We start from the raw sequence: 53,224 nt of genomic DNA, 5'->3' as shown, positions 1-53,224 counted from the left end.
CCGTGCCAAGCGCAACCCCCTGGCTGCTCGAGCTCGAGTTTGCGCCGCAGGGCGGCGTTGGGCAGGCGCAGGGCCCGACCCAGCTCGACCGCTTCCCCCTTGGCGTAGTTGAACACCGAGGGGATGATGACGCCTTCACAGGCCAGCAGCCGGGCCCGGGGGACGCTGATCGGCTGGCCCTCCAACATCGGGAGGCGGCCGGTGTCCTTGCCCTGCAACGTCTCGATGTCGACGGTCAGATCCAGGGTCGCGGTGTGCCCGTGCCGGGTCGCGGCCTGCGGGGAGGACCCGTACCCGGCCAGGAGCTGATGGAGAGCCTCGGCATGCTGGTTCGCCTGCGGCGGCAGCAGACCTTCCGCGTCGGCCTCATCCTGGCGGGGTGGCGGGCAGGCGGTCTGCAGGTACTTGTCGAGCATCCGCCCGGTCGCATTCGAGAGATGCCCCTCCAGCGCCCACATGCCATTGCCGCACTCGATCAACTCCAGGCGCTGCATCGACTGCTCGCCGAGCCCATCAAGAAGCTCGGTCTCTCCGGCGATCGCGGCCCACAGCCCCTCAAGGTGACGACGCAGGTCCTTGAAGGAAGCATGAGCGCAGTACTCGACCACCATCGCCTCCGGCGTCGCGCAGAGGGTCTCGGGGTCGAAGGGGGAGGGGACCGGGGCCGTGAAAGGAGTGCGGGCGAACACGCGCATCGCCGGAGTCTGGTCAAGCTGGCGGACGGCGTAAGCGACCTGGTCGATCCGGGCCTGCCCCGACACCGCCGCCGAAGCAAGAAGACGGAACTTCCCCGAGAGCCGGGCGATCGCGGCGATGGCGCTGGCGGTGTTGAAGGTGAAGTCGAACTGGGACAGGAGCAGGTCGCGGAGGGCGGAGAACCCGAACTCGGAGCGGTGCAGGTTCGCCTCCTTCATCGCGATCACCGCAGACAGGACCCGGGCGTGAAAGGCGTTGATGCCTGCGGCGGCCTCATCGAGGGTCGAGCGGATCGCCGCAGCCTGGGAGCGGCGGTCAGGGGAAGCGGAGAGGAGCGAGGCGGCGGGGAGGACCGGAGCGACCGGGCTGGTGTGGGTGTTGCATGCGGCCATGGGTCTCGCCTCCTCACCGATTCTCGAATGTCCTGCCGGTTTTCGGTTCCTTGTTCGTGCTTCAATGATGACAGAATGCCGTGCCGGTGTCATCACCCAACCGGGTGAACATTCCATGAGAGACACTCACGCCCCGCCCCCACTCCACCTGGGGTGCAAAGCAAACCAGGGGACAAATGGGCCTCCGCCACCCCTCCCCCCGCGCTGCCGGGCAGCCGCACCGCACACCCAACCACCATGCGGCCCTTTTGTCGCTGCCCGCCTGAACCTCAATCGAAACGGTGCCGCAACCCGCTATAGGAGCCCAAGTCGCGAAAGCCTTGGGCCCCTGAAAACCTCTACCACCTGCAGTCGGGGAACTTGCCGTCGAAGGTCAACGACCCGGTCCCCATTCGGATCGGGGAGGCGCTTGATGCCGATGCTGGCCCAGCACGGACTCCACCCTCACCCGCACGGTCACGATCCCCGTCCCGCGCGAGCACGTCGGCGCGGCCGAATAGCACGACGGAACGGGCCCCAAGGCATCGCCTCGGGGCCCGTTCGCATCCGGTCTCAGATGACCTTGGGGATCGACCCCGTGTTCGTCAGGGCCTCGTTCAGCAAGGGCCCCACCTGCATCGTGAACTGCCCGAGTTCGTAGCCGAGCTGCTCCCGGTCGCACTGGGAGACCGCCAGGAGCGTGAGGCAGATCTGGGGGCCGACGGGCGCGGCGAGGAGGACGCCCTCGGCCATCTCGACGATGACCTGCTGGGTCGGGCCGTGGTCCATGGACCGCCCAGCGCCCTCACCCATCGACAGGAGGCCGGAGCCGATGCCCGCCAACTGGTCCGCGCGTTCCTTGGGGAGTCCGGCCGAGACGGCCAGGGGCAGGCCGTCGACGCTGACGAGGACCGCGTGGGAGAGGCCGGGAGTGCGGGCCACGAGCGAGCCGAGCAGCATGCTCAGGGATCGCTCGTAGACACCGAGATTGGCGCTCATCGGGTCGCCATCCTCTCCGTCCTGGCGCCTGCACCGGGGCGGCCGCCCCGGGCGCGGCCCCAGCCCTTGAAGTAACCAGCCGTGTTCTGCGCCAGGAGCTCCGGGTCGCGGTCGATCGGTTCGTCGAAGCGCGGGTGCTCGTCGGCGACGACCGCGCCGGGCACCAGGTTGGCCTGCGGTTTGCGGCGCGGCAGCCCGGCGGGCGTGATCGGTTCCTCGGTCTCGGGGGCCTCGGTGACGTTGCGGGCCATGCGCCAGCCTTCGTCTCCGGGGAGGTTCCACGATTCCGGTTCGGGCTCTTCGGTTTCGGGCCGCTTGAACCAGGCGCTGCGGGCCTGGCCGAGGATCATGAGGCCGTCGTCGTCGTTCATGAGGCTCGCGACGTCGACGATGTGGACGTCGTCCTTGGGCTGCCAGGGGTGGCGGCGCGGTTCCGGGTCCGGTTGGCGCATGCTCTCGGACTGGAACGCGTCGGCCGGCGCCTGGCGGGGGTTCGGCGCGGGCCGTTCGGACCGCGCTCCCTGCTCGGACGGCAGGGGCAGGTCCGTTTGCGGCAGTTCGGCGGGCTGGGCGCGGCGCCGGCGCCGGATCGAGCGGGTGTGGCTCTCGCCGTCCACCGGCATCTGCGATTCGGGGATCACCTGCGTCGATTCGAGGTCCACGACGGAGTGCAACTGCGAGGCCGGGTCGAGTGCGCGGAGGCTCTGGCGGTCGGGCAGGTCGCCGGGGAGGCGGACGGTGGTGTGGGTGCCGTGGCCGTGTCGGCCGGTCCCGCGGTCCTCGTCGTCGTCTTCGTCGTATGCGGCGCGCGGCGGGGCGGTGTCGAGACGGGGGCGTTTGGCCTGCAGCAGCCCGATGAGGCCTTCGAGCGAGCGGTCCCAGGCGGAGACGGCGTCGGCGGTGGCGGAGACGGACGGGGCGACGGAGGGGTCGTCGCCGCCGCCGATCTCACGGATGGCCTCGGTCAGTGCTCCGGCCATCGCGGCGACCTGCCCGGGGTCGGCGACGGTGGCGAGGTCGGCTGCGAGTTCTTCGGTCGAGATCGACTGCAGGGCGCCGGGTTGGGGAAGCCGGGTGAGGATGGCGACGGCGTTGGCCTCGCTCGGGTCGTCCCAGGCGGCGAGCGCCGCGGGGAAGACCGCGCGCAGAAGGCATGTGAGCGCCTCTGCCGCGTCGTGGCGGGCTCTGGCGGCCGAGGCCACGGTGTCCAGGATCGGGCGCAGAGCGTTGATCTCAGGGCGAGCGGCCAACGGCTGGCCGTGCACTTCGCCGGTCGCGAGGCCGCGGGCCATGGCGATGGCGTCGTCGAGCGCGTCTTTGGAGCGTGAGGCCGGACTGGCGGCGCGGATGACGAGCTGCCCGGCGGCTGCGGCGAACTCGGCCAGCTGGACGATCTCCTCCGCGACGGCGACCGAGACGGACTGTCCGGGCGCCGTTCGCGCGAGGAGGCTGTTGAGGCGGACCCATCCCCGGGGGTCGTCGCCGAAGGTGTCGGTGGCGATGAGGCCGCCGCCCGCCGCGACGAGCGCGACGGCGCAGGCGGTGTCGCCTTGGCCGGCTCCTGCTACCTGCTGGTCGATGGTGATGCCGCAGAACACTTGCACCCGCGGGGCTCCTCTCGTAGGGCGCACCCGGACGGGCGCCGGCCCCTGTCGGCGGGCCGCAGCCCAGCCTGTATTTACCAGTCCGTTATCAGTTTTCCGCAGAATACTCGGTTCTGCAAGCGGACGGACAGTGCGGGTTCGCGATGGGATGGAAGGTCATACCGCGCAATTGCGTCAATTCCTTGACGGTGTCCACCAGGGGATTCCCTTGTGGAATAACGGTGGGGAACGCGGCGGCGCCGCCGCTGGATGACGCGGCGGCGCCGGTAATCGGACTCGGAGTATGAGTCGACATGGGCTGTTCGGCCGATGGCTAACCGCGCCATTCCACATGGTCGTTGATCTTGGCGATGACGCCGCGCCAGGCGATGGCCGCCTGCTGGGAGTCGCTTCGCTTCAAGCGGCGCTTGGCGAGTTTGCCGCGGAGGCCGCCGTCGACGACCACGCGGAAGGTCTCGTCGAGGTCGTCCAGCGGGGAGCCGGGGGCGAGCGAGCCGACGATCGAGTCGTGCTTCAGGGCGTAGCCGAGGTCGCGGCCGACTTCGGCGGCCTTGATGAGCAGCTCGGGCTCCCAGGCGTCCTGGCCGCCGCGGAGGTTGGCGACCACCAGGTCCAGCTCATAGGTGTCGTCTTCGTCACACACGATGTCGTCGACGCTGAGACGCTCCTGCAGCTCGGCGTACTCCTCGATCGCGGCGAGGTCGTGGTCGTCGTGCTCCTTGACGTACGCGACGAGCGCCTCGGCCTCGCGGAAGACCAGCAGCTTCCCCTTGCGGGTCAGGAAGACCGGGACCTCTTCGGGTTCGGCGTCGAGGGCGTCCTCGTCGTCGGCAGCGGGCGCCTCGTCGGCGAAGTCGGCCGCGTCGGGTTCGGGGGCGTTCTCGTCCTCGGGGGCGGCCTCGTCGGTCTCGGCGTGCCTGCCGCGCGGCGCCTCCTCCGCCTCGGCGTCGTCGTCCTCGACGGGCTCGGGCTCCTCGGCCTTCCCGCCGGGGAGGGTGTCGGACATCCGGTACGCGCGCAGGGTGAAGCCCGAGTCCTTGCCCAGGTGGAGTTCCACCGGGTCGACGCTCAGCTCGTTCCAGAGCTTGTCGGTCTCGGCGCTGCGCACCGGCCCATCCGTTTCGGCCGCCATGTCGCGTCCCTCCCGTAGTGATCTAGCTGGGGAACAGCGTACGACGACGCGACACGCTCGGTCCGACCCGGTAGGTCCGTTCAGAAGGGACGATGCCGAAAGGGCCCCGGCGACGGATCGCCGGGGCCCCGTGGGACGCGATCAGTAACCGCCTCCGGCGGCCGCGGCCATCCCGGCCGGGTGCCACACGGTCTTGTACTCGGTCCACTGCCGCAGCAGGCCAAGGGAGTCGAGGCGCTTCCCGGGGCGGCGGACCACCTTCAGGGTCTCGGCGGCGGCGGCCTCCAGGCTCGCGGCCAGTTCGGCGTCGGCGACGCCGCTCAGGTCGACCCCGTTGACGTCGGCGTGCGCGGCCAGGTGCGGCGCGACCTCGGCGGCCCTGCCGCTGAGCACGTTCACGACCCCGCCGGGCAGGTCGGAGGTGGCGAGCACTTCACCGAAGCTCAACGCGGGCAAGGGCTTCGTCTCGCTCGCGAGGACCACGACGGTGTTGCCGGCGGCGATCGCGGGGGCGACGGCCTCGATGAGGCCCAGGAACGGGTCGTCCTGCGGCGCGACGACGGCGATCACGCCGAGCGGCTCGGGCGTCGTGTGGTTGAAGTACGGGCCCGCGACGGGGTTGGCCCCGCCGAGCACCGACGTGTACTTGTCGGTCCAGCCCGCGTAGTGCACGAGCCGGTCGATCGCGGCCTCCACGGCCCCGAGGGCGTCGTGCACTTCGGCGCCCGTGGCGTCGGCGAGCTCTTCGGCGAACTGCCCGGCGCGGCCTTCGAGCATCTCGGCGACCCGGTACAGGATCTGGCCGCGCAGGTACGCGGTCTGGCCCGCCCACGGCCGCTGCGCCTTGCGGGCTGCGGCCACGGCGTCGCGGCCGTCCTTGCGGCTGGCGAGCGCGGCGTTGGCCAGCTCGGTCCCGTCCGGGCTGCTCACGGGATAGCTCCTTCCGGACTCCGAGCGCGGGAACTTCCCGCCCACGTACAGCTTGTAGGTCTTCTTGACCCTGAGGCGATCAGACATCGAGGTAGGCCTCCAGCCCCTGGCGGCCGCCTTCGCGGCCGTAACCGGACTCCTTCAGGCCGCCGAACGGGCTGGCGGCGTCGAACTGGTTGAACGTGTTGGCCCACACCACGCCCGCGCGCAGCCGCTCGGCCGCCCACAGGATCTTGGAGCCCTTCTCCGTCCACACCCCGGCCGAGAGGCCGTACGGGGTGTTGTTGGCCTTCGCGATGGCCTCGTCGGGGGTGCGGAACGTGAGCACGCTGAGCACCGGGCCGAAGATCTCCTCCTTGGCGATGCGCATCGACTGCTGCACGCCGGTGAACACGGTGGGGCGGAACCAGAAGCCGCGGTCGGGCAGGTCGCAGTCGGGCTGCCAGACCTCGGCGCCCTCGCCGCTGCCGGCGTCGGTGAGCGCGGCGATCCGCTCGAGCTGCTCGGCGGAGTTGATCGCGCCGATGTCGGTGTTCTTGTCGAGCGGGTCGCCCACGCGCAACGTGGTGACGCGGTCCTTCAACCGGGCCAGGACCTCGTCGGCCACCGATTCCTGCACGAGCAGCCTCGAACCGGCGCAGCACACGTGCCCCTGGTTGAAGAAGATGCCGTTGACGATGCCTTCGACGGCCTGGTCTACGGCTGCGTCGTCGAACACGATGTTCGCGGCCTTGCCGCCCAGTTCCAGGGTGAGCCTCTTCTTCGAACCCGCGATGGACTTCGCGATGGCCCGTCCGACCGCGGTCGAGCCGGTGAACGCGATCTTGTCGACGGCGCTGTCCACGAGCGCCGCGCCCGTGCCGCCCGCGCCGGGGAGGATGTTGACGACGCCGGGCGGCAGGTCGGCCTCCTGGCACAGCTCGGCGAACATGAGCGCGGTCAGCGGCGTGGTCTCGGCGGGCTTGAGCACCACCGTGTTCCCGCACGCGAGCGCCGGGGCGATCTTCCACGCGAGCATGAGCAGCGGGAAGTTCCAGGGGATGACCTGGCCGATGACGCCGAGCGGCCTCGGGTCGGATCCGAGGCCGGCGTAGGCGAGCTTGTCGGCCCAGCCCGCGTGGTAGAAGAAGTGCTGCGCCGCGGTGGGCACGTCGAAGTCGCGGGTCTCCTTGATGGGCTTGCCGTTGTCGAGGGATTCGGCGACGGCGAACTCGCGGGCCTTCTCCTGCAGGAGCCGGGCGATCCGGAACAGGTACTTGCCCCGCTCTGCGCCGCTCATGGGGCCCCACACGGCTTCCTGCGCGCGGCGGGCGGCGGCGACGGAGTTCTGGACGTCGGCCGCTCCGGCCTCGGCCACGGTGAAGAGGACTTCTTCGGTGGAGGGGTTCACGGATTTGAAGTCGGCGCCGTCGGCGGCGTCGGTGAACTTCCCGTCGACGAACAGCCCGTAGTGCTCTTTGATCTGGGGCCGCACCGACTCGGGTGCGGGCGCGTACTCGAACATCGCTTAGTCCACCGTCACGTAGTCGGGGCCGGAGTAGTGGCCGGTCTTGAGCTTCTGGCGCTGCATGAGCAGGTCGTTGAGGAGGCTCGAGGCGCCGAAGCGGAACCATTCGTTGGAGAGCCATGGGTCGCCGAGGACTTCGTTGACGCACACCAGGTATTTGATGGCGTCCTTGGTGTTGCGGATGCCTCCGGCGGGTTTGACGCCCACTTGCACTCCGGTGAGCGCGCGGTAGTCGCGCACGGCCTGCATCATCAGGAGCGTCACCGGGAGGGTCGCGTTCACGCCGACTTTGCCGGTGGAGGTCTTGATGAAGTCGGCCCCGGCGTACATGGCGAGCCAGGACGCGCGGCGCACGTCGTCGTAGGTGACGAGTTCGCCGGTCTCGAGGATGACCTTGAGGCGGGCCTCGCCGCTGGCGGCCTTGACGGCCTTGATCTCGTGGAAGACCCGTTCGAGGTCGCCGGCGAGGAACGCGCCGCGGCTGATGACCATGTCGATCTCGTCGGCTCCGGCGCGCACGGCCGCTTCGGTGTCGGCGAGCCGCACGTCGAGGGGCACCTGCCCGGCGGGGAACCCGGTGGCCACGGAGGCGACCTTCACCGTCGAGCCCTTGAGCGCTTCGGCGGCGACGGGCACCATCGACGGGTAGACGCAGACGGCCGCGGTGGACGGCGCGTCGCCGTCGGGGCGGAGCGCCTTCGCCGCGAGCGACCGGACCTTGCCGGGCGTGTCGGCGCCTTCCAAGGTGGTGAGGTCGATCATGCTGATGGCGAGGTCGATGGCCTTCGCTTTCGACTCGGCCTTGACCGAGCGGGTGGCGAGCCCCGCCGCGCGCGCTTCGAGGCCCACCGCGTCGACGCCGGGGAGGGCGCGGACGAGGGAGGCGGCCTCAGCGCCGCTCAAAATTGATCCCATGACTGGATGATATCCGTATCCTGGCTGTACGCACGCGCGGCTCGCAAGCTACGCCGCGTGTTCGACTCAGACTGTGGTGACCAGCTCACATTAGCTCGGCGAACTGGGCGTTAAGGTTGGGAACCGTGGATGTCAAGATCGTCGAACACCCGCTCGCCGCAGAACGGCTCACCGCCATGCGGGACGAGCGCTCGGACTCGCCTAGGTTCCGAGCTGCCCTGCACGAGCTCACAACAATGCTCGTCTACGAGGCCACGCGCGACGTGGCCGTGACCGAATACGAGATCAGGACGCCCGTGGCCCCGGCCCGGGGGTTCCGGCTCGGGAACCCGCCGCTGCTCGTCCCGGTGCTGCGCGCCGGGCTCGGCATGGCCGACGCGGCGCAGGCGATGATCCCCGACGCCTCGATGGGCTTCGTGGGCCTGGCCCGCGACGAGGAGACCCATGAGCCGTACGCCTACATGGAATCCCTGCCCGACGACCTGGCCGGACGCCACGTCATCGTCCTGGACCCGATGGTCGCCACCGGCGGCTCGCTGCTGCGCTGCTGCGAGATGATCGCCTCGCGCGGCTGCACCGACATCGACCTCATCAGCGTCCTGTGCGCGCCGGACGGCATCGCGAAGCTCGACGCCTCCGGGATCGCCATGAAGATGACGACCGCCGCGGTCGACCCCGAGCTCAACGGCAAGGCCTACATCGTCCCCGGCCTCGGCGACGCCGGCGACCGCCAGTTCGGCGCCTACCGCCGCTTCTAGCGACGCGAAAGGGGGCCCGGCGCGACGAGCGCCGGGCCCCTCGTCGTAGGCGCGTCTAGTGCGGGACGCCGAGGATCGCGGCGATCTCGGCCTTCAAGGCCTCCACGCTCGCGCGGGCCCGTTCGCGGGCGGCGCTCAGGTCGCCGCCGACGTCCTCGCGAACCTCCAAGTACGCCTTCAGTTTCGGTTCGGTGCCGCTGGGGCGGCAGACGACCCGGGCGTTGGCGGTGGTCACGGTGACCACGTCGGCGTCGGGGAGCCGGTCGAGGTATTCGGTCACGGGCTCGTCGAGGAGCGAGGTGGGCTGATGGGCCCGCAGGCGCTTCATGCACGCGTCGATCTCGCCGAGGTCCTCCACGCGGACCGAGAGCTGGCCGGTCTCGTAGACGCCGAACTCCTCGGCGAGCTCGTCGAGCCGGTCCTGGAGGGTCGCCATCCGGGCGGCCTGCCCGGCGGCGATCTCGCTGACGACGAGTGCGGCGGAGATGCCGTCCTTGTCGCGCAGGAACTCCGGGGCGACGCAGTAGCCGAGGGCCTCTTCGAACGCGAACGCGAGGTCGGGTTTGGTGCGGGCCAGCCATTTGAAGCCGGTGAGGGTCTCCATGTAGCCGAAGCCGCGCTTGTCGCACATGGCCTTGAGCTGTGTGGTGGAGACGATCGTGGTCGCGTAGGTGCCCTTGCGGCCCTTGCGCATCCAGTGGTCGGCGAGGAGCACGCCCACTTCGTTGCCGCTGAGCTGGCGCCAGGAGCCGTCGCCGGTGGGGACGGCGACCGAGCAGCGGTCGGCGTCGGGGTCGAGCGCGAGCGCCACGTCCGCGCCCTCTTCGATCGCGAGGGCCAAGAGCCGGTCGATCGCGCCGGGCTCTTCCGGGTTGGGGAAGGCGACGGTGGGGAAGTCGGGGTCGGGCGCGGCCTGTTCGGCGACGAGGGTCGGGGCGGGGAATCCGGCCCGTTCCATGGCCTTGACCAGGGTGGCGCCGCCGACGCCGTGCATCGGGGTGGCGACGGACGCGAGGCGCTTGGGGTCGTCGGGGTCGACGACGGACGCGATCGCCGTCAGATATTCGTCCACGATGGATTCGTCGAGGGTCTCGCCCTCGTCGCCGAGCGGGATCTCCGAGAGCGGCCCGAGCGCTTCGATCGCGGCTTCGATCTCGGTGTCGGCGGGCGGGACGATCTGCGCGCCCGCGCCGAGGTCGCCGCCGAGCTCGCGCCCGAGGTAGACCTTGTACCCGTTGTCCTGCGGCGGGTTGTGGCTGGCGGTCACCTGGACGGCGGCCGCGGCGTCGAGCCTCGTGACGGCGTAGGCGGTCACGGGCGTCGGGAGCGTCCCGGGCATGACGAGGGCGCGGCGGCCGGAGCCGGTGACGACGCGCGCGGTCTCGGCGGCGAACTCGCGGCTGCCGTGGCGGGCGTCGTAGCCGATGACCACGGGCCCTTCGGCGCCTTTGGCGTCGAGCCAGTTCGCGAGCCCGGCGGCGGCGGCGCGCACGACGGCGAGGTTCATGCCGTTCGGTCCGGCGCGCAGCGGGCCGCGCAGGCCCGCGGTGCCGAACTTGAGGCGCCCGGCGAAGCGGTCGGCGAGCTCGGGGGCCGTCGCGGGCAGGCCGTCGAGCAGCCGGTACAGCTCGTCCCGGGAGGTCTTGTCAGGGTCGTCGGTGATCCACTGCAGCACATCGGCGCGCAGCGCATCCAGGTTCATCTCCTCCGTCATGCGGAAATCGTCGCATACCCGCATGACGGGAGGCACCTGTTGCGGACGGTGTGGCCTCAGCCGGTCTGGAACGACGCCACAGCCTCGTCGTACACCTGCTGTGATAGCTCCCATGCGTCGGCGTCGCCGGAGACGAACACGCCGAACGTGGTGCCGTCGCCGGCGTCGACGAGCGCCCAGATCGAGTGCCGGTCGGCGCCGGTCGCGTCGAGGTTGGTGCCGGTGTACTCCAGGACGCTGCCGTCCATCCCGCCGAAGGAGGCGTCCTCGAGCCGGACCTGATCGAGGTCCGTCATCTCGCCGGGCAGGCCGTCCCAGTAGTCGCCGAGATGGTCCTCGGTGCCGTCGGCGCCCTTGTCGGAGCCGTAGTAGAACCGCACCCACTGGGTGTCGTCGTCGGGGTTGTGGTACGACACGAAGTCGTCCCCGGTCTCGCCCGCGGCCCAGCCCGCGGGGTAGTTCGCGGTGAACCCGTCGCCGTCGTGCGCCTCGGTCTCGAAGGCCGGGCCGTCCTCCTCGCCCCCGCCGTCGGATTCGCCGCCCTCGCTGGCGGACTCCTCGCCGGCGCTCTCGGACGCGCCCGGCTCCTCGCCGCCGCCGCTGGTGTCCCCGAGCAGGAACTTGTAGGCGCCCCAACCGAGGACGAGCGCGAGCAGCACGCAGATGACGATGACCGAAGTGGACTTCCAGACGTTCCCCGCCGGCTCCTGCTCCGGTTCCCGTTCGCGAACGTTCGGCCGCGGACCGGTGCGCGGCGGCGACACGTCCTGGTAGGCCCCCTGCTGCTGGGACGGCGGCGACTGCTGCGGGATCCCGCCCGTGCCGAGCGGCCCGGCCAGGAGCGCCTGGAGCTCCTGCCGCACCTGCGGCAGCGGCGCGCGCTGCTGCGGGTCCTTCGCGAGCATCCCGCCGATGAGCGGCGTGAGGGGCCCGGCGTGGCGCGGGCTCTCGGGCGGCTCCTGGACGACCGCGCGCATCGTCGAGACGGCGTCGCCCCGGTCGAACGGCGGGCGGCCCTCGACGGCCGCGTACAAGGTGACGCCGAGGCTGAACACGTCGCTGGCCGGTTCGGCCGGATGGCCGACGGCCCGCTCGGGCGCGATGTAGTGCGCCGAGCCGAGGACCTTCCCGGGCGTCGTGCCGCCCGACACCTGATGCTGCTGGGCCGCGCCGAAGTCCGAGAGGACGCAGCGCCCGTCGGTGGAGATGAGCACGTTGCCGGGCTTGATGTCGCGGTGGATGATCCCCGCGTCGTGCGCGGCCTGCAGCGCGCCCACCAGCGCGAGCCCGATCTTCGCGGCGACCCGCGGCGCGAGCGGCCCGTCCTGCGTCAGGATCTCGGCGAGGCTGCGGGCCTGCAGGAGCTCCATGACGATCCACGGCAGCCCGCCGTGCTCGACGACGTCGAAGATGCGGATGATCGACGGGTGCGAGAGCGCCGCGGCGATCTGCGCTTCCCGGCGGGACCGGTCGATGAGCTGCACGCGTTCGGGCGCGGGCAGGTCCGGCGGCAGGAACACCTCTTTGAGGGCCACCTCGCGGCGCAGCACCATGTCCTGGGCGCGCCACACGGACCCGTTGCCGCCCTTGCCTACCAGGTCGACGAGCTGGTAGCGCTCGGCGACGAGGTCGCCGGGCCCGGCCCGGTTGCCGGTCCCGGTCGGCCCGCCGGGGGCGCGCTCGCCGCCGACGGCGAAGCTCTGGCCGAGGTTCCCGTAGTTGCCGTACGAGGAGCTGTGCCGGTACGAGGAGTCCCCGTACGAGTCGCCGCCGTACGAGTCGCCGCCGTACGCGTCGCGGTTGAAACCGGGGTTCGACTGGCCGTACGCGGGGTTCGAATGCCCGAAACCGGGATTCGACTGGCCGTACCCGGGGGAGTGCCGTTCCATTCCCGGATCCGGCCGGCCCCCCGGCCCCGACCGGTACGGATCGGACCCGGTGCTCGAGCTGCTGAAGCCCGCCGCTCCGAACGAGGGATGCGGATCGGCGCCGCCGAGCCCCGCTCCGTACGATGCACCGGAGAACCCTTGCGACTCTTGGGGTTCAGGGGAGTACCGGGGGGACGGTACCGCGCCGGGGCGGGGGTCCTCATATGCGCCGGGACCACCGCGACCGTAGTCAGATGAGTACGTCATTCGGCCACTCCTCGCGAGGGATCCCCACTAGTCTGCCGTGTCCGGGCCGACCGGTCGGTACCGGGTTTCCGTAACCAGTCGGGAACGGTGTCGTAAAGGGCGGGCGGTCGCGGGCGCGGCAACGCCCCGGGAACGGGTCGGTCCTTCCCGAAGGCGCAGTACGACCCCTAGGATGGCAGCCATGCAGTCGTCACCGCAAGGCCGCGACGGAATCGAGATCCGGCCCGTCTACGGACCCGACGACGCCGCGCCGGATCTCCCGGAACGACTCGGCGAACCCGGGTCCTTCCCCTACACGCGCGGCGTCCACCCCTCCATGTACACCTCCAAGCCCTGGACGATGCGCCAGTACGCCGGATTCGCCACCGCCGCGGAATCCAACCGCCGCTACCGCGACCTCCTCGAAGCCGGCACCACCGGGCTCTCCGTCGCCTTCGACCTGCCCACCCAGATGGGCTACGACTCCGACGCGCCCGAAGCCGCCGGGGAGGTCGGCAAAGTCGGCGTCGCCATCGACTCCATCGCCGACATGCGCGTCCTCTTCGGCGACATCCCCCTCGACGAGGTCTCCACGTCGATGACCATCAACGCCCCCGCCGCCGTCCTCCTCCTGCTCTACCAGCTCGTCGCGGAAGAGCAGGGCGCCGACCCCGCGCGCCTGCGCGGCACCATCCAGAACGACATCCTCAAGGAGTACATCGCGCGCGGCACCTACATCTTCCCGCCCGCGCCCAGCCTCCGCCTCGTCGCCGACACCTTCGCGTACTGCGCCGCCGAACTGCCGCAATGGAACACGATCTCCATCTCCGGCTACCACATGGCCGAGGCCGGCGCCACCGCCGCGCAGGAGCTCGCGTTCACCCTCGCCGACGGCATCGAATACGTCAACTGCGCCATCGACGCCGGACTCGACGTCGACGCCGTCGCCCCCCGCCTCTCCTTCTTCTTCGTCGCCCGCTCCACGATCCTCTCCGAAGTCGCCAAGTTCCGCGCCGCCCGCCGCCTCTGGGCCCACATCATGCGCGACCGCTTCGGCGCGAAGGACCCCCGCTCCATGAAGCTCCGCTTCCACACCCAGACCGCCGGCGTCGAACTCACCGCCCAGCAACCCGAGGTCAACCTCGCCCGCGTCACCATCCAAGCCCTCGCCGCCGTCCTCGGCGGCACCCAGTCCCTCCACACCAACGCCTACGACGAGGCCATTGCCCTCCCCACCGACGCCTCCGCGCGCCTCGCCCTCCGCACCCAGCAGGTCATCGCGGGCGAAACCGACCTCACCGCCACCGTCGACCCCTTCGCCGGCTCCTACGCCGTCGAAGCCCTCACCGACGCCGTCGAAGCCGAAGCCCTCCGCCTCATCGACGCGGTCTTCGCCCACGGCTCCGCCGTCGCCGCCATCGAGGCGGGCTTCCAGAAGAGCGAGATCGAACGCAGCGCCTACGAGACCGCCAAACGCATCGACTCCGGCGAGCAGACCGTCGTCGGCGTCAACGCCTACACCCTGAACGGCGCCGAAGCGCCCTACCAGCCCCTCAAAGTGGACCCGGCGATCGAAGCCGCCCAGGTCGCCCGCCTCACCGCCCACCGCGCCGGACGCGACGCCGCCGCCCTCGAGACCGCGCTCGCCGCCGTCACGGCGGCCGCCGCCGGCACCGCCAACGTCCTCTACCCGCTCAAGACCGCGCTCGCCGCGGGCGCCACCGTCGGTGAAGTGTGCAGCGCGCTCGCCGCCGAATGGGGACGGTACAAACCGACCGACAATTGGTGACCGTACCGTCACTGACAGGCGAAGCGCACAAAGGGTCTGTCGACGCATTCGTCAACGCGGGAAACACTGTTCCGCGGACGCGACAGGACGAAACCCGCGTCCGTGTTCCCTATGAAAACCGGATCTCGGCCGTAACTTATCGGGTCGGCAAGCGTTATGCCTCATGACGGCGGGTACGACTCCAGTGTCGTGACCGCATGTCGTGCAACCGTCACCACTGGCTCGGGGACCAGCGGTACGGACGCCGAGCGTCGCAGATCACGGCGCTGGCCGCAACGGAGCGCGATCGGATTAAGCTTGCCGGATCGCCCTCCATTGGCTTTGATCCTCGAACGCGAATTGCGAGGCGCGAAGGAATGTTTACGCTCACTGCGGAGAAAGTCGTCGAGATGGGTACCGCCACAACATCCAATGAGCCTCGCCCGAGCGCGATCGCGCCCGAGTCGTCTCTCGTGGTCCCCGGTGCCCTTCCCTCGTTCGACCGTTCCGGCGATCCCGCTGAGGAGCAGGCCATGTCCAAGCCGCTGCCCGAGTTCCTGGACGGCTGGCTGGCCGCCCACGCGGGCGAGGTCGTCGCCGCCCGCCGCCACATCCACGCGAACCCGCGCCTGTCCCGCCAGGAGCACGACACCGCGAACTTCGTGGCGGCGCGGCTCGCCGAAGCCGGCCTCGACCCGAAGCTCATCCCCGACGGCACGGGCCTCACCTGCGACATCGGCACCGGCGACCGCGTGATCGCCATCCGCGCGGACATGGACGCCCTGCCGATCCAGGACCCGAAGCAGGTCCCGTACCGCTCCACCGTCCCCGGCGTCACCCACGCCTGCGGCCACGACGCCCACACTGCGATGCTCATCGGCCTCGGCCGGGTCCTGGCCGAACTCGAGCGGCGCGAAGGCCTGCCCGGCCGGTTCCGGCTCGTGTTCCAGCCGTCCGAGGAGCAGTTCCCGTCCGGCGCCCCCACCATGATCAAGTACGGGGCGCTGCAGGATGTGGCCGCGATCTTCGCGTTCCACTGCGACCCGCAGTTCCAGGCCGGGAAGATCGCCGTCCGCAACGGGCCCCTGACGGCCGCGTGCGACGTCATGGAGGTGCGCATGACCGGCCGCGGCGGCCACACCTCCCGCCCGCACCTGACCTCCGACCTCGTCAACGCCATCGGGCGTGTCGTGGTCGACGTGCCCGCGCTCGTGAACCGCAGGCTCGACCCGCGCCAGTCCGTCGCGATCGTCTTCGGCGCCGTGCAGGCCGGCGAGGCCGCCAACGCGATCCCGCAGGAGGCCCTCGCGCGCGCTACGGTCCGCGTGCACGGCCGCGAGACCTGGGACATGATCCCCGACCTGGTGCAGGAGGTGACCCGCTCGGTCGCCCGCGCCTCCGGCGTCGAATGCGAGATCGACTACCGGCGCGGCGTGCCGCCGGTCGTCAACGACCGCCTGGCCTCCGCGATGTTCGCCGGCGCCACCGCCGCCGCGCTCGGCGACGAAGCCGTCGCCGAAGCCCCGATGTCCATGGGCGGCGAGGACTTCGCGTACTACCTCGAGCAGGTCCCCGGCGCGATGGCCCGCCTCGGCGTCGGCCGACCCGGCGAACGCCTCGACATCCACCAGGGCAACTTCGACATCGACGAGACCGCCCTCGGCCACGGCATCCGCGTCATGACCCACACCGTCCTCGCCGCGGCCGCCAGCCCCGCCTTCTAGCACGGCGCGAACCGATCGGGGGGAGCCGCGAAGCGGCTCCCCCCGATCGCGTTCCAAGAACATGAACAGCGTCCCGACAAGACGGGCACCCGCAGGCGCCCCCGAAACCCAACGTACGCGCCGGCACCGACACCGACCAAGAACGAACGACGCTCACACCGCCGAGCGCCGCTACGCCGCGCTCACTCCGCGGTAGGCCGCTTCCGCAGCGCCTCCACATAATCCTGCGGCGCACCCGCGGCCTCCGCCGCGCGCATGATCTCGTCCAGATACCACTGGCTCGGCAGCCCGCCCTCGAAACCCTCGAACACGTACAGCCACACCGGCCGGTTCGCCTCCAGCGTCGCCGCCTGCGTGTGCATCTTCCGATACAGCCCCGAATTCAACCCCTCGAGCTCGTCGAGGACCTGCCGGTCCGCCGGATCCAGGTCATAGAGCGCCACGAACACCCGCTCGCCCGGCGACTCCACCACCGTGGCCACCGCCGTCTCCGAGCCCAGGTCGGCATTGCCGAAGGTCAGACGCCAGCCTTCCAGCCAGCCGGTCCCCACCAACGGCGACCGCGGGCACGTGGCGCGCATTCGGGCAGGGTCGAGATTCGAGCCATACGCGGCATAGAGATGCACGACTCGAAGATACCCTTAAACCAGCCCGCACTGAAGCATCCCGAACACCGAAAGGCGCACCGTGGCACGAGTAGCGATCATCGGCGGAGGCCCGGCCGGGTACGAAGCCGCCCTCGTGGCGGCCCAACTCGGCGCCGACGTCACCCTCATCGAGGCCACCGGAGCGGGCGGCGCCTGCGTCCTCTCCGACTGCGTGCCCTCCAAGACCTTCATCGCCGCCTCCTCCGTCCTCACCGAGATCCACGAATCCAGCGAACTCGGCGTCGGCACCAAAGAAGCCACCGCCGACCCCGCCGCCGTCAACGGCCGCGTCCGCCGCCTCGCCACCCAGCAGTCCGCCGACATCGCCCAGAAACTCGTCAACGCCGGCGTCGACATCGTCTACGGCCGCGGCGCCCTCCGCGTCGACAAGGGCTACAACTACCTCCACGAACTCCACATCGTCCCCCTCGAAGGCGACCCCTACGACACCGACGCCGACGTCATCCTCATCGCCACCGGCGCCACCCCCCGCACCCTCACCTCCGCGCCCGTCGACGGCGAACGCATCCTCACCTGGCGCCAGCTCTACGACCTCAAAGAACTCCCCGAACACCTCATCGTCGTCGGCTCCGGCGTCACCGGCGCCGAATTCGCCTCCGCCTACCTCGCCATGGGCTCCAACGTCACCCTCATCTCCTCCCGCGACCGCGTCATGCCCCACGAAGACGCCGAAGCCGCCGAAACCGTCGGCCGCGTCTTCGTCCGCCGCGGCATGGACGTCCGCAACCACTCCCGCGCCGCCGCCGCCCGCCGCACCGACAACGGCGTCGAAGTCGAACTCGACGACGGCACCGTCATCGAAGGCAGCCACGCCCTCATCTGCGTCGGCTCCATCCCCAACTCCGACAACCTCGGCCTCCACGCCTACGGCGTCACCGTCAACGAGCGAGGCTTCATCCCCGTCGACAAGGTCTCCCGCACCAACGTCCCCGGCGTCTACGCCGCCGGCGACGTCACCGGCGTCCACGCCCTCGCCTCCGTCGCCGCCATGCAGGGCCGCATCGCCATCTGGCACGCCCTCGGCGAAGCCGTCCGACCCATCAAGCTCGCCCACGTCGCCGCCAACGTCTTCACCGACCCCGAACTCGCCTCCGTCGGCGTCACCCAAGCCGACGTCGACTCCGGCAAAGCCGACTGCCGCGGCGTCCTCCTCCCCTTCGCCTCCAACCCCCGCGCCAAAATGGTCGACCGCACCGAAGGCTTCGTGAAACTCTTCGCCTGGAACTCCTCCGGCATCGTCGCCGGCGGCGTCGTCGTCGGCTCCCGCGCCTCCGAACTCATCACTCCGATCGCGCTGGCCGTGGAGCAGCGCCTCACGGTCGAGCAGGTCGCGCGGACGTTCACGATCTACCCGTCCCTGTCGGGCTCGGTCGCCGAGGCCGCCCGCCAGCTCATGGAGTTCTGACCCGCGCACGCGAAAGGGCCCGCGGCGAATCGCCGCGGGCCCCGTCATGCGTCCCCTGGGTCTAGGTGAGCGACTCCACGCGCAGGTGGCGCAGCAGGTGCACGTCGGTCTTGCCGCCGGTCGAGGAGGCGAAGCCGAACTTGAACGTCTCCGGCATGTCCCGGGGCACGGTCGCCTCCAGGACCCGCGACCAGCCGTCGCCGTTCAGGAAGTCGAGGTCGACCGTGACCTTCGCCTGGCCGTCGCCGTTCTCCACGACCTTGAGCTTCACGAGCCGCTTCGACTCCTCGAGGGTGCCGACGGTCAGCGTTTCGGGGAAGTCCGTGCCGTAGACGAGGCCGTCGGTGTACTCGCCGATCTGCTCGTCGGTGGCGGTGGTGCCGAGCAGGCAGTAGCCCTCGTCGCCGTCGCCGGGACCGCGCAGGGCCACGTTGTTCGGTGCGCGGTTGGCCGTGATCCGCAGGTGCTCGGGGGCCTGCTGGCCCTCGGGGCAGCCGCTGCCGCGGCCCTCGGTGTCGGCCGAGAAGTTGCCCCAGGCGTCCAGGCCCAAGCCCAGGTAGCCGCCCGCGACGCCGGGCTGCCGGACGCCCGTCACCTCGTTGTCGATCTGGGCGTACCCCAGGCTCCCGCCGATCGCGCCGGTCGCGGTGAGGTCGGTGTCGCCGTCGACGAGGAAGAACGAGATGCCGTCGGCGCCGGTGCCCCCGTACTGGTACTGCGCGAACGTCACCTCGATGCCGTGCCTCGACGGCAGCGCGTCGTTGTAGACGATCCCGCCGGCCTGGTACTTGCCGGCGTCGGTGAGCTGGAGGTAGCCCGGCTGTCTGCCCGAGGTCGGGACCGGGCCGGCGTCCTGGTCGGCGCACGAGTCGAACTCGTCCTCGCCGATCAGTTCGGTGGCCGCCGTCAGGCAGCTGTTGAGCGAGGCGAAGTTCTCGTCCCCGACGGTCGTGCCGGTGAAGTCCTCCGAGACGAGCAGCGTCTTCTCTTCCACGCCGGACCCGGCCCCGGCTCCGGCCGTCGCGGGCAGCGCCGCGATCGTCGCCGCGAGCATCATCGAACCCGCCCCGAACCTGGCAATGCGTTTCACTGGAGCTCCCTCGGTAGGTGCCGCGCGACACCGACGGCGCCGCACGAAGTCCGCGGCCCGGCGAACACGGGCCGATTACAGAGTGAAACTATATGAACACCAAGTGCAACGATGTGGGTTCGGGCAACTGTGGACAGTCCACGTGCGGCGGCGCGGCCGCGGCAGCCGGACCCCGCCGCCGCGACCGCTCAGCGGACCACCGCTCAGACATCCCTGCGGCGCATCGCGAGCCAGCCGCCCACCAGCGCCGCCGCCGTCCACAGCACCAGGATCGCGATCCCCTCCCAAGGCCCGTAATCGCGCCCGAACTGCGGATCCCCCGGCCGCGTCATATGCATGACCACCATGCCCACCTGATCCGGGAAATACTGCACCACCGGCCGAATCGCCTCCAGATTCCCCAGGCCCTGCCCCGAAAGGAACAGCACCGGCAGCAACACCGACAACGTGACCACCGTGCTGCGCAGCACCACCGCCACACACGCCGTGAACACGCTCAACAGCGTCAGATGGATCCACCCGCCCAGCAGCGCCTCGATCGTCCACCACTCGGTCAACGGCGCCGCATCATCACCGATCACCGACGTCACCAGGCCGTACACCGCCATCTCCACGGCCAGCGCCGCGACCGCGACCGTCACCCCGATCGCCGTCATCTTCGCCGCGAACCACCGCCCGCGCGACGGCACCGCCGCCAGCGACGCCCGGATCGTCCCCGTCGAGAACTCCGAGCCCACCGCCGCCACCGCGAACGTCACCAGCACCAGCTGCGCCGTCAGCAACCCGAAGAAGACCGGCAGCAGCGCATCGCCGGCCGGACCGCCCGCACTGAACCCGTTCGCGACCACCCAACCGAGCCCGAGCGCCACCGCCGCGAACAACCCCAACGTGACCACAGTGGACCGCACCGACCGGATCTTCACCCACTCCGCACCGGCCGCCCGCACGAACCCGCTCATCGCACACCACCCGACCGGCCCGAACCGCTCCGGAACTCGACCGACGCACCCGTCAACCGCATGAACGCCTCCTCCAAGCTCGCCGCGCCGCCGTCCGCACCGGCATGCGCGGCGACGAAATCCTCCGTCGACGTATCCGCCAGCAGCCGACCCCGGCCGATGACCACCAGATGCTCCGCCGTCAACGCCATCTCCGACATGAGATGACTCGACACCAGCACCGTCCGCCCCTCCGCCGCGAGACCCTTCATGAGATGCCGGATCCACACCACCCCTTCCGGATCCAGACCGTTCACCGGCTCATCCAGAATCAGCACCCCCGGATCCCCGAGCAGCGCCGCCGCCACACCGAGACGCTGCCTCATCCCCAGCGACAGCGTCCTCGCGTGCTTCCGCGCCACCCCGGCCATCCCCGTGGCCTCCAGCACCTCCCCGATCCGCCGCTCCCCGATACCGTTGCTGCGCGCCAACCAGCGCAGATGCTCCCGCACACTCCGCGTCGGATGCAGATCACCCGCATCCATCAACGCGCCCACCGCCGTGAGCGGCCGCTCCAGCGACGCATACGGCCGCCCGTTCACCGTCGCGAACCCGCCCGACGGCCGGTCGAGACCCAGCACGAGCCGGATCGTCGTGGACTTGCCCGCCCCGTTCGGCCCGAGGAACCCCGTCACCCGACCCGGCTCCACCGTGAACGACAGATCGTCGACGGCCGTGCCGCCCCGATACCGCTTCGTCAAATTCCTGACTTCGATCATCCCGCCACCGTACGAACCCCGACACGACCCCGACAGTCCCCGAACGTCGCCGGAACCGGCGACGAAAGCGAACACGCCACCGAACCGCCCCACCCCGCACCCTGCGTACCCTGGCCCCATGAGAGGCCTCCTCGGAGCCGTCGCGATCGTCCTCGCCGAATTCGCGCTCCTCGCCAGCCTGCCCGCCGGACCCCTGCCCGCCGGCATCCTCGCCCTGCTCGCCGCCGCCGTCGTCATCGCCCTCTGGCAGCGCTACCGTCGCTCCACACGCGAACAGGAAGTCGCCGTCGAACGCGAACGACTCCGCATCGCCCGCGACATGCACGACCGGATCGGACGCCGCCTCGGCCTCGCCGCAGTCCAAGCCGCCGCCCTCGAAGTCCAAGAGACCGACCCCGAACGCCGCGCCCACGCCCGGCAGGTCGGCGACACCGTACGCGCCGCCGTCGAAGACCTCCACGGCCTCGTCACCCTCCTGCGGGGCCACGGCCCCCACAACACCACTCCCGACAGTCCCCACCACGACAGCACCGCCGGTACCGCCTTCGACCGCACCGAGACCGCAACCCTCACCGCGGCATTCCTCGAAGCCGGCGCCACCGTCGAACTCCACCACGAAGGCGAACCCCGCCCCCTCCCGCCCGCGACCGCGCGCGCCGCCTACGCCGCACTCGAAGAAGGACTCGCCAACGCGGCCAAACACGCGCCAGGCGAACCGATACACGCCCGAGTGACCTGGGAGGCCGACACCCTCCTCGTCACCGTCGACAACCCCCTCGACACGGCAGCACCCGCCGACCTCCCCGGAGGACACGGACTCACCGGCCTCAAGGAACGCGTCGACGCCGCCGGCGGCCTCCTCGACACCCGCACCGACGGCAACCGATTCAGACTCAGCGCGATGCTGCCACTCCCCGCACCGCGCCCGCGGCTCCCGCGAGCCGCCCGAGCGGCGGCCATCGGCACGGTCGTCCTGCTCCTCGTACTCCTCCCGCTCACCTCGATCGCCGGAGCGCAGACCCGATGACCCGAGTCGTGATCGCCGACGACGAACCGCTCGTGGTCGAAGGCGTCCGCATCGTCCTCGAGACGGCGGGCATCGAGGCCGCCGGCACCGCCCACAACGGACGCGACGCGCTGGCGGCGGTCGAGCGGCACCGGCCGGACGTGGCCCTGCTCGACCTGCACATGCCCGGGCTCGGCGGCCTGGCGGTGGTCGAGCGCCTCGGTGCCGCATCGCCGGGGACGCGGGCGCTGGTGCTGACCTCGTTCGGGGACGAGGGGAACGTGCTGTCGGCGGTGGAGGCGGGTGCGGCGGGCTTCGTGCTGAAGACTTGCGTCCCTGAGGAACTGGTGGCAGCGGTGAAGGCCGTGGCCGCGGGGGAGGCGTATTTGTCCCCGGTGGTGACCCGGATGGTGCTCGGTCTGGTCGCCCCCGAGTCGGCGCCGCGCCGCCGGGACGCGGTGGAGCGCACCTCGAGGCTCGCCGCCCGCGAGCGCGAGGTCCTGGATCTGGTCGCCGAGGGCCTGTCGAATGCGGAGATCGCCGGTCGGGTGCACATGAGCGAGGCGACGGTGAAGACCTATGTGAGCCGGGTGCTCGCGAAACTCGGCTGCGCCAACCGGGTCCAGGCGGCGATGCTGGCAAGAGACGCGGGGCATTGACGGGCCGACCATAGGCGACCGTCGTGCGATCACCCTCGAGTTCCCCCTCCACAGTTCATCCACAGCCTTACGAACAGGCAAGACAAGAACCACTCGCATAGTTATCCACAAGCGGGAAATCAGTGCTTGGCAATGGTTCCGGGACCTGTGACAGTTAGTAGATAAAAAACGTCCACTTCGCCGGTGGTGGTGGAAGCGCGGAGGGGCGGACCGGCCCTTGCAGGACCGGCGGCAGCAGTGGGAATCCCGGGAGCCGCCCCCGAAGACCGCGCGCGGGTGCACCCGCGCGCGGCTCCTGCAAGGACACCTCGCGAGGCGAGCGCGGGCGCACCGGCAACCAGCCGGTGCGCCCGCACTGAACCCGCACCGGTCGCGCGGGCCGACGGCCTGTGGCGAACGCGAAGGCCCGCCTCCTCTTCCGAGGAAACGGGCCCGCGCTTCGCCTGATCGCCTACCAGCTGCTGGGGACCGGGGCGCCTTCGGTGTAGCCCGCCGCCGATTGCACGCCGACCGCCGCGCGCTCGTGGAACTCTTCCAGGTTCGTCGCACCGGCGTACGTCGCGGCCGAGCGCACGCCGGCCACGATCGAGTCGAGCAGGTCTTCCACGCCGGGGCGCTTCTGGTCCAGATACATGCGGCCGGTCGAGATGCCCTCCTCGAACAGGGCCTTGCGCGCCTGGTCGAACGAGGAGTCGCTCGAGCTGCGGGCCTTCACGGCCCGCGCCGAGGCCATGCCGAAGGACTCCTTGAAAGCCCGGCCGTCCGCGTCGTAGTGCATGTCGCCGGGGGACTCGTGCGTCCCGGCGAACCACGAGCCGATCATGACGTTCGACGCGCCCGCGGCCAGGGCCAGGGCGACGTCGCGGGGGTGGCGGACGCCGCCGTCGGCCCACACGTGCTTGCCGTGGCGGCGCGCGGTCGCGGAGCATTCGAGGACCGCGGAGAACTGCGGGCGTCCGACGCCGGTCATCATCCGGGTGGTGCACATCGCGCCGGGCCCGACGCCGACCTTGACGATGTCGGCGCCCGCGTTGATGAGGTCGGTCGCGCCTTCGGCGGTGACGACGTTGCCTGCGGCGATCGGCAGGTGCGGGGCGGCGTCGCGCACGAGCTTGAGCGCGTCGAGCATCTTCTCCTGGTGGCCGTGGGCGGTGTCGACGACGATCACGTCGGCACCGGCCTCCACGAGCGCCGCGGCCTTGCCGGTGACGTCGCCGTTGATGCCGATGGCGACGGCGATGCGGAGCTTGCCGTTCGCGTCGGTGTTGGGCCGGTAGATGGTGTTGCGCAGGGCCCCGGCCCGGGTGAGCACGCCGTGGAGGCGGCCCTCGGCGTCGAGCACGGGCGCGAGCTTGACGTTGGCGTCCTCGAGGACCTTGAACGCCTCGGCGTTCGAGAGGCCCATGGGCAGGGTGACGAGCCGGTCGGAGGCGACCTGTTCGAGCTGGGTGAAGCGGTCGACGCCGCGGCAGTCGGCCTCGGTGACGACGCCGAGCGGGCGCCGCTCGGAGTCGGTGACGATGACCGCGCCGTGCGCGCGCTTGGGGAACAGGGCGATCGCCTCGGCCACCGTGGCGGTGGGAGGGAGGGTCAGTGCCGCGTCGCAGTCGAGCGGGCGGGACTTGACGCGGGCGATCACGTCGGCGACGACGTCGACGGGGATGTCCTGCGGGATCACCGCGAGCGCGCCCCGGCGGGCGAGGGTCTCGGCCATGCGCCGGCCCGAGACGGCGGTCATGTTGGCCGCGATGATGGGGATGGAGTTCCCGGTGCCGTCGGCCGTCGACAGGTCGACGTCGAGGCGCGAGGCCACGCTCGACCGGTTGGGGACCATGAACACGTCCGAGTAGGTGAGGTCGTGGCCGGGTTGTCCGTCGATGAAGCGCATGGCTGTCTCCTTGCCAATTGACGGCTCGCAAGCGTCGCCGAGGCTGTAGGGAGCGGTCGGGTTCCGGACGGAGGAATGCCGCCGCCGGGAACCCTAACCCGTTTTCGGTCGAAGAGAGCAGTGCTTGTGGTGCTACGCACAGCACTGACTATTGTCCCTCGATAAGCGCTCGGTTGTAAGTCTGCGATCTGACAGATGCGTGAAGCGGCACGCGTCGGTCACTCGGAGATCTGGCAGATGGGCGCCCCGGCGGCGACGACGTCGCCGATGCTCACTTCGAGCCCCGAGACGGTGCCGGACTTGTGCGCTTCGATGGGCTGCTCCATCTTCATGGCCTCGAGGACCACGATGGTGTCGCCCTTGACGACGGTCTGGCCGTCGGCCACGGCGACCTTGACGATGGTGCCCTGCATCGGGGACGGCAGGCCGTCGCCGCCGATGGCCGGGCCGGCGTCGGTCTTCTTCTTGGGGCCGCGCTTCTTCGGCTTGTTCGACGCGACCGGGTTGAGGAGCCCGGCAGGGATCGACACTTCGAGGCGTTTGCCGCCGACCTCCACGACGAGGCTGGTGCGATCTTCGGCGTCGCCGCCGGCGGCCGCGCCCGCGCCGAACGGTTCGAGCGTGTTGTCCCACTCGGTCTCGATCCAGCGGGTGTGGACGGTGAAGTCCTCGGCGAACGCGGGGTCCTCGATGACGGCCCGGTGGAAGGGCAGCACGGTGGCGAGGCCTTCGACCTCCATCTCCGCGAGAGCCCGGCGGGAGCGCCGCAGCGCCTCGTCGCGGGTGGGCGCGGTGACGATGACCTTGGCGAGCAGCGAGTCGAAGTTCCCGTCGATGACGGTGCCCTCTTCGATGCCGGTGTCGACGCGCACGCCCGGCCCGGCCGGGAGCCGCAGCCGGGTGACGGCGCCGGGGGCGGGGAGGAACCCGCGGCCGGGGTCTTCGCCGTTGATGCGGAACTCGATAGAGTGGCCGCGCGGCGCGGGGTCCGCGGTGAGTTCGATGGCCTCGCCGGAGGCGATGCGGAACTGCTCGCGGACGAGGTCGAGGCCGCTGGTCTCCTCGGAGACGGGGTGTTCGACCTGGAGCCGCGTGTTCACCTCGAGGAACGAGATGGTGCCGTCGACGGCGACGAGGAACTCGACGGTGCCCGCGCCGTGGTAGTCGGCCTCCTTGCAGATGGCCTTGGCGGCGTTGTGGATGATGGCGCGCTGCTCGTCGGTGAGGAACGGTGCGGGGGCCTCTTCGACGAGTTTCTGGTGGCGTCGCTGGAGGGAGCAGTCGCGGGTGCCGACGACGATGACGTTGCCGTGCGTGTCGGCGAGGACCTGGGCTTCGACGTGGCGGGGCCGGTCGAGGTAGCGCTCGACGAAGCATTCGCCGCGCCCGAAGGCGGCTTCGGCCTCGCGGACCGCGGATTCGAACAGGTCGGGGATCTCGTCGCGGTCGCGGGCGACCTTGAGGCCGCGTCCGCCGCCGCCGAAGGCGGCCTTGATCGCGACGGGCAGGCCGTGCTCGTCGGCGAACGCGAGGATCTCGGTGGCGTCCTTCACCGGGTCCTTGGTGCCGGGGACGAGCGGCACGTTCGCCTTCATCGCGAGGTGGCGGGCGGTCACCTTGTCGCCGAGGTCGCGAATGGACTGCGGGGTGGGGCCGATCCAGGTGAGCCCGGCGTCGATCACCGCCTGCGCGAACTCGGCGTTCTCGGAGAGGAAGCCGTACCCGGGGTGGACGGCGTCCGCTTCGGAGCGCTCGGCGATCCGCAGCAGCTTGTCGATCCGCAGGTAGGTGTCGGCGGCCGTGAGGCCGTCGAGGGCGAAGGCCTCGTCGGCCAGGAGTGTGTGGGGTGCGTCGCGATCGCCGTCGGCGTATACGGCGACGGACTCGTACCCGGCGTCCCGGCAGGCCCGGATGACTCTCACTGCGATCTCGCCGCGGTTGGCGATCAAAACCTTGCGCACGTTCCGCAGTGTAATGGCCGCATATCGGAGACCGGGACGACGCCATCATCAGGAGCCGGGACGAACCGATATAAATCGCTCAACGTTTGGAGGGTCTCCATAAGGAGGGTTGTCGATTTTTTCGCATGATCTCCTAAACGGCCGTTCAGGTCACGTCTGTCGGGGTCGAGATCGTCGAGCAGGGCCTGGCGGTTCCGGGCGTTGTCGAGGAACCGGTCGCCCTTGATCGACTCCCGCCAGTGCGCGGCGTTCTCGGCGTCGAGCTCGGGGCCGATCACGAGGTCGCCGGTCTCGATCCGGTTCGCGGTCTCCTCGCACCATTCGGCGTCGGTGATCCACAGGTCGATCTGCCGTTTCATCATGGCCCGCGCGTGGGCGGGCACGAACGCGCCCTCGTCGCTGGGGACGAACTCAGGGGTGGTCGCCGCCAGCAGCACCGTCACCTGGTCGACGCGCGAGTAGAGCACCTCGGCCCGCTGGCGCAGCATCGCCGTGTTCTCCGCCGGGGTGAGCACCTGCGCGAACGACCAGGCGGTGCCGAACGGGTCCTCGCCCCCGGAGACGTCCCAGAGTTTCTCGCGCAGGGTCCGCTGGAACTCCGCCTCGCCCGCGGCGGTGATCCGGTACGTGGTCCGCGCGGGCCGCGCGTCGACCGACTCGGTGGTGACGACCTCGATCCTGCCGTCGGCGGTGAGCTTCTTGAGCGCGTGGTAGATCGAGCCCGCGCCGATCTCGGCCATGCCCGGCATCCGCCAGGTGTCCAGCTCCCTCCGCACCAGGTAGCCGTGGACGGGACCGAGCCAGCGGACGAGGCCGAGGACGAGAAGACGCGTGCTCCACATGCCCCAATAGTATCCCTTTGACTAATCTCACTGCCTCCTCTATACCTGGTTGTGCCGCCTGATACCCCGAAGTTATAGTCAAACTTGAACAAGGAAATAGGACTACCGTTCAACCACCCGTGAGGTACCCATGCTCATCGAGACCAAGGGGCTGAAGAAGACCTTCAAGTCCCGCGGCAAAGAGGTCGAGGCCGTCCGCGGCGTCGACCTCGCCGTCAAGGAGGGCGAGGTCTTCGGTCTCCTCGGCCCCAACGGCGCCGGCAAGACCACCACGATGCGGATGCTCAGCACCCTCATCGAACCCACCGAGGGCCACGCCGTCGTCTGCGGCCACGACCTCGCCAAGGAGTCCGCGAACGTCCGCCGCGACATCGGCTACGTCGGCCAGGAGGGCGGCACCTGGGGCGAGGTCACCGCCCGCGAGGAACTGGTCATGCAAGGCCGCCTCTACGGCATGTCCAAGAGACGCGCCCAGCAGCGCGCGCTCGAAGTCCTCGCCGCCTTCCAACTCGAGGACTACGCCGACCGCACCGTTAAGACCTACTCCGGTGGCCAGAAACGCCGCCTCGACATCGCACTCGGCATCATGCACGAGCCGAAACTCCTCTTCCTCGACGAACCCACCACGGGCCTCGACCCCCAGTCGCGCGCCCACATGTGGGACGAAGTCCGCGCCCTGCGCGATCGCGGCACCGCGATCTTCATCACCACCCACTACCTCGACGAGGCCGACGCCCTCTGCGACCGGCTCGCCATCATCGACCACGGCGAGATCGTCGCCGAAGGCACGCCGCTCGACCTGAAGAAAGCGGTCGCCGGGGACGTCGTCGCCATCGGCGTCGCGGCGCAGAGCGCCGAGGCCGTCGAACTCCTGGGCGCCAAGGACTTCGTCCGCGAGATCGAATCCGGCGAACCCGACCCCGCCACCGGGGTCGCCCTCCTGCGCATGTACGTCGACGACGGCGCCGCCGCGCTCCCCGAGCTCCTGCGCGCCCTCGACGCCCAGGACATCTCACCCGCGTCCATCGAGCTGCACCGGCCCAGCCTCGACGACGTGTTCCTGAAGCAGACCGGCCGCTCGCTGCGAGAGGAGCACTGACATGAAGGCACTCCACGACACCTGGCTCGTCTACTCCCGGGCCATGAAGCTCAACATCAAGCAGCCGGTGTGGCTGGTCGTCATGATCATCCAGCCGCTGTACTTCCTGATCTTCTTCGCCCCGCTGCTCAACTCGTTCGACGACGTGCCCGGCGGCATGCCCGGCTTCCAGAACGGCGCCATGGAGACCTTCGTGCCGGGCCTCATCATCATGATGGCCTTGTTCGGCTCCACCTTCGTCGGCTTCGGACTCATCGCCGAACTGCGCGCGGGCGTCATCGAACGCATGCGCGTCACCCCCGTAAGCCGCGCCGCGCTCCTCATCGGACGCACCCTCGCCACGGTCACCACCACGCTCGTCCAGGCGCTCATCCTGGTGCTTCTGGCGGCGCCGATCGGCGGCCTGAGCATCTACTGGCCGGGGGTGTTCCTCATGTTCGGGATCATCATCCTGACCTCGTTCATGCTCGGGGCGCTCTCCTACGGCGTGGCGATCGTCCTCAAGAGCGAGGACACCCTCGCGCCGGTCCTCAACACGTTCGTCCAGCCGATCATGCTGCTCTCGGGCATCATGCTCCCGATGGCGCTGGCGCCGCAGTGGCTCCAGAACGTGGCCGATTTCAACCCGTTCTACTACGCGGTCGAGGCCGCCCGTTCGCTCTTCAGCGGCGAGATGGGCGCGGACGCGATCTGGCAGGCCGCCGCTTACATCGGCGCGCTCGCGATCGTGCTCGTATGGTGGGCGACGCGGAAGTTCGCCCGCGCCGTCGCCTAGCGCCCGAAGGCGGCCGGGCCGTCTCGCGGTTCGGAGGTCCGCCGGGGCGGAGTACTGAAAACCACCGCGAGCCGTGAGGCTCGCGGCGGTGCTCTCACGCTTTCGAGTGACAGTTCGGCTTACGACGGTAAGACGGGAGGTTTTCTGTCGGACCCCCGCGTCAGGATTGGCCTGGGGACGCCCCCCTGGGAGGGCGGGGGCCGCCTACAGCGCCTCGACGCCTTCGGCGCCTCGCAGCGCACCCCGCGTGTCCAGCACCGGCACCCCCGCCGGCAGCACGTCCGACCGGTAGCCGGCGTGATTCGTCAGCAGCACGATCAAGTCCGCCTTCGCCGTCTCCAGCTCCGTGACCCGCTCGACCTGCTCCGCCCCCACACTCCACACCGGCACATGCGGATCGTGGTACGCCACCTCCGCGCCCGCAGCGATCAGCTTGCGCGCCACCGGCGTCGACGGCGACTCCCGCTGATCGGCGATATCGGGCTTGTACGTGACCCCGAGCAGCAGCACCCGGGCCCGCGACAACGCGATGCCCGAACCGTTCAGCAGCGCCATCGCCCGCGTCACCACATACTCCGGCATCCGGTTGTTGATCTCCTGCGCCAACTCCACGAACCGGAACGGGTAGCCGAGCGTCCGCACCTTGTACGACAGGTAATTCGGGTCGATCGGGATGCAGTGCCCGCCGACCCCCGGCCCCGGATAGAACGCCTGGTACCCGAACGGCTTCGTCTTCGCGAGACCGATCGCGTCCCACAAGTCCACGCCGAGCTCCCGGCAGAACACCGCCATCTCGTTGACGAGCGCGATGTTCACATGCCGGTACGTGTTCTCCAGCAGCTTCGCCATCTCCGCCTCGCGAGTGCCCTTCGCCTCCACCACGCGATCGATGAACCGCCCGTAGAGGTCCCTCGCGGCGGCCGTGCACGCCGGCGTCAGCCCGCCCACCACCTTGGGGGTGTTGACGATCCCGTACACCGGGTTGCCCGGGTCGACCCGCTCGGGAGAGAACGCGAGATGGAAGTCCACGCCCGCCTCCAGCCCCGACTCCTCACGCAGGATCGGCGCCACGACCTCCTCAGTGGTCCCCGGGTACGTCGTCGACTCCAGCACCACGAGCGTGCCGGGACGCAGGTGCTGTCCGGCCGCGTGCGACGCGCCGACGACCGCCGCCAGATCGGGGCCCCCCGCCTCGCCCAGCGGCGTCGGCACGCAGATGACGATCGCCTTCGCCCGCGCCTGCACCGAGGCGTCGGTCGAAGCGGTGTACCCGCCGCGGAGCATCACGTCGAGCTCGGCGTCCGAGACGTCGTCGATGTGACTCGACCCGGCGTTGAGCGCGTCCACGACGCGCTGCGAACGGTCGAGGCCCACCACGGTGAGGCCCTTCGCGATCGCGGCCTGGGCCAGCGGCAGACCGACGTAACCCTGGCCGACCACGACCAGGTCGATTGGGCGGGCTGCTTCGTCAACAGTTGCCACAGTGGAGTCCTTTGCGATTCAGAAGGCGTCTCGGGGTGCCGGGATCAACATTAGCAATAGCGAACTTCGCAAGCCTGGCCAGGGAAGATGTTGATACTTGTATTGCAATTGTTCATCTGTACGACACGTTGAGTCAAATCATTCGTCGCCCGATCGGATTGTTTACCTTGTGCTCGGAAAGATTTCACTATTCATGAACGAGTCTCCGATAACGCCGAATGTCTAAGCGGCACCAGCGGAAATCCGCCTTTTACATGCGGCGATGCCCTTTCCGCGGCGTGACACGCGTCCTATTCGTTGGTCAATATGGGTGTCCCGTCGGGGCTAGTATCGACCCATGCCCGTTCTGAGCATTGTCATCCCCGTCTTCGAGGCCGAGGAATACCTCCCCGGTTGCCTCGACACCGTCATCGACGGCGGCGGGGACGAGCTCGAGATCGTCGTCGTCGACGACTGCTCGCCCGACGGCTCCAGTGCAGTCGCCGAGCGGTACGCCGCCCGAGACGAACGCGTCAAGGTCGTCACCACGCCCGTGAACGCCGGCTCCGGCCCGGCCCGCAACTTCGGTCTCGCCCAGGCGAAGGGCGACTACGTGTGGTTCGTCGACGCCGACGACGAGCTCAAGCCCGGCGCCGTCGACCGGGTCCTCGCCGCGGTGTCCGGACCCCGTCCGCCGGACGTCGTGCTCGTCCAGCACGAGAAGCGCCGCGACACCGGGGCCATCGAGACCGGCGAACTCCCCGAGCTCGCCGCGCACTGCCCGGCCGATCCCAGCGGATTCACCCTCGCCGAATGGCCGCGCATCGTCGACTACACCCACACTCCGTGGACGAAGGTCTCGAGGCGAGCGTTCCTGGACGCCATCGACCTCGGCTTCCCCACCGGCTGGTACACCGACATCCCGTGGACGTACGCGCTGCTGCGCCGCGCCGAGCGGATCGCAGTGGTCGTCGAATGCTGCTACCAGTGGCGGCAGAGGGCCGGGTCCTCGATCACCCGCACCCGCGACGACCGCCACTTCGACGTGTTCACCCAATGGCAGCGCACCTGGGACGATTTCGAAGGCGTCGACGACGCCGGGATCCGCGTGGCCCTGTTCAACCACATGGTCTGGCATCTGCTGCTCGTCATCGGCAACACCGAGCGGGTCGAGCCGAAGAAACGCCGCGAGTTCTTCCGCCGCACCTCCGAGCTGTACCGCCGCTACCACCCCGGGCCCGGCGCCTGGCGGCCCGCCCAGGGCGTGACCGGACTGAAGCAGCGGCTCCTGGCCGCCCGCGCCTACATCGGCTACGAGGCGTTCCGGCAGGTGTACCGGATCGCCAAGCGCGTCAACCGGACCGGTCCGGGAATCCCGGCACCCGCGCCGGAGCCGACCGCCTCCGAAGCGGAGGCCACGCCCGCGCCCCGCTCGGTCGGCGCTTCAGCGGTCCAGCACGCGGCGGAGGAGGCCCCGGGCCTTCCCTCGCAGTCCACGATGCCCGGTCCGCGGGTCTCCGGTTCCTGACGCGAAGGCCCCGACCGCCTCGGCGTGCCTGCCCGACACGCTCGCACTGCCCCAGACCGCGTCGATGCCGACGCCGAGGTGCGCGGCCCTCGCCGCCGCGGCGGTCCGCTCCAAACGGACCGCGCCCCCGGGCGCGGCCACCTCGAGCAGGCCGAGCCGGTGCCCGTTCGCATATGCCACAAGCGAGGCCACGGTCGAGGGTCCCGGCCGCGCCGCGGCGGGGACCCGGATCACATACGGCACCTTGGGGTCGGGTTCGAACTCGGACGCGAACCGCACGCGGTGCTCGCCGCGGAACGATTCGAGGAGCAGCCGCGCCTCGAGCTCCGGGTCGTCGAGCATGTGGTGGCGGCCCGTGTGCGGGCCCGGCCAGTCGCCGAGGAGCGTCACGCGCACATCGGGCACCGCCCCCGCGAGCATACGGTCCACACTGGATTCGATCTCGGCGGTCGCGCCGCGGGCGTCGATGACGACGTCGGCCAGGGGCGTCTCCCAGGCCCGGGCGGCCCTGGGGCGCTTCGGATCCAGTTCGGGCACCCGGTTGGCGATGCGCGGGCGCCGGTAGGCCTTCGCGAGGTCGCCGCGTTCGGCGATCTGGCGGGGCCCCAGGTGCCACGCGGAGGACCGGTCGTCGGGCACGAACACCGCGCCGGCCTGGTGGAGCCGGTACCCGAAGACCGTGTCCGAACCGAGCAGCACGTCCGCGTCCATGCCGCCCGAAGCCTCGAACAGGCGGCGGTGCACCGAGAACGACGCGCCCACGAGCACCCGGAACGCCCGGTGGTCGGCCTGACGCAGCCCGCCGGTGGCGTCGATGATCGTCTCGATCCACTGCGGCTCGGAGCGTTCGAAGTCGAACAGGTCGGCGGCCTTCCCGGCCAGCACCGCCTCGTGCGCGGCGGCCGGGTCGAGGTCCCCGGCCCGGTAGTCCACGAACCGCTTGTGGCCCAGCACCGCGAGGTAGTCCGCGGCGTGGTGCCAGCGCAGCTGCGAGGCGACGTGGTCGTCGAATACGAGCATGTCGGCGTCGAGGCGCAGGAGGACGTCGCCGTCGCTCTGGGCGGCACCGGAGTTGGTGGCGTGCGCTGAGGCCCATCCGCCGGGCAGCGGCCGGACGATCCGGGTCGACTCGGGGCGGATCTCCGGGAGGCGCAGCGGCGGTTCGGAGCCGTCGTCGACGACGACCGCTTCGAGGAGCCCGGCCGGGTAGGTCTGGGCGGCGAGGGAGGCGAGGGTGAGGTCCAGTTTGTCCTGCCGGCCGTGCGCCGGGATGACGACGCTGACGCTCAAGCGCGGTTCCCAGTCGTCGGCCGGCCGGGTGAGCGGCCCGTAGTCGTTGCCGCGCAGCGCGGGGGAGTCCACGGTCACCGTCGCAGGAGGGCGCGCAGGCGCGCGCGTTGGCGGGCGTCGAAGTACCGCCGGAGGAAGCGGCGCACGGCGTCCGGGGGACCGGGTTCGTAGACCGTGGGGCCCGCTGCGGGGGCGGTGAGGCCGGTGCACCGGGTGGCGCCCCAGATGCCGGCGACGACCTGGTCGAGTCCGCCGCCGTCGGTGATGTGGCGGGCGCGGGCGAAGGCCGCGGTGCGTTCGAGGCGGGCGGGGGGCGCGTGGGGCAGGTCGGCCAGGACGAGTCCGGCGTCGGTCCGTTCGATGCTCGCGATGAGCCTGCCGATGGCGCCGGGCCGCAGTGGGACGGGTTTCGGCAGGACGAGCCGGTAGGGGACGGCGGGGTCGGGTGCGGGCGCTTCGGCGGTGATGCGGACGCGCGCTTCGACGTCGTAGGCCTCCTCGACGAGGCGCAGTTGGGCGCCGTCGCCGGCGAGGATCGAGTCGCGGTCCTGCGGGGCGGGGCCCTGCCCGGTGACGAGGGTGATGCGGGCGTCGCCGTCGGGTCCGGCGAGGACCGGGGCGACGCAGGCGTCCACATCGGCGGCGGCGGCGTCCTTGACGTCGATGACGATGTCGACCAGCGGGACCCGCCAGGCGCGCGGCGGCGCGGTGCGGCGCATGCCGTGGAGCGGGACGCGCTGCGCGATGTAGGGGACGCGCTGATGGCGGCCCTCGTCCCATCGCTGCACCATCTGGGGCATGCCGAGGTGCCATGCGGAGGAGGTGGTCTCGGGGACGAACACGGCGCCGGCCTGCGCGAGCCGGTAGGCGAACTCGGTGTCGGAGCCGAGCCGCAGGTCGGTGTCGAGTCCGCCGACGGCCTTGAAGAAGTCGCGGTGGACGGAGTTGGTGGCGCCCACGAAGACCCGGAAGATCCCCGGGTGGTGCTGGACGAGGCCGTCGGTGTCGGCGATGACGTTCTCGATCCAGTGCGGCTGCGAGTCCTCGACGGCGAAGAGGGCCTCGGCCTCGCCTGCGAGGACCTTCTCGTGCACCTGCTCGGGGGTGAACCGACCGCTTTCCCAGTCCACGAACCGCTTGTGGCCGAGCACGGCGAGGTAGTCGGCGGTGTGGTGCCAGCGCAGTTGGGCTTCGACGTGGTCGCGGTAGGGGACCATGTCGGCGTCGAGGCGCAGGACGACCTGGCCGTCGGCGTGGTTGACGCCGGTGTTGACCGCATGCGCGGAACCCCAGGACTCGCCTGTGGTGACGACCAGCCGCGTGTGTTCGGGGCGCAGGTCCGGGAGGCGCAGCGGCGGCGTCGAATTATCGTCGACGACGATCACTTCCATGAGACTCGACGGATAGGACTGCGCGGCGAGGGCCGCCAATGCCAGATCGAGTTCGTCTTGGCCGCCATAGGCGGGGACGATGACGCTCACCGCGAGACTCGGCTTCCAATCGACCGAAGTCGGCGGGTGCAGTGCCCTATGGTCGTTGCGGACGATGCGCGGGCGTTTCGGTGAGTCGCTCATTTCGCTACCACGATATCCCGTGTCCATTCATTAGGATTAACCGGCTTCCCAGTTCAGCATCTGTTTACGCGAGTGAAGAAGATTGTTCGCATTCAATTCAGCATTACTGCCATTGGGCACGCGAAGATCTGGGCGGAATGCAACCTGGAGATGAACGGACGAGATGAACGCAGCTGACGAGACCGCGCGCTATCCGGGCCGACTCACCGACGACCTCCTGGTCCGGGCCGGGGAGCGGGCTCCCGGCACGATGGCCGCGACCGCGCTGCGAACCCGCTCGCCCGGGGCCCGCCACCTGCTCGCGCGCGCCGCGTCCCGCAGTCTCGACCTTCCGGGGCTCCTCGCCGCCGCGCATCGCCGCGATCTCGGTCCCGCAGGGGAACCCGGGGTGAACGTGGCGGCGCTGGCGTCGCTGGCGCGGGTTGTCGGCCTGCAGTTCGGTGGTGAACAGGACCGGCGGGACGCGTTGGCGCTCTTCGACTTGGCGCTGGACATCGGCGGGGTCCGCCGTGTGGGCCGGCGGGAGGCCGCCGTTCACGCGCAGCTCGCGTACGCGCTCGGTGACCTGGCGAAGACCCGGTTCCTGTTGCGCCGCTATGGGAAGCATCTGCCCGCGCTGGAGCGGGGTGCGCTGGTGGCGGATCTCGCCCATCCGCACGCGGGCGGCGAGGAGACGGCGTGGATCAAGCGGCTCGGGGCGTTGACGGGCCGTCCGGAGTTGCGGCTCGGTCCGGCTGCGGTCGACGGCGAGCTGCTGCCGTGGTTCGACCGGCTGCGCGCGGCTTCGGTGCCGCGGGTCCCGTCGGGTCCGCTGGTCTCGGTGGTGATGACGGCGTACCGGCCGGGCCGGGCGCTGCTCACCGCGGTCCGTTCGCTGCTGGAGGGCGCGTGGGCGAACGTGGAGGTGCTCGTTGTCGACGACGCGTCGGGGCCCGAGTACGACGTGGTCCTCGATGCGGTCGCCGGGCTCGACGATCGGGTGCGCGTGATCCGGCGGGGGGTCAACGGCGGGACGTTCGCCGCCCGCAATACGGCGTTCGAGGTGCTGACCGGGGATTTCGTGACAGGCCTGGATGCTGATGACTGGGCCGCGCCTGGGCGGATCGCCCGTTCGGTCGCGCCGCTGCTCGACGATCCGACGCTGCAGTTGACGTACGGGGAGGCGTTCCTGTTCAACGAGGACCTCACGGTCACGCGGCCCGGCCGGGTCCTCACGACGGCTTCGACCGCTTCGATGATGTTCCGCCGCGGCGTGCTCGACCGGATCGGCTTCTACGACGAGGTCCGCAAAGGCGCCGACACCGAGTTCCTGCACCGGGTCGCGGCGGCGTTCGGTGATGGCGCGGTGCGGCGGCTCAGGGTGTGCGACACGCTCATGCGGCAGGCGTCGGGCTCGCTTTCCCGGGAGGAGTTCGGGCCGGGCTGGAAGCATCCGGCGCGCCGCGCCTACCAGTCCGCGTATCCGCTGTGGCATGAGGAGATCCGGGCGGGGGCCGACCCGTACCTGCCGAGGTCTCCCGCCCGGCGGCCCTTCTGGGCGCCGTACCACGCGGCGGTGGCTGCCGCCGAGCAGCGGCAGCGGCGTTTCGATGTCGTGTTCTGCCTCGACTGGCGTCCGTTCGGTGGACCGCAGAAGTCGGTGATCGAGGAGATCAAGGCGCTCAAGGCCGCGGGCTTGGAGGTCGCCGTCATGCACCTCGAGTCCTGGCGGCACATGACGGTCGAGGACCGGCCGATGTGCGTGCCGTTTCAGCGGCTCGTCAACGAGGGCGTCGTGGAGCAGGTCCTCGTCACCGACGACGTGGTGTGCGACCTGCTGGTGCTGCGGTATCCGCCGATCCTCCAGTTCCGGTCCGGCGAGCGCTCCGGAGTGCGTCCGAAGCGGATGGTGGTGCTCGCCAACCAGGCTCCGTGCGAACGCGACGGATCCGACACCAGGTACGTACCGGATGCCTGCCACGCCAACGCGATCGACATGTTCGGTGTGGTGCCGCTGTGGGTGCCGCAGGGGCCGCAGGTGCGCGAGGCCCTGGCCGGAGCCGCGTCGGGCCTGGCGGACTTCGACATGCCCGGCATTCTCGACGAGGCGGCCGTCGCGCCGGCCCGTACCGGCTTCCGGTCCGTGATGCCGGTGGTCGGGCGGCATTCGCGCGACGATTGGACGAAGTGGCCCACCGCCGAGGACCTGCCGCTCGTCTACCCGGGGGACGGCCGCTGGGACGTGCGCGTCATGGGCGGGGTCTCCTCGGTCGCGGTGATCACCGGTGAGGACCCGCCGTCGGCGTGGACCTGCTACGGCTTCGACGAGACGGACGTCGACTCGTTCCTGTACCAGCTCGACTTCTGGATCTACTTCCCGCATCCGCGGCAGTACGAGGCCTTCGGCCGGGCGGTGCTGGAAGCCCTCGCCGCCGGGTGCGTGACGATCCTGCCTCCGCACTTCGAACCGACGTTCGGCGACGCCGCCCTCTACTGCGAACCGCCTGAAGTGGTGGGACTGGTGGACGGGCTGTACGCCGATCCGCAGCGGTTCCTGGCCCGCAGCGCGCTCGCCCAGCGGCGGGTGCGCGAGCGGTTCAGTCATGACTCGTACCGGGCGCTCGTGGCGGGCCTGCTGGGCGGTGACGCCGCGTCCGGCGGCGTCCGGGAGGGTCCCCCCGCCGCGCGTCTCGGCGCCGAGTTCCCGGCTGCAGCCCGAACTGCATCCCAAACCGTCCAAAGTCCTGTCGTCAGATGAGGGTGCGTCTCCGATGAAGCAGAAGCTCAAAGTCGTCTACGTCCGGCTCGGCAGGCCCTCCCCGATGCGCCTGGCGGTCGCCGCCTGGCTCGGGTCCGCCGTGCTGCTGCTCGCCGTCGGCCTCTTCGGCGAGGCACGGCTGGTGTGGGCCGTCTCATCGCTGATGAGCCTGGTCACCTTGGGGGCGCTGGGGCTGGTGTGGAACGAGGCCCGCCAGACGCGCCTGGAGGCGCGCGCCTCGGCCGAGCGCGCGGAGGTCACGCTCCGCCGGATCCTGGCCGCGTTCGAGGTCGAACGCCTGGCAGCGGAGCGGCGGCACGCCGCCGGGGGCGACCGCGTGCCCTGAGCGCGCGGCGATGAGCAAGCTCGCTGATCTGCCGCGAGCTGCCGAAAACCATCGGGCGGTACTATTGGCGCGCCATCGTCCAGCTGCACAGCAACCACCTGTCCGGGAGGGCCGCCCCCATGGAAGAGCCGATCATTCAGGCTCGTGACCTCGGGATCTGCTTCGCGAAAGGCAAGCAGAAGAAAGGCCGGGTCAAAGATCTGTTCGTGAGGCGCGCCGCCAACCAGAAGGGCGCCGCGGCGCAGGACTTCTGGCCGCTGCGCCACGTCAACTTCGACATCTTCCCCGGCGACGCCGTCGGCATCATCGGCCGCAACGGCACCGGCAAGTCGACCCTGCTGCGCCTCATCACCGGTGTGCTCATCCCCGATGAGGGCTACGTGCGCCGCGAGGGCCGCGTGGCCCCGCTCATCGCGCTCTCCGCGGGCTTCTCGGGCGACCTCACCGGCCGCGAGAACGTCAACCTCGTCGGCGCGCTGCACGGCATGACGAACAAGGAGATCAAGGCGAAGTACGACGAGATCGTCGAGTTCTCCGAACTCGAGGACTTCATGGACACGCCGCTCAAGCACTACTCGTCGGGCATGAAGGTGCGCCTCGGCTTCGGCGTCATCACCCAGCTGCCGCACCCGATCCTCCTGGTCGACGAGGCCCTCGCCGTCGGCGACGCCGCGTTCAAACGCAAATGCCAGGCCGTCATCGCCGGGCTCCTCGAGGAGGGCCGCACCCTCGTGTTCGTCTCCCACTCCGAAGGCGACCTGAAGAAGTACTGCAAGCGCGGGATCTTCCTCGACGCCGGCACGCTCGTCACCGACGGCACCGTCGAAGAGGCCCTCGACTCGTACAAGACCGCCGAGAAGCGCGACGCCGACGCCCGCGCCGAACGCAAGAAGCGCGAAGCGGCCGCGAAGGCCGCAGCGGAGCAGGCCGCCGCTCCGGCCCTCGTCCCGGGAGCGGTCGAGGCGGCCACGTGAGCCGAGCCGTCATCCTGCCGGCGCCGGGCGGCCACGCCGAGATAACCGAAGACACCACGGTCGTCGACCGGCTCATCGCGCAGATCCGCGACGCCGGCTGCGACGACATCACCGTGCTCGCCCGGCCCGGCACGGACCGGCCCGTCAAGGCCGCCCAGATCGAGTCGGCCGACGCGAACACCGACCTGCGCCACCTCGCCGAACTCGCCTACTCCGGCGATGGAGCGCTCTACGTCGCCTGCGCCGACCTCGTCGCCTCCCAGACCACCGTCGCCGCCGTCCTCTCCGACTCCTCGAGGCGCTCCGGCGTCCTCATCGGCGGCGACGACCCCGCCGCCGCGCCCGTCCAGGTCGAACGCGGCCTGGTCACCGGCCCCGGGCCCGGCCCGGTCCGCCTCGGCGGCCTCGCGAAGGTCTCCGCCGCGCACCTCGCCCGCCTCAGACGGCACTGGCCGCGCCGCGCCGAAGGCGACGCGTTCGCGTCCGTCCTCGCCGCCCTCCACGCCCGCGCGATCCCCGTCAACGCCTACCGCACCCCCGGCCTCGAACACCGCCAGGTCGCCGGCGGCGACGACGCCCGCGAGGTCATCGCCGCGTTCGAAGCCGTCGACATGGACGCGTGGCGCCTGAAACACGCCATCAAGCACGACGACGACTTCTTCGCCACCTACGCCGTCTCCACCTGGACCCCGCACCTCGTCACCCTCGCCGCCCGCCTCGGCTGGACCCCCACCCCCATCACCTGGGTCTCCATCGCCCTCGCCGTCGGCGCCGCCGCGATCTTCGCCACCGGCTGGTCCTGGTGGTACCTCGCCGCCGCGGCCCTCATGTACGCCAGCTTCGTGTTCGACTGCGTCGACGGCCAACTCGCCCGCTACACCCAGAACTTCTCCTCCTTCGGCGGCTGGCTCGACATGATGGCCGACCGCTCCAAGGAGTTCCTCATCTACGCCGGCCTCGCCGCCGGCGCCACCCTCGACGGCGCCGCCACACCCGCCGCCTGGGGCCTCGCGATCGCCGCCATGGCCACCCAGACCATCCGACACACCGCCGACACCTGGTACGCCGTCCTCCTCGACACCGCCGTCCTCCGCCAGGCCCGCAAACGCGAATCCGCGCCCCCGGTCGGCCGCGCCGCCCACCTCGGCCAGCGCCTCGGCTCCGCATCCGAGCAGGTCATGGGCGCCCACCGCACCCCTCTGTACTGGATCAAACGCACCATCGTCGCCCCCGTCGGCGAACGCTGGCTCCTCCTCGCCGTCGCCGCCGTCGCCTTCGGCCCTCAGACCGCGCTCACCGCGCTCCTCGCCTGGCAGCTCCTCGCCCTCGGCTACACGACCGCGGGCCGCACCCTCCGCTCGCTCGCCGCCCGCACCGCCGCCCTGCGCCGACCCGACCGGTCCGCGCACCGCGACGACGGACCGCTGGGACGGCTCGTGCCCCGCAGCCCCGTCGGCGGTGACATGACACCTTTCAGCGCGACCGCCGCCGCCGTCCTCGCCGCCGGCGCGGCCGTCCTCGCCGCCGCGATGGCGACGCCCCCCTGGATGCCGTTCGGGCTCGCCGTCCTCGCGCTCGTCCTCGCCGCGTCCGTGGCCCGCACCGACCATGAAGGCCTGCTCGACTGGTTCATACCCGCCGGGCTCCGCGCCGTCGAACTCGGCGCGATCGCCGCTGCCGGGATTGCCGCCGAGGTCTCCTGGCCGGTCCTGTACACGCTGCTCACCGTCATCGCCCTCTACTTCTACGACCTCGCCGCGGGACTCGACAAGGCCGCCTCCCCGGTGGCCCGCCGCGACCTCGGCCTCGGCTGGCCCGCCCGCAGCCTCATCGCGCTCGCCGCCGCCGCCATCGCAGCGGCCACCGTTCCCGCAGTGGCCACTGTGGTCTACGGGGCGCTCGCGGTGTATGTCGCCGCGGTCTTCGTCGGCGCCGTCGTCGCCGGGACCCTCCGCGCCTCCCGCGCGGCCGCCGCCTGACCCCCGTTCCCCGAGCCGGCAGCGCCACCGGAATCCCGCCGCCGCACCACGATCCGGGCGACGCGGACCGTCATGCTTGACCGCCAAGCGAACTCGTTCGGGTTACATGCCCCGACAGGCGCGCATCGCTGGTGCCCCACGACTAAGGTGTACCTGTGCGCAAGTTCCGGCTCTCGCGTCTGGTGCTCGCCGCGACCGTGATCGGTGTGGTGGGCCTCTTCTCGCTGCCCGTGATCCTCGGTGACGCGGCCGGATACGACAATGCCACCGAAAGCCAGTCCGCCATTTCCCATGTGGACTGGACCAACGCCGACGAGACCTACCCGATCCCGCCCGGCTCACCCACTCCCAGCCCCAGCTACGACGGCGACGGCACCTCCGACACCGACGGGGACGACACCGACGGCGACGGCAGCCCGGACCCGAGCGACGGCGGCGCCTCACCCGAATCCGGGCCCAAAGACGCCGGCACCGACCGCGACGGCGACGGCGGCCTCCTCGACCTCGCCTTCCCCGTCCAGGCCGGCATGAGCGTCGGCCTCCTCGCCCTCGCCTTCCTCGCGCTCCTGCCCGGCCGCAGGATGCCCGCCGACCTCCGCTGACCGCAACAGAAGCGGCGCTCCGGACGCACCGTCGCGCCGCCACCGACCCCTACAGCGCCGAGTACACGTAACCGCGCCGCGAGAACTCCGCGAAGATCGACGCCAGCGCCCCGTACATCTCCGCCTGGTTCGAAGCCCCGTCGTGCAGCAGCACGATCGCGCCCGGGCCGCTCCGGCCCAGCACGTGCTCCCGGATCTGCTTCTGCGTCTTCTTGCTGTTCCAGTCCGACGGGTCCACCGTCCAATGCAGCGACTCCATGCCCAGATCCGCCGCCACCGCGATCGCCCGGTCCGTCCACTGCCCGCCCGGATGCCGGAAGTACGCCACCGCCGCGCCCGGCGCCGCCTTCACGATCGCGTCATTCGTGCGCTGCAGGTTCGCCCGGATCTCCTCGCTGCTCCACTTGCCCAGGTCGAACTCGTGGAACCACGAGTGGTTGCACAGCGTGTGCCCCTCCCGCGCGATGTCCGCGACCAGCTCCGGATACGCCTCCGCGTACGCCCCGATCACGCAGAACGTTGCCTTGACCCCCTGCGCCCGCAGCATGTCCAGCACCTTCGGCGTCCACTTCGGCGACGGCCCGTCGTCGAACGTCAACGCCACCCTGTCGTCCCCCGTGCGATTGCGCGTCCCCAGTGGCCCCTCGTACATGGTCGCGGCCGGCGCCGCCACCGGCGACGGGGACGGCGCGGGAGCCGGAGGCGACTCGGACTCCGACACCGGATCGCTCGGCTCCGCAGCCGAACTCGGCGCCTCGGGCGCGCCCGTGGCGTCGGCCTCCCCATCGCCCGCGCTGGCAGGCGCGGACGACCCCGACACAGTAGGCTCGACCGCGGTCGTCGCACTCGCCGGAGGCTCGGCCCCCTCGGGCCAGACCCAGGCGAGCACGAACAGCGCGGCGGCAGCAGCCGCAATGCTCAGATTGTGACGAACCATGACGTGATTGTAAGTGCGCTGGGCCACAATTCAAGGAAACCTGGAGGGTACATGCGACTCGTCGTCGGCATCACCGGAGCGACCGGCGCGATCTTCGGCGTCCGGCTCCTCGAAGCGCTCCGCGAACTCGACGGCGTCGAGACCCATCTCGTCATGAGCCGCTGGGCCCGCACCACCCTCCGCCTCGAAACCGCCTACACCCCAGCCGAGGTCACCGCCCTGGCCGACCACGCCTGGGGGCCGGGGGAGCAGGCCGCGCCGATCTCCTCGGGGTCGTTCCGCACCGACGGGATGATCATCGCGCCGTGCTCGATGAAGACGGTCGCGGCGGTCCGCACCGGCTACACGGAGGGCCTCATCGGGCGGGCCGCCGACGTGACCCTGAAAGAGCGGCGCCGGCTCGTGCTGCTGGCCCGCGAGAGCCCCCTCTCGGAGATCCACCTGGAGAACCTGCTGGCGCTCTCGCGCATGGGCGCGGTCGTCCTGCCGCCGGTGCCCGCCTTCTACAACCGGCCTGAGACGATCGACGACATCGTGGACCACGTGGTGGCGCGCACGCTCGACCAGTTCGGGCTCGAGCACCCGAAGGCCCGGCGCTGGGACGGCCTGCAAGGCACCGATGTAGACGGCACCACGGAGGAGGAGTAGCGGTGGACACGCTGATGTGGGAGGCCAAGGCCGCCGAAGGCCGCGGGGCCGAACTGCTCCGCTGGGTGCTCGACGAGGGCGTGCACGCCGTCGCCGACCCCGAGGTCCGCACCGAGGTGTTCATCGCCGGCGAGCGGGTCGTCGTCATCGCCGTCGGCCCCAACCCGCCGCGCCGCCTCCCCGACCCCCCGGGGGAACTGGTCGAACGCCCCCCGCATGCGTGGCCTTTCACGCGAGTGAACTTCGCGCCCTAGCGGTGGCCGGGACGTGCCGAACACCCGGCCGTTCACGCAGTGCTCCTCGCCCCTCGGGCGAACCGGGAACCTGTCGGTCGCCGAGGCCGGCCTCATCGACCGTCCGTTGTGCAGGCGGGCGCCGCGAGACGCCGAAGACGACGAACCGTCCGGCGCTTCGTGCGCGCCGGGCGGTTCGGGGAATTCGCGTCTCCGAGTCTAGCGGCCGATGCCCTGATAGGACCAGCCGTGCTTGCGCCACTGCTCCGGGTCGAACGCGTTCATGCCGTCGAGGATCCGCCGCTCGGCCACCTGCTGGCCCAGCGCCTCCGGGTCGAGGGTCCGGAACTCCTCCCACGGCACCATCGCGCACACCACGTCGGCGCCCGCCACCGCCTCGGGGAGGGTCTTCACGAAGCTCAGCTCGGGCGCGAACGCCTTCGCGTTCTCCAGTCCTTCCGGGTCGTACACGACCACGTCGGCGCGCGCCGAGCGCAGCCGCCGCGCGATGTCGAGCGCGGGCGAGTCGCGGATGTCGTCCGTGTCGGGCTTGAACGTCGCGCCCAGGTAGGCGATGCGCACGCCCGACAGGTCCGGCCCGTTGGGGCCCGGGGCCCGCCCGGCCAGATTCGCGACCGACCGCACCGCGTGGGAGCGGCGTCGGTTGTTCACGGTGTCGATCTCGTCGAGGAACCGGAACGACTCGCCCACGCCGAGCTCCCCGGCGCGCGCCGAGAGCGCCCGGATGTCCTTGGGCAGGCAGCCGCCGCCGAAGCCGATCCCGGCGCGCAGGAACTTGTTGCCGATGCGCTGGTCGTAGCCGATGGCGCGGGCCAGGTCGACGACGTCGGCCCCGGCGGCCTCGCTCAGGTCGGCCATGGCGTTGATGAAGGAGATCTTGGTGGCCAGGAACGCGTTCGCGGCGACCTTCACCAGCTCGGCGGTCGCCAGGTCGGTCTCGACGACGGGCACTTCGCGGTCCTCGACCGCGGCGAGTTCGAGGATGCCGCGGTGGACGTCCTTGAGCAGCTGCGAGGCCCACTCCGACTGGGAGGCGTAGACGATCCGGTTGGGGCGCAGGACGTCGTGCATCGCGTTCGACTCCTGGAGGAACTCCGGGCTCCAGCCGACCTCGACGCCGAGGCCCTCGGGGGCGTGGCGGTCGACGAGCTCCTGGACCCAGGTGGCGGTCCCGACGGGCACGGTGGACTTGCCGACGATGAGGACCTTGCGGCTCAGGTGCTTGGAGAGGTCGACGACGGCGGTCTCGATGTAGGAGAGGTCCGCGCCGTGCTCGCCCTTGCGCTGGGGGGTGCCGACGCAGATGAAGTGGACGTCGGCGAAGTCGGCGACGGCCTGGACGTCGGTGGTGAACCGCAGGCGCCCGGACTCGAGGTTCTTCTTGAGCAGCTCGGGCAGGCCCGGTTCGTGGATGGGGAGGACCCCGGTGTTGAAGGACTCGATCTTGGCGGCGTCGACGTCGTATCCGATCACCTCGTAGCCCAGCTCCGCGAAGCAGATCGCGTAGGTCGCGCCGAGATAGCCGCACCCGAGGAAGGCGATGCGGGGCCGGGTGGTGGTGTTCTGCGAGGGGGATTGGATCGCGTTGACCATCTGGTGCGTGCCCTGTCTGTTCGTTCGGCAGGCGCGCCCGGTGGGGGCGGCGCCCGTGCGTGCATGCGTCGGGTTCGTGCGCGGCGACCTCGAATTGTACGTGAATGCGACTATGGCCTGCGCAGTCGTATATTCAGCTTCACGCATGAACTTCGTCCTAAGTTGCGGCGAAGCCGTGCGTAATTCGCGGTGGCGGGCATCACCGGTCGCGTCCGCCGTGGGTTACACTCGGCCTATCTTACTGACGAGTAACAACCGCGGGAGCCACTGATGTCCACCGGGTTCAGCCCTTACCAGCTGCCAGCAGAATACGCCGACATCCGGGCGGCGACCCGGGAAGTCTGCGACGCCGGGGTCGCCCCGCACGCCGCCGAGGCCGACGCGACCGCGACCTTCCCGAAGCGCTCCTACGAGGCGCTCAAATCCGCCGACCTCCACGCCCCGCACGTCCCCGCCGAGTACGGCGGGGCGGGCATCGACGCGCTCGGCACCGCGATCGTCATCGAAGAGGTCGCGCGCGCGTGCGCCTCCTCCTCGCTCATCCCCGCGGTCAACAAGCTCGGCTCGCTGCCGCTGCTCCTCGACGCCTCCGAGGAGCTCAAGCGCCGCTACCTGCCGCCGGTGGCCGCGGGCGAGGCGATGTTCTCGTACTGCCTCTCCGAACCCGAGGCCGGCTCGGACGCCGCGTCGATGACCACGCGCGCCGTCCGCGACGGCGACGGCTGGGTGCTCGACGGGGTCAAGCGCTGGATCACCAACGCGGGCGTGAGCGAGTTCTACACCGTCTTCGCCGTCACCGAGCCCGGCGCGGGCGCCAAGGGCATCTCCGCGTTCGTGGTCGAGAAGGGCGACGCGGGCGTCTCCTTCGGGAAGCCCGAGAAGAAGCTCGGCATCAAGGGCTCGCCGACCGCCGAGGTCTACCTCGACTCGGTGCGCCTGCCCGCCGACCGCCTCATCGGCGAAGCGGGACAGGGGTTCTCGCTCGCGATGCGCACCCTCGACCACACCCGCGTCACCATCGCCGCGCAGGCCCTCGGCATCGCCCAGGGTGCGCTCGACGCCGCGACCGCCTACGCCGCCGAACGCGAGCAGTTCGGCAAGCCGATCGCCGCGTTCCAGGGCGTCCAGTTCCTCCTCGCGGACGCGGCCATGAAGATCAGCGCCGCCAGGGAGCTCACCTACGCGGCCGCCGCCCGCTCCGAGCGCGCCGACGCCGACCTCACCTACTTCGGGGCCGCCGCCAAGTGCTTCGCCTCCGACGCGGCCATGCAGATCACCACCGACATGGTCCAAGTCCTCGGCGGCTACGGCTACACCCAGGACTTCCCCCTCGAACGCATGATGCGCGACGCCAAGATCACCCAGATCTACGAAGGCACCAACCAGGTGCAGCGCATCGTCATCGCGCGAGAACTCCAGCGCGGCAAGGCGTTCTAGACGACCGCACGCGAAAGGCCCGGACCGACGCTGAACCGGTCCGGGCCTTCCTTCGTCCATGTCGAGCGGCTACGCCTCGGCTTCGACCGGGGACGGCACCACCGCCGCCTCCCGGGCTTCACGCCGCCTCGGTGCCGCCAGGACCAGCGCCCAGACCGCCGCGAGCGCCAGGTACAGGCCCGTCACCACCGGCCACGGCACGTTGAAAACGGCCAAGAGGGTGCGCAGGTTCAACGCCACGACGAGCATCCCGATCGTCGAACCCAGCTTCGCCGTGGGGATCTTGCGGGTCAGCCACGCCGCCAGCGGCGCCGCCGCCATGCCGCCCACCGCCATGCCGAGCACGACCGGCCACAGCACCGTCAACGTGTCGGGCACCGCCATCCAGAAGCCGATCACCGCCGCCGTCGAAGCGAACACCTGCGCCGTCGAGACCGAACCGACCACCCGGTGCGGCTCCAGCCGCGACGTCGTCAACGTGATCGGCATCGTCACCGGGCCCCAGCCGCCCCCGCCGACCGCGGCCAGGAAACCGCCGACCAGGCCCGTGGGCACCGCGAACCCGGACCTGATCGGGCCGTGACCCGCGCCCCTGCCCCGCACGAAACGCCACACGATCACCACGCCCAACGCGATGAGGATCGCGCTCGTCACCGGCGTGGCCGCGTCGAGCCGCGTCAGCGACGCCAGCGCCCACGCCCCCGCGAAACCGCCGACCGCCCCGGGAACGCCCAGCTTCAGCGTCGTCGGCCAGTGCACGTTCTGGAGGCGGTGGTGCGAGACGGCGCTGACCGCGCCCGTCGCGATCGTCGCCACGTTCACCGACGCCGACGCCACGGCGGGGGCGATCCCCAAGCCCAGCAGGAACGTCATGGTGATGGTGCCGAAGCCCATGCCGAGGCTGCCGTCGACCAACTGGGCGATGAATCCCGCGGCGACGGACGAGAGGATGGTGGTCGCGAACAGCACGCTCGGCTCCCTCGGTACGAATGGCCTTTGAATAGTCCACTACATCAATAGGAGAAGTCAAGGAGTGCCCACGCTTCGGGACGGCGCGACGGGTATACGACACCCGCACGCGTCCCCGCATCATCCCCCGCCCCGGCCACCCCACCCCGACTCACACCCGGACCGTCCGCATTTGGAGGCCTCCGCCACCCGGTCAGGGGCCGGATGCACCCCCCGAGACGAGGGTCATAGCGTGGACCGACAGACCTGGTTACGCTCGCCGCACAGGCAGCCTTAATGCAGAGGAGCATTCGATGGGTAAGAAAGTCACGGTCGTCGGCGCCGGATTCTACGGCTCCACCACCGCCCAGCGCCTGGCCGAGTACGACATCTTCGACGAAGTCGTCCTCACCGACATCGTCGAGGGCAAGCCCGAGGGCATCGCCCTCGACATGAACCAGTCCCGCACCATCGAGGGCTTCGAGACCAAGGTCGTCGGCGCCACCACCGACAACGACGGCAACGGCTACGACAAGACCGCCGGCTCCGACGTCATCGTCATCACCGCCGGCCTCCCCCGCAAGCCCGGCATGAGCCGCATGGACCTCCTCGAAGTCAACGCCCGCATCGTCCGCGGCGTCACCGAGAACCTCGTCAAGCACTCCCCGAACGCCGTCATCATCGTCGTCTCCAACCCCCTCGACGAGATGACCGCGCTCACCCAGCTCGCCTCCGGCTTCCCCAAGAACCGGGTCCTCGGCCAGGCCGGCATGCTCGACACCGCCCGCTTCACCAACTTCGTCGCCGAAGAACTCCAGGTCCCCGTCAAGTCGGTCACCACCCTGACGCTCGGCTCCCACGGCGACACCATGGTCCCCGTCCCCAGCCAGTCCTCCGTCGACGGCAAGCCGCTCACCGACCTCCTCCCCGCCGAGAAGGTCGACGAGCTCGTCACCAAGACCCGCAACGGCGGCGCCGAGATCGTCGCCCTCCTCAAGACCGGCTCCGCCTACTACGCACCCTCCGCCGCCGCCGCCCGCATGGCCAAAGCCGTCGCCGAAGACTCCGGCGCCGTCATGCCCGTGTGCGCCTGGGTCGACGGCGAATACGGCATCTCCGGCGTCTACCTCGGCGTCAACGCCCAGATCGGCGCCGAAGGCGTCAAGAAGGTCGTCGAAACCCCCCTCACCGACGCCGAACTCGCCAACCTCAAGGAAGCCGCCGAAGCCGTCCGCACCAAGCAGGCCGACGTCGCCGGGCTGTAACCCGCGCTTCCCGAACCGTTCAAACGCAGTGCAAGGGGCGCCCGCCCGCGGGCGCCCCGCGCCGTTCCCGCCCCCACCCCGATATCGGATTCGCCGGCAACGCCCCGGTCGCTAGGCTTACGCCCGTGATCGCCGCAGACCGGCGCCGCACCGGCGCCCAGGCCTGGAGGCCCTTCGTCCCGAAGCGGCCGCGCTCGTGGATCCCCGAGATCGCCCTGGCCATCGGGTTCATCCTCATAACGGTCCCGCTGACCTGGCCCAGCCCCCTCGTCGACCTCGACATCTGGATCCGCGACCTCGCCGACGCGAACCGGCCCGACTGGGCCAACCTCATCGCCCTCCAGACCAACCGACTCGGCCAAGGCGGCCTCCTCGGCGGCATCGCACTCGGCATCGCCGCCATCCTCGCCTGGCGCGGCCGCAACGTCCGCCCCCTCGTCGCCTTCCTCGCCGCCTACGGCATGGCCGGAGCCGTACTCGCCCTCAAATACACGCTCCCGCGCATCTACCCGCACTGGCCCGAAGCCTCCCAGCCCCCCTACGCCGACGCCGCGCAAGCAGTCCTCTTCTCCGGACTCGAACCCTCCGGCGCCTACCCCTCAGGCCACGTGCTCAACACCATCGTCTGGTACGGCGTCATCGTCTTCCTCATCGGCGCGCACTGGAACCCGACCGCACGGCGGCTGTTCCTCCTCCTGCCACCGATCATCGTCACCTGCTCCACCACCTACCTCGGCTTCCACTGGTTCACCGACACCCCCGCCGGACTCTTCATCGGCATCGCCATCCTCCGCACCGTCCAACGCATCCCCTGGGACACAGTGACACTCCCGATCTGGCTCGAACCCGAACGGCGATATCGCTGACCGATCCGCGCAACCCGCGCACGGTATCGTTCGACCCATGCCCACACCGGCGCCCCAGCGGCCGACCCTCCAACGCCGCCTCGGACTCCCCTCGGCCATCACCATCGGACTCGCCTCCATGCTCGGCGCCGGCGTCTTCGCCGTCTGGGCCCCCGCCGCCGAAGCCGCCGGATCCGCCCCCGGCCTCCTCGCCGCCCTCACCATCGCCGGACTCATCGCCTACTGCAACGCCCGATCCAGCGCCCGCCTCGCCGCCCTCCACCCCCAAGCCGGCGGCGCCTACATCTACGGCACCATCCGGCTCAACCCCGCCGCCGGATTCACCGCCGGCTGGGCCTTCCTCGTCGGCAAGACCGCCTCCGCCGCCGCCATGGCCCTCACCCTCGGCGCCTACCTCCTCCCCGACCACCCCCGCGCCCTCGCCGCCGCCACCGTCGTCGCCTTCTGCGCCATCAACCTCCTCGGCGTCAAACGCACCGCCCTCGCCTCCGCCGTGTTCGCCGCGATCACCCTCGCCGTACTCGCGGCCGTCATCATCGCCGGAGCCACGGGCCCCGTCGCCGCACAACCTCTCGACGGCACCCGCCCCTGGGGCGTCCTCACCGCCGCCGGATTCCTCTTCTTCGCCTTCGCCGGCTACGCCCGCATCGCCACCCTCGGCGAAGAGGTCCGCAACCCCGAACGCACCATCCCCCGCGCCGTCCCCATCGCACTCGGCATCACCTTCACCGTCTACCTGCTCGTCGCCGTCACCGCCCTCAGCGTCCTCGGCGCCGGCACCCTCGCCGCCTCCACCGCACCCCTCGCCGACCTCGCCGGCGCCAGCGCACCCGCCCTCGAACCGGTCGTCGCCATCGGCGCCGGCGTCGCGGTCGCCGGCGTCCTCCTCAGCCTGCTCGCCGGGATCGGCCGCACCGCACTGGCGATGGCCCGCGACCGGCGGCTCCCGGGCGCGCTGGCGGCGGTCTCGGAGCGGTTCGGGGTCCCGTGGGCGGCCGAGCTCGCCGCGAGCGGACTCGTCCTGATCTTGGTGTCCATACTGGACTTGTCGGGGGCGATCGGGTTCTCCAGCTTCTGCGTGCTGGTCTACTACGGCGTCGCGAACGCCTCCGCGGTCACCCTCGACCGGCGCGCCCCGCTCCCGTGGCTGGGGCTCGCCGGCTGCCTGCTCGTGGCCGCGAGCCTCCCGCTGCCCTCGGTGCTCGGCGGCCTCGCCGTCTTCGCGGCGGGCGCAGGCTGGTTCGCACTCACCGAACGCCGCGCCCGCACACCGTGACCGGCGTTCGCAGGCTGCTTCGCACATGCCGAACACCGCACCCGCGCACGGCCGACCGGCACGGTGCAGCGCCACCGTCGCCACGACAGGCGTCATACGCAAGAAAGTGGGGGCGCACTTCACACGCCCCGCCGTCGACCGTGTCTCCCCGTCAGCGCTCCGCGCGGCGCTGATCCCGGGCGGCCCTGAGCCGCCGGACGACCGCGGGCTGCTCCGCGGCCGCCTCCGGGTGATCGATGAGACGGGCCAGATGCTGGTAGTACCGCTCGGGAGTGAGCTCCAGCTCATCGCTGATGGCCTGGGTCTTCGCGCCCGACGCCCGCCACCAGCGCGCCTCGAACGCGAGGAGCCGCGACTCCTGCGCACTCAGCTTCGACTCGGGTTGATACGACTCCGATTCGCGAGGCACCCGCTGCGGCGAAGGCTGGCGCGGCGGCGCCTCCCGCGCCGCTGGCGGCGGCGTCTCCTGCGGCCCGCGCGCGGGCCGCGGCGCGGGCAGCCGCTCCTCATCTCCCTGGCGCGCACGCGAAACGGACTTGGTGGGGCGATGGCCGGGAGGCATGGGGCGACTCCTCTTGCGTTTACGGCTCCGCAAGCGGTCGCCGTGACTATTCGATCCAGTCGATCAGGTCCGCAACCGAATCCTTGACGTGGTTCGGCCGGAAGGGGTAGCGCTCGACTTCTTCCATAGTGTCAGTGACCCCCGACAGAACGAGGACCGTCTCGAGCCCCGCCTCGAGGCCCGACAGCACGTCGGTGTCCATGCGGTCGCCGATCATCACCGTCGTCTCCGAGTGGGCCCCGATGCGGCGCAACGCGTTTCGCATCATCAGGGGATTCGGCTTCCCCGGGAAGTACGCCTCCGAACCCGTCGCCGCAGTGATCATCGCCGCAACCGCGCCGACGCCGAGCATCAGGCCCTCCGGGCTCGGCCCGGTCGTGTCCGGGTTGGTGCAGATCAACCGCGACCCGGACTTGACCAGCCGCACCGCCGTGGTGAGCGCCCCGAAGTCGTACCGCCGGGTCTCCCCCAGTACCACGTAGTCGGGCCGGTAATCGGTGAGCACGTATCCGATCTCGTGCAGGGCCGTGGTCAGGCCCGCCTCGCCGATGACGTAGGCCGAGCCCTTGGGCCGCTGCGACTGCAGGAAGTCCGCCGTCGCCATCGCCGAGGTGTAGATCGACTCGACAGGCACCGCCAGCCCGGAGTTCTTCAGTCGCACATGCAGGTCGCGCGGGGTGTAGATCGAGTTGTTCGTCAGGACGAGGAACCGCTTCCCCGCCGACTGCAGCTTCTCGATGAGCTTGTTGGCGCCGGGAACCGGCACGCCCTCGTGGACGAGCACGCCGTCCATGTCCGAGAGCCAGCTGTCGAAGGGTCCAGGTGTAGTCATGCTCAACATCTTGCCATCGCTCGGAGAAAACGACGAGGACCGGACGTAAAGTGGTGCCCGTGGAGACGGCATTGACGGCCGTGCTCGTCATCGCCGCAGGCGCCATGGCGGGCGCACTCGGCTACTGGACCATTCGAACCGCGAGGAACAAATGAGCGAGCGCGAAGTACCCGAAGAGTTCGCCTCGACCTTCCAAAAGGTCGAGCCCTACCCGTTCGAGGAGACCGACGACCTGCGTCGCGGGCCGAACCTGCACGACGACCTGCTGCCGCTGCTGCCCCTCGTCGGCCGCTGGCGCGGCCGGGGCCAGGGCGGCTACCCCGGCACCGAGGACTTCCTGTACGCCCAGGAGGTCAGCTTCCTGCATGACGGCCGGCCGTTCCTGCGGTACCACTCCCGCTCCTGGATCATCGACGTCGACGGCAAGCCCGTGCGCCCCGCGGCCCAGGAGACCGGCTGGTGGCGCGTGGTGCATGGCAAGGACCCCAAGCGCCCCGAGATCGAAGTGCTCCTCTCGCACCCCACGGGCATCCTCGACCTGTACTACGGGCACGTGGACGGCACCCAGATCGAGATCGCGACCGATGCGGTGGTGCGCAGCCCGCTGGCCAAGGAGGTCACCGCCGGGAAGCGCCTGTACGGCATCGTGGAAGGCGCCCTCATGTACGCCCAGGAGTTGGCCGCCGAGGGCAAGCCGTTGAGCCCCCACCTGAGCGCCAGCTTGAGCCGGGTGTCGGGGTAGTCGTCGAGGACTGTTGTCGCGGGGGGGCGGG

The 53,224-nt window shown here is 70.6% G+C and carries 46 protein-coding genes; 22 read left to right on the top strand and 24 right to left on the bottom strand.

Going from position 1 to position 53,224, the window contains the following annotated elements; all coding sequences use genetic code 11:
* The 7 genes from JHY01_RS23115 to deoC all read right to left on the bottom strand — a co-directional run.
* Positions 1 to 1,088 (bottom strand): DUF222 domain-containing protein (locus tag JHY01_RS23115; protein WP_205328070.1); only part of this gene is annotated, 1,088 nt, incomplete at its 3' end.
* Positions 1,089 to 1,640: 552 nt separating this feature from the next.
* Positions 1,641 to 2,066: a roadblock/LC7 domain-containing protein gene (locus JHY01_RS23110; RefSeq protein WP_205328069.1), complete on the bottom strand. Its 426-nt coding sequence runs from the start codon at positions 2,064 to 2,066 to the stop codon at positions 1,641 to 1,643.
* On the bottom strand, positions 2,063 to 3,670 hold the full coding sequence (locus tag JHY01_RS23105; protein ID WP_205328068.1) for a hypothetical protein: 1,608 nt from the start codon (positions 3,668 to 3,670) through the stop codon (positions 2,063 to 2,065). The genes JHY01_RS23110 and JHY01_RS23105 overlap by 4 nt, the downstream gene beginning before the upstream one ends.
* A 313-nt stretch (positions 3,671 to 3,983) precedes the next feature.
* Positions 3,984 to 4,802: a hypothetical protein gene (locus tag JHY01_RS23100; RefSeq protein ID WP_205328067.1), complete on the bottom strand. Its 819-nt coding sequence runs from the start codon at positions 4,800 to 4,802 to the stop codon at positions 3,984 to 3,986.
* A 141-nt stretch (positions 4,803 to 4,943) separates the two neighbouring features.
* The gene (locus tag JHY01_RS23095) at positions 4,944 to 5,819 is read right to left on the bottom strand and encodes an aldehyde dehydrogenase (protein WP_205328066.1); all 876 of its coding nucleotides are present in this window, start codon (positions 5,817 to 5,819) and stop codon (positions 4,944 to 4,946) included.
* Entirely contained in the window at positions 5,812 to 7,236 is a 1,425-nt protein-coding gene (locus tag JHY01_RS23090; RefSeq protein ID WP_205328065.1) for an aldehyde dehydrogenase family protein, read from the bottom strand. Before JHY01_RS23090 ends, JHY01_RS23095 begins: the two co-directional genes overlap by 8 nt.
* 3 nt (positions 7,237 to 7,239) lie before the next feature.
* On the bottom strand, positions 7,240 to 8,154 hold the full coding sequence (deoC, locus tag JHY01_RS23085) for a deoxyribose-phosphate aldolase (protein WP_205328064.1): 915 nt from the start codon (positions 8,152 to 8,154) through the stop codon (positions 7,240 to 7,242).
* A gap of 125 nt (positions 8,155 to 8,279) precedes the next feature.
* Between deoC and upp the strand changes: the two genes are divergently transcribed.
* The gene (gene upp, locus JHY01_RS23080; RefSeq protein ID WP_205328063.1) at positions 8,280 to 8,912 is read left to right on the top strand and encodes a uracil phosphoribosyltransferase; all 633 of its coding nucleotides are present in this window, start codon (positions 8,280 to 8,282) and stop codon (positions 8,910 to 8,912) included.
* 55 nt (positions 8,913 to 8,967) lie between these two features.
* On the opposite strand, the gene JHY01_RS23075 is transcribed toward upp, so the two are convergent.
* Together JHY01_RS23075 and JHY01_RS23070 are read right to left on the bottom strand one after the other, a co-directional pair.
* Positions 8,968 to 10,626 (bottom strand): phospho-sugar mutase, encoded by a 1,659-nt coding sequence (locus JHY01_RS23075; protein WP_205328062.1) that lies wholly within the window; start codon positions 10,624 to 10,626, stop codon positions 8,968 to 8,970.
* A 56-nt stretch (positions 10,627 to 10,682) separates the two neighbouring features.
* The gene (locus JHY01_RS23070) at positions 10,683 to 12,515 is read right to left on the bottom strand and encodes a serine/threonine-protein kinase (RefSeq protein ID WP_205328061.1); all 1,833 of its coding nucleotides are present in this window, start codon (positions 12,513 to 12,515) and stop codon (positions 10,683 to 10,685) included.
* A 427-nt stretch (positions 12,516 to 12,942) separates the two neighbouring features.
* Here JHY01_RS23070 and JHY01_RS23065 point away from each other — a divergent pair, with 427 nt between their 5' ends.
* Positions 12,943 to 14,529 carry a methylmalonyl-CoA mutase gene (locus tag JHY01_RS23065; RefSeq protein ID WP_205328060.1) on the top strand — a complete coding sequence of 529 codons (1,587 nt, stop codon included), beginning with the start codon at positions 12,943 to 12,945 and terminating at the stop codon, positions 14,527 to 14,529.
* A gap of 512 nt (positions 14,530 to 15,041) precedes the next feature.
* Positions 15,042 to 16,232, top strand: coding sequence for an amidohydrolase (locus JHY01_RS23060; protein WP_205328059.1), 1,191 nt, complete (start codon positions 15,042 to 15,044; stop codon positions 16,230 to 16,232).
* 182 nt (positions 16,233 to 16,414) lie between these two features.
* On the opposite strand, the gene JHY01_RS23055 is transcribed toward JHY01_RS23060, so the two are convergent.
* Positions 16,415 to 16,858 carry a gamma-glutamylcyclotransferase family protein gene (locus JHY01_RS23055; RefSeq protein WP_205328058.1) on the bottom strand — a complete coding sequence of 148 codons (444 nt, stop codon included), beginning with the start codon at positions 16,856 to 16,858 and terminating at the stop codon, positions 16,415 to 16,417.
* A gap of 61 nt (positions 16,859 to 16,919) precedes the next feature.
* Between JHY01_RS23055 and JHY01_RS23050 the strand changes: the two genes are divergently transcribed.
* Complete coding sequence (locus tag JHY01_RS23050; protein WP_205328057.1) at positions 16,920 to 18,305, top strand: NAD(P)H-quinone dehydrogenase; 1,386 nt, start codon at positions 16,920 to 16,922, stop codon at positions 18,303 to 18,305.
* 61 nt (positions 18,306 to 18,366) lie between these two features.
* Here JHY01_RS23050 and JHY01_RS23045 read toward each other — a convergent pair whose 3' ends face one another.
* The 3 genes from JHY01_RS23045 to JHY01_RS23035 form a co-directional block, all read right to left on the bottom strand.
* Positions 18,367 to 19,395, bottom strand: coding sequence for a hypothetical protein (locus tag JHY01_RS23045; RefSeq protein ID WP_205328056.1), 1,029 nt, complete (start codon positions 19,393 to 19,395; stop codon positions 18,367 to 18,369).
* A 203-nt stretch (positions 19,396 to 19,598) separates the two neighbouring features.
* Positions 19,599 to 20,354: a hypothetical protein gene (locus JHY01_RS23040; RefSeq protein ID WP_205328055.1), complete on the bottom strand. Its 756-nt coding sequence runs from the start codon at positions 20,352 to 20,354 to the stop codon at positions 19,599 to 19,601.
* On the bottom strand, positions 20,351 to 21,112 hold the full coding sequence (locus JHY01_RS23035; protein WP_205328054.1) for an ABC transporter ATP-binding protein: 762 nt from the start codon (positions 21,110 to 21,112) through the stop codon (positions 20,351 to 20,353). Before JHY01_RS23035 ends, JHY01_RS23040 begins: the two co-directional genes overlap by 4 nt.
* Before the next feature lie 118 nt (positions 21,113 to 21,230).
* Between JHY01_RS23035 and JHY01_RS23030 the strand changes: the two genes are divergently transcribed.
* The gene (locus JHY01_RS23030) at positions 21,231 to 22,139 is read left to right on the top strand and encodes a sensor histidine kinase (protein ID WP_205328053.1); all 909 of its coding nucleotides are present in this window, start codon (positions 21,231 to 21,233) and stop codon (positions 22,137 to 22,139) included.
* Positions 22,136 to 22,777 carry a response regulator transcription factor gene (locus JHY01_RS23025; protein ID WP_205328052.1) on the top strand — a complete coding sequence of 214 codons (642 nt, stop codon included), beginning with the start codon at positions 22,136 to 22,138 and terminating at the stop codon, positions 22,775 to 22,777. Before JHY01_RS23030 ends, JHY01_RS23025 begins: the two co-directional genes overlap by 4 nt.
* A 451-nt stretch (positions 22,778 to 23,228) precedes the next feature.
* On the opposite strand, the gene JHY01_RS23020 is transcribed toward JHY01_RS23025, so the two are convergent.
* From JHY01_RS23020 to JHY01_RS23010, 3 genes are all read right to left on the bottom strand, one after another.
* Positions 23,229 to 24,665 carry a GuaB1 family IMP dehydrogenase-related protein gene (locus JHY01_RS23020; protein ID WP_205328051.1) on the bottom strand — a complete coding sequence of 479 codons (1,437 nt, stop codon included), beginning with the start codon at positions 24,663 to 24,665 and terminating at the stop codon, positions 23,229 to 23,231.
* Between the two features lie 218 nt (positions 24,666 to 24,883).
* Positions 24,884 to 26,626, bottom strand: a complete 1,743-nt coding sequence (locus JHY01_RS23015) for a biotin carboxylase N-terminal domain-containing protein (protein ID WP_205328050.1) — start codon at positions 26,624 to 26,626, stop codon at positions 24,884 to 24,886.
* Positions 26,611 to 27,468: a PadR family transcriptional regulator gene (locus tag JHY01_RS23010; RefSeq protein ID WP_205328049.1), complete on the bottom strand. Its 858-nt coding sequence runs from the start codon at positions 27,466 to 27,468 to the stop codon at positions 26,611 to 26,613. The genes JHY01_RS23015 and JHY01_RS23010 overlap by 16 nt, the downstream gene beginning before the upstream one ends.
* A gap of 130 nt (positions 27,469 to 27,598) precedes the next feature.
* On the opposite strand from JHY01_RS23010, the gene JHY01_RS23005 reads away from it, so the two are divergent.
* On the top strand, positions 27,599 to 28,567 hold the full coding sequence (locus tag JHY01_RS23005; RefSeq protein WP_205328048.1) for an ATP-binding cassette domain-containing protein: 969 nt from the start codon (positions 27,599 to 27,601) through the stop codon (positions 28,565 to 28,567).
* Position 28,568: 1 nt separating this feature from the next.
* On the top strand, positions 28,569 to 29,342 hold the full coding sequence (locus JHY01_RS23000; protein ID WP_205328047.1) for an ABC transporter permease: 774 nt from the start codon (positions 28,569 to 28,571) through the stop codon (positions 29,340 to 29,342).
* Between the two features lie 204 nt (positions 29,343 to 29,546).
* On the opposite strand, the gene JHY01_RS22995 is transcribed toward JHY01_RS23000, so the two are convergent.
* Positions 29,547 to 30,824, bottom strand: a complete 1,278-nt coding sequence (locus JHY01_RS22995) for a nucleotide sugar dehydrogenase (protein ID WP_205328046.1) — start codon at positions 30,822 to 30,824, stop codon at positions 29,547 to 29,549.
* A 337-nt stretch (positions 30,825 to 31,161) separates the two neighbouring features.
* On the opposite strand from JHY01_RS22995, the gene JHY01_RS22990 reads away from it, so the two are divergent.
* Positions 31,162 to 32,331, top strand: coding sequence for a glycosyltransferase family 2 protein (locus JHY01_RS22990; protein WP_205328045.1), 1,170 nt, complete (start codon positions 31,162 to 31,164; stop codon positions 32,329 to 32,331).
* On the opposite strand, the gene JHY01_RS22985 is transcribed toward JHY01_RS22990, so the two are convergent.
* Both JHY01_RS22985 and JHY01_RS22980 read right to left on the bottom strand, forming a co-directional pair.
* Positions 32,248 to 33,699, bottom strand: coding sequence for a glycosyltransferase family A protein (locus tag JHY01_RS22985; protein WP_205328044.1), 1,452 nt, complete (start codon positions 33,697 to 33,699; stop codon positions 32,248 to 32,250). The genes JHY01_RS22990 and JHY01_RS22985 overlap by 84 nt on opposite strands.
* Positions 33,696 to 35,195 (bottom strand): glycosyltransferase family 2 protein, encoded by a 1,500-nt coding sequence (locus JHY01_RS22980; RefSeq protein ID WP_205328043.1) that lies wholly within the window; start codon positions 35,193 to 35,195, stop codon positions 33,696 to 33,698. Before JHY01_RS22980 ends, JHY01_RS22985 begins: the two co-directional genes overlap by 4 nt.
* 163 nt (positions 35,196 to 35,358) lie before the next feature.
* On the opposite strand from JHY01_RS22980, the gene JHY01_RS22975 reads away from it, so the two are divergent.
* The 5 genes from JHY01_RS22975 to JHY01_RS22955 all read left to right on the top strand — a co-directional run bounded on the left by JHY01_RS22975 (position 35,359) and on the right by JHY01_RS22955 (position 41,833).
* Entirely contained in the window at positions 35,359 to 37,932 is a 2,574-nt protein-coding gene (locus JHY01_RS22975) for a glycosyltransferase (RefSeq protein ID WP_205328042.1), read from the top strand.
* Positions 37,933 to 37,945: 13 nt separating this feature from the next.
* On the top strand, positions 37,946 to 38,278 hold the full coding sequence (locus JHY01_RS22970; RefSeq protein WP_205328041.1) for a hypothetical protein: 333 nt from the start codon (positions 37,946 to 37,948) through the stop codon (positions 38,276 to 38,278).
* Between the two features lie 119 nt (positions 38,279 to 38,397).
* Positions 38,398 to 39,252 carry an ABC transporter ATP-binding protein gene (locus tag JHY01_RS22965; RefSeq protein ID WP_205328040.1) on the top strand — a complete coding sequence of 285 codons (855 nt, stop codon included), beginning with the start codon at positions 38,398 to 38,400 and terminating at the stop codon, positions 39,250 to 39,252.
* Complete coding sequence (locus JHY01_RS22960; protein ID WP_205328039.1) at positions 39,249 to 41,231, top strand: CDP-alcohol phosphatidyltransferase family protein; 1,983 nt, start codon at positions 39,249 to 39,251, stop codon at positions 41,229 to 41,231. The genes JHY01_RS22965 and JHY01_RS22960 overlap by 4 nt, the downstream gene beginning before the upstream one ends.
* A gap of 155 nt (positions 41,232 to 41,386) precedes the next feature.
* Entirely contained in the window at positions 41,387 to 41,833 is a 447-nt protein-coding gene (locus JHY01_RS22955; protein ID WP_205328038.1) for a hypothetical protein, read from the top strand.
* 49 nt (positions 41,834 to 41,882) lie between these two features.
* Here the strand turns inward: JHY01_RS22955 and JHY01_RS22950 are convergent, their stop codons facing one another.
* Positions 41,883 to 42,485, bottom strand: coding sequence for a polysaccharide deacetylase family protein (locus tag JHY01_RS22950; protein ID WP_240193149.1), 603 nt, complete (start codon positions 42,483 to 42,485; stop codon positions 41,883 to 41,885).
* On the opposite strand from JHY01_RS22950, the gene JHY01_RS22945 reads away from it, so the two are divergent.
* From JHY01_RS22945 to JHY01_RS22935, 3 genes are read left to right on the top strand one after another with little or no spacing between them, the layout of a single operon-like run.
* Entirely contained in the window at positions 42,379 to 42,762 is a 384-nt protein-coding gene (locus JHY01_RS22945) for a hypothetical protein (RefSeq protein ID WP_205328071.1), read from the top strand. The genes JHY01_RS22950 and JHY01_RS22945 overlap by 107 nt on opposite strands.
* Before the next feature lie 59 nt (positions 42,763 to 42,821).
* Positions 42,822 to 43,418 carry a non-oxidative hydroxyarylic acid decarboxylases subunit B gene (locus JHY01_RS22940; RefSeq protein ID WP_205328036.1) on the top strand — a complete coding sequence of 199 codons (597 nt, stop codon included), beginning with the start codon at positions 42,822 to 42,824 and terminating at the stop codon, positions 43,416 to 43,418.
* A 2-nt stretch (positions 43,419 to 43,420) separates the two neighbouring features.
* Positions 43,421 to 43,672: a hypothetical protein gene (locus JHY01_RS22935; RefSeq protein ID WP_205328035.1), complete on the top strand. Its 252-nt coding sequence runs from the start codon at positions 43,421 to 43,423 to the stop codon at positions 43,670 to 43,672.
* Between the two features lie 198 nt (positions 43,673 to 43,870).
* On the opposite strand, the gene JHY01_RS22930 is transcribed toward JHY01_RS22935, so the two are convergent.
* Positions 43,871 to 45,265 (bottom strand): UDP-glucose/GDP-mannose dehydrogenase family protein, encoded by a 1,395-nt coding sequence (locus JHY01_RS22930; protein WP_205328034.1) that lies wholly within the window; start codon positions 45,263 to 45,265, stop codon positions 43,871 to 43,873.
* Between the two features lie 270 nt (positions 45,266 to 45,535).
* Here JHY01_RS22930 and JHY01_RS22925 point away from each other — a divergent pair, with 270 nt between their 5' ends.
* The gene (locus tag JHY01_RS22925; protein ID WP_205328033.1) at positions 45,536 to 46,702 is read left to right on the top strand and encodes an acyl-CoA dehydrogenase family protein; all 1,167 of its coding nucleotides are present in this window, start codon (positions 45,536 to 45,538) and stop codon (positions 46,700 to 46,702) included.
* Positions 46,703 to 46,771: 69 nt separating this feature from the next.
* Here the strand turns inward: JHY01_RS22925 and JHY01_RS22920 are convergent, their stop codons facing one another.
* A complete protein-coding gene (locus JHY01_RS22920; RefSeq protein WP_205328032.1) occupies positions 46,772 to 47,671 on the bottom strand; it encodes a sulfite exporter TauE/SafE family protein in 900 nt (299 codons plus the stop codon).
* Between the two features lie 293 nt (positions 47,672 to 47,964).
* Here JHY01_RS22920 and mdh point away from each other — a divergent pair, with 293 nt between their 5' ends.
* The 3 genes from mdh (at position 47,965) to JHY01_RS22905 (ending at position 51,057) form a co-directional block, all read left to right on the top strand.
* Positions 47,965 to 48,915: a malate dehydrogenase gene (gene mdh / locus JHY01_RS22915; RefSeq protein ID WP_205328031.1), complete on the top strand. Its 951-nt coding sequence runs from the start codon at positions 47,965 to 47,967 to the stop codon at positions 48,913 to 48,915.
* 125 nt (positions 48,916 to 49,040) lie between these two features.
* Positions 49,041 to 49,781, top strand: coding sequence for a phosphatase PAP2 family protein (locus JHY01_RS27010; protein ID WP_205328030.1), 741 nt, complete (start codon positions 49,041 to 49,043; stop codon positions 49,779 to 49,781).
* 37 nt (positions 49,782 to 49,818) lie between these two features.
* Positions 49,819 to 51,057, top strand: coding sequence for an APC family permease (locus JHY01_RS22905; RefSeq protein ID WP_205328029.1), 1,239 nt, complete (start codon positions 49,819 to 49,821; stop codon positions 51,055 to 51,057).
* Between the two features lie 151 nt (positions 51,058 to 51,208).
* Here the strand turns inward: JHY01_RS22905 and JHY01_RS22900 are convergent, their stop codons facing one another.
* Both JHY01_RS22900 and JHY01_RS22895 read right to left on the bottom strand, forming a co-directional pair.
* Positions 51,209 to 51,619, bottom strand: a complete 411-nt coding sequence (locus JHY01_RS22900) for a DUF3263 domain-containing protein (protein ID WP_205328028.1) — start codon at positions 51,617 to 51,619, stop codon at positions 51,209 to 51,211.
* Positions 51,620 to 51,665: 46 nt separating this feature from the next.
* The gene (locus tag JHY01_RS22895; protein WP_205328027.1) at positions 51,666 to 52,451 is read right to left on the bottom strand and encodes an HAD-IIA family hydrolase; all 786 of its coding nucleotides are present in this window, start codon (positions 52,449 to 52,451) and stop codon (positions 51,666 to 51,668) included.
* 151 nt (positions 52,452 to 52,602) lie between these two features.
* On the opposite strand from JHY01_RS22895, the gene JHY01_RS22890 reads away from it, so the two are divergent.
* Positions 52,603 to 53,193, top strand: a complete 591-nt coding sequence (locus JHY01_RS22890; RefSeq protein ID WP_205328026.1) for an FABP family protein — start codon at positions 52,603 to 52,605, stop codon at positions 53,191 to 53,193.
* Positions 53,194 to 53,224 lie beyond the last annotated feature (31 nt).

This window comes from Glycomyces sp. YM15, from assembly GCF_016918015.1.
Classification (GTDB): domain Bacteria; phylum Actinomycetota; class Actinomycetes; order Mycobacteriales; family Micromonosporaceae; genus Glycomyces.
Note: the sequence above shows the minus strand (reverse complement) of the source record. Positions and strands in the feature narration are given on the sequence as shown.

Bases quoted from the DNA above. Each gene is read 5' to 3' on its own strand.
- deoC (WP_205328064.1), bottom strand. From the start codon at position 8,154: ATGGGATCAATTTTGAGCGGCGCTGAGGCCGCCTCCCTCGTCCGCGCC.
- JHY01_RS22895 (WP_205328027.1), bottom strand. From the start codon at position 52,451: ATGACTACACCTGGACCCTTCGACAGCTGGCTCTCGGACATGGACGGC.
- JHY01_RS22980 (WP_205328043.1), bottom strand. From the start codon at position 35,195: ATGAGCGACTCACCGAAACGCCCGCGCATCGTCCGCAACGACCATAGG.
- JHY01_RS22950 (WP_240193149.1), bottom strand. From the start codon at position 42,485: ATGTACGAGGGGCCACTGGGGACGCGCAATCGCACGGGGGACGACAGG.
- JHY01_RS23020 (WP_205328051.1), bottom strand. From the start codon at position 24,665: ATGCGCTTCATCGACGGACAACCCGGCCACGACCTCACCTACTCGGAC.
- JHY01_RS23100 (WP_205328067.1), bottom strand. From the start codon at position 4,802: ATGGCGGCCGAAACGGATGGGCCGGTGCGCAGCGCCGAGACCGACAAG.
- JHY01_RS22900 (WP_205328028.1), bottom strand. From the start codon at position 51,619: ATGCCTCCCGGCCATCGCCCCACCAAGTCCGTTTCGCGTGCGCGCCAG.
- JHY01_RS23040 (WP_205328055.1), bottom strand. From the start codon at position 20,354: ATGAGCGGGTTCGTGCGGGCGGCCGGTGCGGAGTGGGTGAAGATCCGG.
- JHY01_RS23065 (WP_205328060.1), top strand. From the start codon at position 12,943: ATGCAGTCGTCACCGCAAGGCCGCGACGGAATCGAGATCCGGCCCGTC.
- JHY01_RS22990 (WP_205328045.1), top strand. From the start codon at position 31,162: ATGCCCGTTCTGAGCATTGTCATCCCCGTCTTCGAGGCCGAGGAATAC.
- JHY01_RS22970 (WP_205328041.1), top strand. From the start codon at position 37,946: ATGAAGCAGAAGCTCAAAGTCGTCTACGTCCGGCTCGGCAGGCCCTCC.
- JHY01_RS23060 (WP_205328059.1), top strand. From the start codon at position 15,042: ATGTCCAAGCCGCTGCCCGAGTTCCTGGACGGCTGGCTGGCCGCCCAC.
- JHY01_RS22890 (WP_205328026.1), top strand. From the start codon at position 52,603: ATGAGCGAGCGCGAAGTACCCGAAGAGTTCGCCTCGACCTTCCAAAAG.
- JHY01_RS23070 (WP_205328061.1), bottom strand. From the start codon at position 12,515: ATGGAACGGCACTCCCCCGGGTACGGCCAGTCGAATCCCGGTTTCGGG.
- JHY01_RS23095 (WP_205328066.1), bottom strand. From the start codon at position 5,819: ATGTCTGATCGCCTCAGGGTCAAGAAGACCTACAAGCTGTACGTGGGC.
- JHY01_RS23030 (WP_205328053.1), top strand. From the start codon at position 21,231: ATGAGAGGCCTCCTCGGAGCCGTCGCGATCGTCCTCGCCGAATTCGCG.
- JHY01_RS22930 (WP_205328034.1), bottom strand. From the start codon at position 45,265: ATGGTCAACGCGATCCAATCCCCCTCGCAGAACACCACCACCCGGCCC.
- JHY01_RS23090 (WP_205328065.1), bottom strand. From the start codon at position 7,236: ATGTTCGAGTACGCGCCCGCACCCGAGTCGGTGCGGCCCCAGATCAAA.
- JHY01_RS23075 (WP_205328062.1), bottom strand. From the start codon at position 10,626: ATGACGGAGGAGATGAACCTGGATGCGCTGCGCGCCGATGTGCTGCAG.
- JHY01_RS22940 (WP_205328036.1), top strand. From the start codon at position 42,822: ATGCGACTCGTCGTCGGCATCACCGGAGCGACCGGCGCGATCTTCGGC.
- JHY01_RS22945 (WP_205328071.1), top strand. From the start codon at position 42,379: ATGTCCAGCACCTTCGGCGTCCACTTCGGCGACGGCCCGTCGTCGAAC.
- JHY01_RS23035 (WP_205328054.1), bottom strand. From the start codon at position 21,112: ATGATCGAAGTCAGGAATTTGACGAAGCGGTATCGGGGCGGCACGGCC.
- JHY01_RS23005 (WP_205328048.1), top strand. From the start codon at position 27,599: ATGCTCATCGAGACCAAGGGGCTGAAGAAGACCTTCAAGTCCCGCGGC.
- JHY01_RS23110 (WP_205328069.1), bottom strand. From the start codon at position 2,066: ATGAGCGCCAATCTCGGTGTCTACGAGCGATCCCTGAGCATGCTGCTC.
- JHY01_RS22905 (WP_205328029.1), top strand. From the start codon at position 49,819: ATGCCCACACCGGCGCCCCAGCGGCCGACCCTCCAACGCCGCCTCGGA.
- JHY01_RS23025 (WP_205328052.1), top strand. From the start codon at position 22,136: ATGACCCGAGTCGTGATCGCCGACGACGAACCGCTCGTGGTCGAAGGC.
- JHY01_RS23000 (WP_205328047.1), top strand. From the start codon at position 28,569: ATGAAGGCACTCCACGACACCTGGCTCGTCTACTCCCGGGCCATGAAG.
- mdh (WP_205328031.1), top strand. From the start codon at position 47,965: ATGGGTAAGAAAGTCACGGTCGTCGGCGCCGGATTCTACGGCTCCACC.
- JHY01_RS22965 (WP_205328040.1), top strand. From the start codon at position 38,398: ATGGAAGAGCCGATCATTCAGGCTCGTGACCTCGGGATCTGCTTCGCG.
- JHY01_RS23010 (WP_205328049.1), bottom strand. From the start codon at position 27,468: ATGTGGAGCACGCGTCTTCTCGTCCTCGGCCTCGTCCGCTGGCTCGGT.
- JHY01_RS22975 (WP_205328042.1), top strand. From the start codon at position 35,359: ATGAACGCAGCTGACGAGACCGCGCGCTATCCGGGCCGACTCACCGAC.
- JHY01_RS22925 (WP_205328033.1), top strand. From the start codon at position 45,536: ATGTCCACCGGGTTCAGCCCTTACCAGCTGCCAGCAGAATACGCCGAC.